Genomic DNA, 56,108 nt, shown 5'->3' with positions numbered 1-56,108 from the left:
ATCCGGTCCGGCTTCAGTTTCGACAGGGCAAACGCGCGCGAAGTGGCTACCGAGCGAGCTACCACACCCGTAGAAACCCTCGCCCGTTTCCGGGCAACAATCACCAGTACGAACACGCCTCCGGGTCCTTTCATCACCCGCCTCATCGAGATAGTCGTGCACGGAGAAGACATCCGGCAACCCTTGGGCATCACCAGACCGGGACTGCCAAAGCTGGAGGATGCCCTGCACTATGTCGCCGGAAATCGACTTGACGGAGGCAGGAAACGCTTGGCGGGGCTTGAAATCTCTGCAACGGATGAGGGATTCACAATCGGTTCGGGCGAGAGCGTGCGGGGGCCGGCCCTTTCACTTCTCCTGGCGGCCTCCGGACGGCCGGAGGGCCTGCGGGAGCTGCAGGGCGCGGGCGTCGTACTCCTGACCGAGCGGTTGAATGCGGTCTCTAGGACTAGACGCAGCCCTCACGGTCCAGCTCCACGATCAGCGGATGGGTGCCCGTGAATGTCTGTCCGCCGGTCGAGTAATCGACCGTTATGCCCTGTGCCGAGCCCGCATCAGCACCGTCAGCGATCGAGACGGCAACCACAAGGTTCACGTACTCATGCGTGGTGATGTTGTAACCCTCGGCCGGCACCGGTTCAACGGGACCGGTAGGTGCGGGCGCTACGCTGGCGGGCGCCGGCTCGGCGCTGTGTGTACCGTGACCTCCGCCGCCGTCGTCGTCGTGGGCTTTATGGTGACCGTCCCTGTTGGCCGTAGACACCTCTGCGCTGACAAGGGCGAGGTTCTCAGGGTCCTGCAGGGAGACGTCGTCGAGGGTGAAGGTTTGCAGCGCCTCGTTGTGCACAAGGACGGTGAACTCCTGAAAGCCGATGTCGGGCTGGGTGTAGCAGAGGGTCGCGCCGTTCTCCGCAAGGTTCAGTGGGTCATCGCCGACCTCCGCCGCGACAGGCTGCTGCACGGCGCTCACTGAGTCCTGCGAGCGCGGCGAGTTGACGTCAAGCGGGTTCTCCTCGACAGGCATGCAGCCGCTGGTCAGGAGCGCAGCGAGGAGTGCTCCTGCTGCGAGTGCTGCCGATCGAACCGCCATGTTCCAACCATTTCCTGTAGATGCGTTTACCTGTGTTCGGCGACACAGCCCGCCCGGATGGGTCCTAAACCTAAGCAGAACCAGTTTTACAACCCGCTTAAAACCGTTTTACCAGTGGAAGTGTGACCCGGATCATTGATGGAAAGACCCTCAAAGGAGTTACGCATCATGGCCCTTTCCCCTCACGAAGACCTGGCACCGCGGGTAGTCACCCTCGGAACGGCCGGCGGTCCACGCTGGTGGACAGGAGAAAACGCCGGCCAACGCGCGGGCATTGCGACCGCCGTGGTCGTCGGCGGTTCCACGTACCTGGTGGACGCCGGCCACGGTGTCGGCAGGCAGCTCATGCTGGCCGGGCTACCCATCAATTCTCTGCGCGGAGTCTTCGTCACGCACATGCACTCGGACCACACCATCGATCTCGGCTCGCTTGCCATCTTCGGCCTCTTCACCTTCCAGGACGGACAGCGTCCCGTGCGGATTGTCGGCCCAGGCGACCGGGGAGCCTTGCCCCCGGTGTCGCCGCGGGCAGCGGTGCCCCCTACCCCGGTCTTCCCTCTGAGCCCGACGCCGGGAATCACCGAGATGTTCACGAACCTGATGAGGGCCCACGCCACGGACCTCAATGACCGGATCCTCGACGCCCTGCGCCCGTCTCCGTTCGACTACTTCATCCCGGAGGACATCTCGATTCCGGACCCCGCGTACCACCCCAACTCGAATCCGACTCCCGCCGGCATGTTGCCGTTCACCGTGTATGAAGATGAGCTGGTCACTGTGACTGCCACTCTTGTGCAGCATCCCCCGGTGGCCCCAGCCTTTGCTTTTCGGTTCGACACCGCCGCCGGCTCCGTGACCATTTCCGGCGACACAGCTCCCTGTGAAAACCTCGTCCGGCTTGCCCGCGGCACCGACCTGCTTCTGCACGAGGCAATCGATTTCGACTGGGTTCACCGTACTTACGCGAGCAGCGGCAGCGAAGTGGGCCAGGCATCCATCGACCACCACCGCAAGTCGCACACGAGCCCGGAAGACGCCGTCGACCTCGCCAACCGGGCCGGCGCACGGACGCTCGCGCTGCATCACCTGGTGCCCGGCACAACACCCCGGTCCGTCTGGGAACGCGCCGGCGCACAGTTCAACGGAACCTTCCTCATCCCCGACGACCTTGACTCCATTCCCTTTGGCAACTCCCCAACAGCCCATACCCTCGAAGAAGCGGGAGCAGTACGATGACCAGCACCATGACACAAACGCAGGCTGTCAACGAAGACAGCCTCAATACGAAACACATGCGCCGGATCCTGGCGTCCAGCTTCATCGGCAGCGCTATAGAGTTCTACGACTTCATCCTGTACGCGATGGCGGCGTCGATTGTCTTCAACCAGGTGTTCTTCTCCAACCTTGACCCCGCCGTCGGCTTGTTCGCCTCCTTCGGCACCTTGGCTGTCGGGTATGTGGCACGGCCGCTGGGTGGGCTCATCTTCGGTCACTTCGGGGACCGGGTGGGCCGAAAGACCGTCCTCATCATCTCGATGACCCTGATGGGTGTCGGGACCACCATGATCGGACTGCTCCCCACGACGGCGCAGATCGGTATGGCCGCCCCCATCCTGCTGGTGGCCCTGCGAATCCTGCAGGGCATAGCTGTCGGCGGCGAATGGGGTGGCGCCATGCTGGTTGCACTGGAGCATTCGCCGGCGAAACGCCGTGGCTTTGCGGCGAGCTTCGCAAATATGGGTGGCCCGGCCGGCGCAGTGCTCGCCACGCTGACCATTTCCGCGTTCTCCCTGTTGCCCGAGGATGCGTTCATGTCCTGGGGCTGGCGGGTCCCGTTCCTGCTGAGCGTTGTCCTGATCGGGGTTGGCCTGACCATCCGCCTGAAGGTCGCAGAGACGCCGCTGTTCCTCGAACTGGAAAAGAAGGCGGAGAAGAAGAAACTTCCGTTCGTGGAGGTTTTCCGCACCTACCCCCGCAACCTGGTCCTGGGTACGTTCGCGGGAATGAGCTCCTACACTGTGCAGGGTCTCATGACCGTCTGGGCAGTCTCCTACATCATCGATGCCGGCGTAGACACCACCCATGTGCTGAACATCAAGGCGATCGGAGCAACACTCACCATCATTGCCATCTGGTTCGCGGCGAAGGCCAGCGACCGGTTCGGCAGGCGGCCGGTCATGCTCGTGGGAATGGTGGCGGGCGCCGTGCTGGCCTATCCCATCCTGTGGCTGCTGCAGACCGATACTCTGTGGGGGTTCGCGATCGGACTGTTCCTTGCCAACGGCATCATCCAGGGCACCATCTTCGGACCGTTCGGAGCCTTCGTCGCGGAGCTCTTCCCGACCCGCATGCGCTACACCGGAGCGTCCCTCACCTACCAGAGCGCTTCGACGCTGGGCGCAGGCTTCACCCCCATGATCGCCTCGGGACTGGTTCTCGTCGCCGGCGGTGAGCTGTGGCTGGTGGGCCTGGTCTGGGTTCTCTCCTTCGTTGTTGCAGCCGTGTGCATCCTCATGACGAAGGAAGGCAAGGACGCCGATCTCTCCGGCGAAATGAAGTAGTCCCCCTCGCGCGAAGTACGACGACGGCACTCCCTGAGCGCCGTCGTCGTACTTCGTGCGCCGGGTACTTCGCTAGGCGTTGTCCGCGCAGTAGTCCATCAGCGCATCCAGCCGTCTACTGACCTGCGGCGAGTCAGGGAAGGCGAAACAGATGTCGCTGTGGCGGATACTGCCGTCGATCGGCACGCAGACCAGTGGCAGCCCGTCGTAGCTCACGTCCTGGGCCGGTCGTTGGACAAGTACCGTGTATCCGAGACCGCGGGCCACCATGCCCCTAACCGCTTCGAAGCTCGTCGACCTCCAGGCAATCTTAGGTTCCAGCCCCGAATTGCGCAGGTTGGGCAGCTGGTTGTCACGGACCGACGGGATGTCCAGCAGCACCATGTCCTCGTCGGCCAGCTCCGGCAGTGAGATCGCCTGCCGGCCCGCGAGCGGGTGATCGGCAGCGAGCAGAATGTACGGCCTGCCTTCCTTGATCACGCGAGTGCGCAGCCCTGGGCGAACGTGCAGGGTATGGGTAAGCACTGCATCCAGACGGCCCTCCCCCAGTTGATCCTGCAGCTCGGCGGGGGATCCCTCGACGATGGTCAGCCTGAGCTTGGGATTGGGTGCAGCGAATCCTGCGGTGATCAGCGGCACCCAGAACGCAGAGAGGTTGGTGTAGCAGCCGACGGCGAGGGGTCCGGCCAGCGTGCCAGCCGATTCGGTGACGGAGGCTTCCAGTTCCTCGGCGTGACTCAGCAGGGCGCGCGCATCAATCAGAAACCGGCGGCCCGCGCTCGTGAGCGTGACTCCCTTGGCCTTGTGCCGCACGAGCAATCGCGTGCCCAGCGCTTTCTCCAGCTCGGTCACGGCCAGCGACATACCGGCCTGCGAGACGTGGTTCAGTTCGGCTGCCCTGCTGATCGAGCCGCTGTCGGCGACGGCGACGAAGTGTTGAAGCTGCCGCAACGTGTAGCGCAACATAACCCAAGCTTAGGAGATCGGGTTCTCTAAAGCGGTTTTACTCGTACAGGACGTACTCCGGCTGCGGCGTCAGCGCGAGTACCTCGGGCGGCGTCATGAGGGGCCCGAGCACTACGTCTTCCTCGAAAAAGAGCTTGAAGCCGGCGTGCACGGTGGGCGGCAGGTCCTCCATCAGGAGGTTGTAGGTTTCGATCTTCATGCTGGCCGAACCGATACCGTCAACACTCCGGATGACCTCGACGCCCTCGTATTCCTGGATGGCACCTACATTCGAGACGACGCCGGGAGCCACCTGATGGAACACCAGCGGCTTTTGCGGGAGGTTCTTCTCTTTCACCAGGGTGTCGACGTACGCTGCGATCTCGTTGATCTCCTCCCCCGAGGTGTGACCGTAGGCCTGGCCGGGAAGCTGCTCCGCGGTGATGTCCCACTCGGGATCGATGGCAACGCCGACGTCGGGTTCCGCCAACCACTTCTCGAGCGCACGGACCTCGTCGGCCATGCTTGCCCGCCCGGGCTGCACATTCAGCAGCAGCAGCCCGTCATGCCTGCGCGCGGCGTCAAGGTACTCGCCGATGATCTCGTCGGAAGTCCGCGTTCGGTAGGCACCGTCGGCGCCCGGGTCTGCCTGCACGACGACGGCAATCAGTTCCAGCACCGGCAAGACCTTCCTGCCGCCCGCCAGTTCCGTGCCGAGGGCCTCGATCTCGGCGGCCCGCTCGTCAATCGCGCCGATTCCCAGCCGGCCCAGACCCGGTGAGAAGGGATGGCCGCTGAATCCCACGAGCCGGTAGTCCGGGAACAGCTCGACACCGCCGCGGGGCAGCTCCTGCTGCTCGGGTGTGGGCTCAGCGGTGGGTGAAGGACTCGGCGAAGGGCTGGGTGAGGTTGACGGAGTCGTTGACGCGGTGGACGACGGAGCCGCAGCGGCGGACGATTCGGAAGGCTCAGCGGATACCGTCCCGCCGCCGGTTGGGGAGGAACTGCAGCCGGCCAGCATTCCGACCGAGATAGCCCAGACAGCGCCGGTACGCAGCGTGCGTGTGTGGATGGGAGGGCGTCGTCGTGCGCTCTGGTGCAGTGCCATACCTTCACGCTACCCCGACCCGGGGGGAGCATCGGGCAGCAGACTGTCAGCATATCGTCAGCCTGCTTCGTATTGTGTTCGCTTATCCGCTCACCTAACAATGAACTATGACAGTCCTCATAAGGTCCCTCGAAACCGCCGTACCGACTACCGTCATGGTGCAGTCCCAGGTGAGGGATGTTTTCGCCGCGCAGCCCGGACTCAACCGATTGGGCCAGCGACTGGTGACCGCCGCATTTGATTCCTCGGGCATCGACACGCGCTATACCGCTGTGGAGGAGCTCACGCTGGAGCGGCACAGCGAGTCTCCAGTGTTCTTCGATTCGGCGACCATGACGATCCTCAGTCCGGGGACCAAAGCCCGCAACGAGGTCTACGCCGAGGCGGGTACGAAGCTGTTCGTCGAAGCCGCACAAAAAGCCCTGGACGCTGCCGAAGGCGTCGAGCCGGGCGACATTACCCACGTCATCACCGTCTCCTGCACCGGGTTCTTCAACCCGGGACCTGACTACAAGATCGTCCGCGCACTGGGCCTCGACCCATCGGCACAGCGCTACCACCTCGGGTTCATGGGGTGTTACGCGGCATTCCCGGCGCTGCGTGCCGCCAAGTCCTTCTGCGAGGCGGACCCCAAGGCTTCGGTCCTCGTGGTCAGTGCCGAACTGTGCTCGCTGCACGTTCGTTCCTCCAACAACCCCGACACCATCGTGGGAACGTCCCTCTTCGCCGACGGCGCCGCAGCCGCCGTCATCAGCGCCCGCACTGACCTCCCCCGCCCCGCCGGGAGCATGCTCAGCCTGGACTTCTTCGAAACGACGCTCACCCCGGTCGGCGAGGAGTCGATGGCGTGGAACATTGGTGATGAAGGCTTCGAGATGGTCCTCGGTACCTACGTTCCCCACATCATCGACGAGCACATTGTCGGTGCCCTCACTCCCCTGATCGAACGGGATGAGTCCCTGATCGGCCTGGAGTACCGGGACATCGAGCACTGGGGGATCCACCCGGGAGGGCGCAGCATTTTGGACAAGGTGCAGGCCAAACTTAAGCTCAGCGATGAGCAGTTGGTTCCTGCCCGTGAAACCCTGCGAAACTACGGAAACATGAGCAGCGCCACCGTGATGTTCGTCCTCAAGCACATCCTGGACCAGCCCGCAGCCGAAAACGATGAACGCATCTGTTCCATGGCTTTCGGCCCCGGCCTTACGGTCGAGACGGCGCTCCTCACCAAGACAGCGGTCTGAATGGCCTTCCTCGCCCACCGCGACCTCACCGCAGTCGAAGAGATGGACAAGCCCGACTGCGACCCGGCTAAGCTCGACCGCACCTACGCCCAGTTCCCGCTCGTCAACCGCGCGGTCGCGGGCTGGCACCGGACCTGGGCTCGGTATATCCGTCCGGTGCTGTCGACGTCCCGGGTGAACACGCTCCTGGACATCGGCTCCGGCGGCGGTGACGTCCCGCGCGCGCTCGCCCGTTGGGCCGCCCGTGACGGTTTCGAACTGCGCATCACCGCGATCGACCCCGATGAACGCGCCTACGCCTTCGCCAGTAGCCAGCCGACGACGCCGGCACTCACCTTCCGCCGGGCCTTCAGTTCCGAGCTCGTTGCGGAGGGAGAACGGTTCGACGTCGTCACGTCCAACCATGTCCTCCACCACCTCTCGCCGCAGGAACTGGGAGGATTGCTGCGCGACTCGGAGCTACTCAGCAAGCGCCTCGCCCTGCACAGTGACATCGAGCGGACCCGGATCGGGTTTGCCCTGTTTTCCGTGGCCACCCTTCCCCTGCGCGGCTCGTTCATTCGTGAGGACGGGCTGACCTCGATCCGGCGGTGCTACCTCGCAAAGGAACTACGCGCCGTCGTACCCGAAGGCTGGCGGGTGGAGGGCCAGGTTCCGTTCCGGAACCTGCTGGTTTACCGTGCCTGATGTCCTGATTGTCGGCGGAGGACCGGTGGGGTTGTATACCGCGATCCTGCTGGCGCAGTCCGGCATAGAGGTGGAGGTACTCGAGCGCCGCAGCGTGCGCAGCTCGCACTCCCGCGCCATCGGCATTCATCCGCCGGCGCTAGCAGCCCTGGAACAAGCGGGGGTTGCGGAGGCCCTCATCGCGGCGGGCGTGCAGATTCCGGGCGGCATAGCACGCAGCCGCGGGCGCACGGTGGCCGAATTGTCCTTCGCCTGCCTGCCCGGACCGCACCGATATGTGCTGGCGATCCCCCAGGAGCAAACCGAGCGCATCCTGTCCGAACGGTTGACGGAAGTGGCCCCCAACGCGCTCCGGCGGGGAGAAACGGTCGAGGCCGTTCACGACGTCGGGACCGGGGTGGTGACGGTCACCGACCACCGCACCTACCGCTCGGCGCTGCTCATCGGCGCAGACGGAGCCCGGAGCACCGTGCGCAGCGCGGCGGGAATCCGGGCAAAGGTACGGCCCTACCCCGACGCATATGTCATGGGCGACTTCCCTGACACCACCGGCGACGGGAGCACAGCCGCCCTCTACCTGGAGTCCGACGGGATTGTGGAATCCTTTCCGCTCCCCGGCGGGGTGCGGCGCTGGGTGGTGCGCATGCCGTCGCTGGTGGAAAACCCGACCGCGGGGACCGTCGCGGGACTGGTGGCTGAGCGGACGGGCGTCGCCGTCGATACCCGGAACAACACCATGCTCAGTTCCTTCGCCGTACGCCGCAGGATCGCCGACCGTTTCGTGGAGGGACGCATCGCCCTGGTGGGCGACGCCGCACATGAGGTGTCCCCCATCGGCGGCCAGGGCATGAATCTGGGGTGGCTTGATGCCTCCCAACTGGTTCCACTGGTGGTCGACTCGCTGGCGGGGACCGACGTCGGGCTGGGCCTGCGCCGGTTCAACGAGGAACGGCGCCGCGCTGCGCTGGCCGCGTCACGGCAGGCGCACATCAACATGATGCTGGGACGTCCCCTGCCGTCAGCGCTGTTGACGGCGCGCAATCGCATCATGGGCAGGGTCGCCGGGCTACCGACCGTGCACGACGCCGTCGCCCGCACCTTCACGATGCACTGAGGTGACGGGACCCGCCCCGACGGGATATCCCACCGAACCGAACGTTGAGTGGGAATGTCCGGACTATCCCACTGAAACACTCGCCTCAGTGGGCAGATCCGAACGCTGGGTCCGCGTAGTGAAGCGTGACTACCGGGAAGGGCAGTGGACGCTTAGCGGCCCTGCACCTGCGCGAGGAGTTCCTCAAACGGGGCGGAAGGCTGGATGCCTTGGGGGCGGCGCGCCGTCGTCGTGCCTTCGACCATGCCCGCGAGTTCGCTGGCGGCGCGGCTGATGCGCTGGTCCAGGGCGGGTGCGCCGTTGGAACCGGCGCCCCAGTCCTCAGGCCCGGCATACACGCCGGTCGAGACCACGCGCGCCCGGAGGTAGGTGAACAGGGGCCGCATGGCGTGGTCGAGCATGAGGGAATGCCGCACGCTTCCGCCGGTGGCGGCGATGAGCACGGGCATTCCGTCCAGTGCAGTGTTGTCGAGGACGTCGAAGAAGGACTTCAGGAGCCCGCTGTAGGAGCCGGAGAAGACCGGGGTGACGACAATGAGCGCATCGGCATCCGAAACTGACTTGAGGGCGGCGGCGAGCGCTGGCGGAGCGAAGCCGGTAACCATGTTGTTGGCAATGTCGACGGCGAGCTCACGCAGTTCGATGGTGGTGATCTCGGTGAGGACGTCGGCGCGCTCGAACTCGCGCTGCGCTGCCCTGCCGAGCTGGTCTGCCAGCATACGGCTTGATGACGGCATTCCCATGCCGCCGGACACTACTACTACTCGGCGCGTTTCCATGGCCGGTCCTCCAGTTTCACTGCCTTCATGCTTTTGCATCTAGTTGAACCATGGTGGACCGGGAAACATTCCCGCTAATGCTTGTCGAGCGCGCTTTCCTTATGGGCGGCCTGCTTGCCCGACTTCTCGCTCTCGACGATGTAGCAGGGCTCGTCCTTCGATGCATTGAACTTCTGGCCGTCGAAGGTGAACTCCTTCTCCTTTTTCTCAACAACCTTGCCGGAGGTTTTACCCTGCGACGTATTCCAACTGACCTTGGTTCCCTTGCTGTATGCCATCAGTCCAGCCTGCCATCCCTGTGCAGCACGCACCACCCCTTACAAGGCCGCCGGGATCCACACCCGCATCCCTCCCGGCCCGCGGTTGCCCCACCGGAAGTACGGGACAAGATCAACGGAGATCCGCTGCGATGCACCGGATGCCTCCGCTCCTGCCACGGGATAGATCGCCGACGACGCCGGCGTCCGCACCACCGCTGCCACCCGTACCTTCGGCACGCTGATGTCGCCCGGCACCAGTGCCTTTCCAGGACCTGCTTCCGGCTCGCCCGAGGAATCCAGCAGCACGTCCTCCAGCACGACGCCGGCGGGCAGGTCGGCCTGCTCCAGCGCATACACCAGCGGCCCCCTCGTCACGGCCAGGCATCCGCGGACGGCGTCGATATGCGGGTGTGGAGCACGAAATTCGGCGGGCATATCGAGAATCAGTTCGACGATGCCCTGCCCGACGTCGGTGATACGGAGATAACCGTCAACCGGCTCCTCCGGCTGTTCCGCGCCGTCAACCAGCAGCCTGTAACTCCTCGCCCAACCGGGCAGCCGCAGGGACAGTACCGGGAGGTGACCGGTAACCTCCAGACAAATCCGGCCATCAAACGGATAGCCCGTGGTGACCACGACGGACGCGTCCGGAAGTCGGATGCCGGCGGGCTCGTAGAGGTGGAGGTGGAGGCCGCCGTCGTCGTCCGTGGTTGCTGCGTAGGCGTGCAGCGACGACAGGAGTCGGGCGAGATTCGGCGGGCAGCAGGCGCAGTCGTACCAGGGTGCGCGGCGGGCTGGTGCCTGCTCGTGCTCGCCGTCGCGCTCGGTCCGGACCTGCAGCGGATTGGAGTAGAAGTACTCGGTTCCGGCCGGCGACGTGGAACCGGCAACGGCGTTGTAGAGGGCGCGCTCCAGCTCGTCGGCGTACTTCACTTCACCGGTCACGAGGAGCATCCGCCAGTTGAACTGCACGCTTGAGATTGCGGCGCACGTTTCCGAGTACGCGCGGTCAGGCGGCAGCTCGAAGGGGTCTCCGAAGGCTTCGTCCCGGTGCCGGGAGCCGAGGCCGCCGGTGATGTACATCTTGCGGAAGTGCACGTCGGACCAGATACGCTCCAGGGCAGCGAGAAGGTCGTCGTCACCGCCCTCCGTGTACAGGTCGGCCACGCCGGCAGCCAGGTAGAGCTGGCGCACCACGTGTCCGGTGGCCCCCGGAACATCGCGCACCGGCAGATGATCCTGGAAGTACTGGTAGCCGAAGCGGTCCTCGCCGACGCTTCGGTGCCCGCGCGCGTCCACCATGCGGCGGGCCAGTTCCAGCCAGCGGGTGTCTCCGGTATGGCGATAGAGCTCGATGAGTGCTGTCTCGATTTCCGGGTGCCCACAGACAGGCGGACGCCCACTCGGTGGAAACGAATCCGCCACGAGCTCGGCGAACCGGACACCGATCTCCAGCAGGTCGGTGCGTCCGGACGTCCGCGCCCAGGCTATGCCCGCCTGCAGCAGGTGCCCGAGGCAGTACAGCTCATGCCCCCAGCGGAGGTCGCTGAACTGCCGGTCCGGTGTCTCAGCGTAGAAGGAGTTGAGGTAGCCGTTCTCCTGCTGCGCCCGGGCAAGCAGTGCTACGGTCTCGTCCACGAACGGGAGGAATTCCGAAATGTCGCTGCGGCCGGCTTCCCACCCGAGGGCCTCCAGCACCTTATAGATGTCTGAGTCGGCGAAGTGGAAACCCCTGAAGGTTCCGGCACGACCTTCCGCTGCCGCCCGCATGTTCGGCAGCGCGCCCGAGGCCTCCAACTGTTCGATGCAGTGCCGGAGGCTGCCGCTGCGGTTCGCCTGCTGCCATGCACCGAGCATGCCGTCCGGTGCGAAACGGACAGCGTCGAGTCCCAGCGGGTGGTACCTCAGCCGGTCGGCGGACCGCGGTGAGGCCGGTGTAACGGTAGCGGTTGTGGATCCCATGAACGGCTCCTAGTCCCAGCGCGCTGTCGGCCATCCGTCGTCCCAGGTGAGAGGGACCAGCCCGAGCCGGAACGCGCCGTCGAGTGCTTCATCGTAATAGTGGAAGGCCAGCACGTCTCCGGAGACGGACTGCCCGCCCGGCCCCACGCGAGGGCCCTTGCCCGCCAGCAAGGGAGTGCCGCCGTCGTCGAGCATGGATACGCCGTCGCGGTCCACGTAGGGCCCTTCGATGGTGGCGGACCTGCCCACAGCCATGTTGTAGGTACTCTCGAGGCCCTTGCAGCAGAAGTCCTTCGACACGAAGAGGTAGTAGTAGCCGTCGCGTGCGAGCAGGTAGGGCGCCTCGATGGCATTGGACGGCACTTGCCTGTCGGCAATGGTGACCGGGTTTGCGTCGGGATCAGCGCGGAGACCCGATGGCCATTCAAGTTGAACCAACTGTAGGCCTCCCCAGAAAGAGCCGAAGCTCATCCACGGCGTGCCGTGCTCGTCCTCGACGATCCCAGGATCAATGGCGTTGAAGTTCTTCCCCTCCGAGGACAGCACCTCCCCACGATCGACCCACTCGTAGTTCGGGTCCTCCGGGTCAAGGGTGGTGTTCGTCGCCAGCCCGATCACCGAGTCATTACTCCCGAACGTTGACGCCGAGTAGTACAGGTACCACGTGCCGTCATGCTCGTAGAGCTCCGGAGCCCACAGATTGACGACGCCGGGAACCACCTCGGCGAGCCATGCCGGCTTCTCCTGCCACACCTCGCCCGCGTAGTCCCACTGCTCGCCGTCCTCGGAGCGGCGAACCTGGATGTTGCCGTCCGCGACCTGTCCGTCCCCGGTGGAGTAGACGAACCAGTCGCCCTCCCGGCCATCTGCACCCGACCCCGCCACAAGCGCCGGATCATGGGTGAAGTAGTCGCCGCTGAGTTGCTTCTCCCCCGCGGGTTGAGCGCCGCAGCCCGCCGTCCCGAGCACCAGGGTGATCAGGACGGCGGACCACGCCGCTGCAGGGAGTTTCACTAGCCGAGCGCGATCGCGGACCAGGAAACGGGAGGCAGGGTGACGGTGAGGACACCGTCGTCGAGCACGGCGCCCTGCAGATCCTTCAGGCCCACGCGGGTCTGGTTCTCAAGGGTGTTCTTGGCGTAGACGTCCTCGTCATGCAGCGTGACCGCTTCCGTGATGACGTTCGCCCCAAGATCCTTCACGTCGATCGACACGTCGATCGAGTCGGTCTGGCTGCGGTTGACGAGGAAGAGGGCCGCGTTGCCGGCGTCAACCGTGGCCGCGGCGTCGACCAGGGGCGCGTCTCCGTAGACCTTCGTGGCGTAGGTGCCGGAGATGATCTGCGGGCGCAGGACCTCGCCCTTTGCAAGCCGTGAGGTCACGGAGAAGGGGAAGAACGTGGTCTGGCGCCAGGTGTCTCCGCCCGGCTCGGTCATGATCGGTGCGATGACGTTGACCAGCTGCGCGAGCGAGGCCGAGGCGACGCGGTCGTGGTTCTTGAGCAGCGTGATCAGCAGGTTACCGAAGACCACCGCGTCAGCGACTGAGTAGGTGTCCTCCAGCTGCCGGGGCGCAACGCGCCATTCGTCATTGACCTCGTCTGATGCCTGGTGCTCTTCGAGGTACCAGATGTTCCACTCGTCGAAGGAGAGCTTGATGGTCTTCTGCTTCTTCAACTTGTGCTTCACGTGGTCCGCGGTGGCCACCACGGTCTCGATGAAGTACTGCATGTCGAGCGAGGAGGCGAGGTAGGAGCCGAGGTCGCCGTTGCGCTCCTGGTAGTAGGCGTGGCACGAGATGTAGTCGACGTAGTCGTAGCTCTGCTCGAGGACGACGCGCTCCCACTCGCCGAAGGTCGGCATGGATGAGCCGGAGGAACCGCACACCACCAACTCCAGGTCCTTGTCCGCCGTCTTCATGGCGGAGGCGGTCCGGGCCGCGATCTTGCCGTAGTCTTCGGCCGACATGTGGCCGATCTGCCAGGGCCCGTCCATCTCGTTGCCGAGGCACCACATGCGAATGTTGTACGGATCCTTGGCGCCGTTGGCGATGCGCTGGTCACTCAGGGCCGTGCCGGAGGGGTGGTTGGCGTACTCGAGCAGGTCGAGTGCCGCTTCAATGCCGCGGGTGCCGAGGTTGACGGCCATCATCAGCTCGGAGTCGGTCAGCTTGCACCAGCGGGCAAACTCTTCAAGGCCCACCTGGTTGGTTTCGATCGAATGCCAGGCGAGGTCACGGCGCACGGGACGCTGGTCGCGGGGACCGACGCCGTCTTCCCAGCGGTAGCCGGAGACGAAGTTGCCGCCGGGGTACCGGATGGTGGTGGAGCCGAGTTCGCGGACAAGCTCGACGACGTCCATGCGGAAGCCGTCCTCGTTTGCGGTCGGGTGGCCGGGCTCGTAGATGCCGTCATAGACGCAGCGGCCCAGGTGCTCGACGAAGGAGCCGAAGATCCGGCGGCTGATCGGTGCAACGACGGCGGAACGGTCGATGCGGATGGTGGTCGGTGCTTCCACGGGGAGGTCGCTGCCTTCGGCGCGTGTCGTGGCCGCCGTCGAGTCGGGCGAGGTGGTGGTGGTCACGGTGATTCCTTATCTATGGGTGGTTCTGAACGTTCGAAGTTGTTAGGGGCGGTTTGGGTCGGTGTCACGCGGTGAGGTGCTGCGGCCTCCTGGAGGGCGTCCGGTCTCTTGCCTCGTCATCCGTCGCGCCGGCCTGCGTGAGGCGGTCGAGCCGGTGACCGACGAGGATTCCCGACACCAGCAGTGGAAGGGAGGCGCCCACCAGCGGAAGGAGCGCATTGATGCCGCCGAGGAGGATAGCGACGGCGGTCATCGATACCAGCCAGGCGATCGTCATGCCCGGTGAGGCCAGCGGAAGAACCAGCGCATAGCGCCAGGTCCGCAGCACCGTATCCCGGTGGCGGGAACAGATAACGACGGCGGCGCCCGCCGACACGGCCAGTGCCCCGGAGACGACGACGGCGAGCGCACTCAGCGCGAGCTGCGGGCCCGCTGCCGCCGTGGGAAGGGCTGCCACGTTGAGGATCGCGAGCAGGCCGGCCACGGCGAACAGGCTTCCGACCTTGTTCGCGTGCACGAAGGACCCGCGGTAGGCGGTGACGAAGTCGCTGATGAGCCGGTCCCCGGGGTCTCCGGCGCGAAGCCGGGCGAGCAGCACCGTGGTGGCGACGGCGCTGGGGAAGACTCCGAACACAACGAATCCGGTCAGCGTTCCGGCCAGGAACAGCAGGTTCAGGAGCACCAGCTGCATGACGAACCGGAGCCACTCCATCAGCCGGCCGGCCCAACCCGGCGTGTCACTTCCCGTTTCGGCGATTGCGTCCCTTTTCAGACTCGCGTCCATGCTCACGCTCCCTGGGTTCCTGAGTAGACAACCCCGTGCCGGTCAACACCGCTGAAGGACAGCGCCGGACGGTTGCGGGAGGCGTCCCAGGAACCGAATACCACGGCGTCCACCTCAGTGTCGGCTCCTTCGTTCGTGATGGTGAGGCGCACCTGCCGGGCCTCCCCACCGGAGCGGGCCCCGCCGTCGTCGTGCATTGTCATGGGATGCACTGTCATGGGCTGGGCTCTCACCAGGTCGGTGGAATCCGGAGTGAAACGAATTACCCGCCAGTCGCCGCTGATCGGTGCCTCCTCGGGCAGGGTTTCGCCGTCCTGCCCGGCATAGGGGTGAGGAGATACAACGGGCCAGCCGTTCGCTGTCGTGAAGATCCGCCGGAGCTGGACCCGGTGCTGCGTTGGGTCCTCCGCCAAGCGGACGTGGTGCACCATGAACTGGCCTTTGTGTTCCCCATCGGGGACCACGAGCACCGAGTTGTGGCCCGGCGCGAGCCAGGCGGTGTCACCGTCGAACTGGTAGCTGCCCAGGATTTTGGTGCCCACGGCGTGCGGAGCGGCCTCGACATCGGTCATGTCCGTACCGTTCGCATCACGGTACGGGCCGGTGATCTCGTCGGCCACCGCAACCCGCACGTTGTAGGTGTTGAACAGGGAGTCATAGGAGACGAAGAGGACATAGCGGTCATCCTCCTGCCGGTACTGGACGAAGGCTCCCTCGATGGCGCGGTCGACGTCGGTGTGCCGCCGGGCGATGCACGTGCCGAGGTCGCCCTCCACAAGCGCCGTCCCGGTTTCCGCATCCATGCGCAGGGTGTGGATACCGCCGAAGAAGGAGCCGTAGGTCAGCCAGGGATCGCCGTTGCGGTCGAACGTAACGGCGGCGTCGATGGCGTTTTGCGCATCGCGGCCGGTGAGCGTCCGGACCACGAGTCCGCGGTCCTGCCACGGCCCGGCTGGGCTCGCCGCGACCGCCAACCCGATGGCCGAGGTGCGGGATCCGAACGTGGACGCCGAGTAGTACATGTGCCAGACCGGCTCCCCTGCCGCGGCCGGCCAGCGGACGACGTCCGGAGCCCAGAGACCCTTCGCGCCGGTCCACTCGGCCGCAACCTCGGGCACACCGTTCAGGGCAGTGCCGCGGTAAGTCCATTCGACCAGGTCGGTTGAGGACCGCACATGAACTCCCGATGGGATCTCGGTTGAGTTGGCAACCGCGTCCGTCGAGAACATGTAGTAGGTGCCGTCGTCGTCCCTCACCACTGTTGGATCATGCGCATGGCGCGCACCCCAGCTCTCAGGCCGGTCGGTGGATGCAGGCTGCAGGTTTCCCAGAAGTGACATCGGTCAGCCCTTGGATCCGGTGAGTGCGATGGACTCGATGATTTGGCGCTGGAACACGATGAACACGATCAGCACGGGAAGCAGCGCCACGAAGGAGGCCGCCATGATGAGCGGGTAGTCAGTCTGGATGGCGTACTGCGCGTTGAAGTTCGCAATGACCAGCTGCAGGGTCTGCACCTGGGGCGAGTTCAGGTAGATGATCGGGGCCAGGTAGTCGTTCCAGACAGCCATGAACCAGAGAATGAACTGTGCAGCGATAGCCGGCTTGATGATCGGGAAGATCAGCTTGAAGAAGATCTGGAGGTAGGACGCGCCGTCGATCCTGGCGGCCTCGATGATCGAGTCCGGCACCGAGGAAAGGTACTGGCGCAGGAAGAAGATCATGATGATGTTGCCGAAGATGAAGGGCACAATCAGCGGCAGCAGTGTGTCCACCCAGCCGATCGAGGCGAACATGGTGAACTGCGGAATCATCAGGGTGGGGAACGGAACCATGAGCGCCGCGAGCAGGCTCAGGAAAAGGACGTTCTTGAAAGGCATCCGCATCTTCGCGAAGGCGAAAGCCGCCAGGGCGGAAAAGAGCGTTCCGACGATGGTGACGGTGCAGGCCACGATCAGGCTGTTCTGAATACCGCTGAGCAACGGTCCGGCGGACCAGATGCGCAGGTAGTTTTCCCAGACGAACGGGTCGGGGATCCACTGCGGTGGCAGGGCGAACACACCGTCGCGGGTTTTGAGCGACGTAGAGAACGTCCACAGCAGCGGAGCGACCATCACGACTGCGCCCAGGGAGAGAACGATCGTCACGATGATATTGCCGAGGCGACGCTTCCGCTCGGATTCGGTCAGCTTCGTGCGAACTGTAGGAGAGCCGCCGTTTACACGCCTGGACTTATGGTCCGGAATGCCCTGCTCGGGCTGCAGGGGCGGCGGGGATGGGAGGACGCGTTGGGAGGACATGGTGACCTGCCTCAGTCAATCGAGAACTGGTTGCGGCGGTTGAGCCGGAACTGGATGAAGGTAATGAGGAACACCATGAGACCGAGCACGATGGACATGGCAGACGCATAGCCCATCTGCAGGTTGTCGAAGGCCTTTTGCCAGATGTACCAGACGATGGTTGCGGAGGAGAACTCTGGGCCGCCTGTCGGTGTCATGATGTTGATTTCAACGAAGACCTGGGAACCGCCGATAACGCTCGTGACCACCAGGAAGAAGGTGACCGGGCGCACCATCGGGACAGTGATATTGCGGAACTGCTGCCAGGCACCGGCCCCGTCCAGGGCGGCCGCTTCGTAAAGGTGACGCGGTACCGACTGCAGCGCGGCCAAGTACAGCAGCATGGAGAACCCGAGGCCCTTCCAGATGGCCATGATGATCAGTGCAGGCTTCACCGTTGCTGTGTCCTGGAGCCAGTTGGGACCGTCGATTCCCACAACGGCGAGGACCTGATTGATCAGGCCGAAGTCACCGTTGAATGCCCATTGCCACAAAATAGCGACGGCGGCGATGGAAGAGATCACCGGCACGTAGTACACGGTCCGGAAGAAAGTAGAACCGCGCATCTTCCGGTTCATGGCCAGGGCCAGGGCCAGGGAAATCACGAGGCCGACCGGAATGCCCAGCATCAGGAAGAACGTGTTGTACATGGCCTTCAGGAAGTACGGGTCCTTGACCATGGTGAGATAGTTGTCCAGCCCGTTGAAGACGGGCGGAGTGAGCCCGTTCCAGCTGGTGAACGACGCGTAGACGGAGAAAATCATCGGATAGAGGGTGAACAGCAGGAATCCGATGACCGGCAGGGCAACGAACGCCAGCGCAGTCCTGTGTTCCTGCCGGTGGAGCCGGGATCGGCGCGTGGTGGTGGACATCTGAAATCCTCGTTGATTCAAAAACGGGTGGCTTTGCCCGGCAGGTGCCCGGCTGGAGCGGTGCCGTGGCCGGCCTTCGCACGGCCACGGCACCTGGTCTGTTCAGCGGTTCGTCCGGCCTGTCCGGAGACTAGCCACCGATTCCTGCCTGCTGGTTTGCCGCGTCGAGGAACTGCTGCATCTTCGGCTGGGCTTCCTTCGCATACTCGGCGGCAGTTTTCTTGCCGTCCAGCACGGGCTGGATGTTGGTGAAGAACTCGTCATACCACTCAGCGTTGTAGGTGAGCTCGGACGGCAGGGGCCGTCCGTACTCACGGACCACCTGAAGGAACTCGCCCTTGTTGGCCGGCTTGGTGGACTCGTCGCTGGCCCATTCCTCAGCCATGTCTTCCAGGTTTGGGATCTGCACCCCGGCGTCGGTGAGAGTCTGCTGGGCTTCCTCGTTGGCGGAGAGGTAGGTGGCTAGTTTCGCTGCTTCCTCCGGGTGCTTGGACGCGTTGGACACCGCGATGCCGAGGGTCCCGGTATAGGTGGCAGGCTCACCGGTCGCACCGACCGGGTAGGGGATCAGGTCGTACTCAAAGGGAAGCTTTTCGTAGGTGGAAAGGTCCCAAGGGCCTACGGGGAAGAAGCCGATCTCGCCCTTCATCCACCGCTGGTAGGTGTCGAGGGTCTGTGCCTCACCAGCGGACGGGGTGACCTTGTGCTCGTTCTGCAGGTCCGCGAACCACTGCAGAGCCTCCGTGAACTCAGGAGTGTCGATGGTGACCTTGGTTCGGTCCTCGTTCAGCCAGTCACCGCCGTTTGACCAGACGAATGCCGGAAGGTTCCATGTGGCATTGAGGCCGGTGCCCCACTGGTCCAGCTTGCCGTCGCCGTTGGTGTCCTTCGTTAGCTGCTTGGCTACCTCGACGAACTCGTCCATGGTGTAGGGCTTTTCAGGGTCGGGAAGCGGAATGCCGGCTTCCTCGAACATGGTCTTGTTGTAGCCGAAGGAGAACGGGCCGACGTCCTTGGGCAGCGCGTAAATCGCACCCTGGCCACTGAGCTCACCGTCGAAGCGGTAGCTGTCCACGCCGTAATCCCAGATGTTGTCCAGATCGATGTTCCCGGAGCCCTCGACGTGCTCTGTGATGTCCTTGATGATGCCGTTCTGCACGTAAGCCTGGACTTCGCCCGGGCTGATGTAGAAGACGTCCGGGATCTGGCGCCCGGAAATGGCTGCTTTGAGTTTGGTGGTGTACTGGTCAGCAGTTGTCTGGACCATTTTGACGTCGACGCCGTTGTCCTTCTCGAACTGCGCGACTGCCTGTTCGTACGCCTTCTTGTCATCGGGCCCACCGCGGTACATGAAGGTGAGGGTCTTTTCGCCATCATCGCCGCCGCCGCCGGCGGCCGCAGCGCACCCGCTGAGCAGGAAGCTTGCAGCTGCTGCTGCCGCGATGGTCTTGGTGATGGTACGTGACTTCATCATCACGTGGTCCTTCCGGTTAGAGGTTGATGTGGCACACCAGTTCGTTCTGGTTGCTGAGCCGGATTTACAACGTTGATTACAACGTTGAAAAAGAGAATGGCATAGATCACATTCGGGCGTCAACAGTGTTGCGGAAATTCCCGGCTGCACTCCTCGGACCCGACCGGCTCCACTCGCCAATCGTCAGGGAACAACTTACTAAACCTTGACGGCCCACTATTCGCATGCGATATTTTCAACGTTGCAAACACCAGCGCACTCCTGACCGAAAGGACCGTGATGATGACGTCACGATCACCGCAAAGCCAGCTCCGCAAGCGCATCACCACAGCAACAGCCGCCCTCGGCATGAGCGCAGGCCTCATCCTCACCGGCATCGCACCCGCACCGGCTGTGCAGACCGACACCACCCAAACGGGCAACGTACTGAAGGCGTCCGAAACCTGGACCGGCCAGGGAACCCCGTTCACCCAGGACCTTCCCGGCGGCAAGTCCGTCGTCGGCGAAACCTCCCCCATTCACGACCCTGCCCTGATCATCGACGATGACGGCACCTGGTACGTGTACTCGACCGGCCGGATCAATCGCGAGAACGGCGGAACCATCCAGATCTGGTCCTCGCACGACGAAGGCACCACGTGGGAGTACACGGGTGCAGTGTGGGACCAGATCCCGGGCTGGATCGACGATCACTTCGCCGGCGGCACCCTGCCGGACAACCTCTGGGCACCTGAGATCTACGAGAACGACGGTACGTACTACCTGTACTACTCGGCTTCCCAGTTCGGGACCAGCAACTCACTCACCGCTCTGGCCACCAACACCACGCTTGATCCCGAGGACCCTGACTACGAGTGGGTCGACCAGGGCCTCGTGGTCTCCTCACCGGCAGCCGGGCTCGACCCCAACAACCCCAACAAGACGTTCAACGCAATTGACGCCGGCATCGTGGAGGGTGAGGACGGCAAACCCTACATGGCCATCGGATCCTTCTGGTATGGGATCTTCCTGATTCCCATCGAGTGGCCCAGCGGAAAGCCGGTCGAGAACTGGCAGTCCCAGACAGTGAACATCGCCGACAGGTTCATGTGGGGCAACCCGATCGAGGCCCCGTACATCACCAAGAACGGTGACTACTACTACCTCTTCGTTTCCTTCGACTCCTGCTGCCGCGGCGGCGACTCCACCTACAAGATCGCGGTGGGACGGTCCACGTCCGTCACGGGACCGTACCTCGACAAGGACGGCCGGGACATGTTCGGTGGCGGCGGCACGGTAGTGCTGGACGCTCACGGTGCCGTGACCGGACCGGGCGGACAGTCGGTCTTCGGTGACTACCTTGCCTTCCACTACTACGACGGCGTCAACAAGGACATTCCCTACTTCCCCACCCTCGGACTTCAGAAGATCAACTGGGTGGACGGCTGGCCCGAGTTTGACCAGACCGTTGACCTGCCCGCGGTGACGCAGGCGCCCAAGCCGGCGTCCGGCGTCGTCGGAAGTAAGGCGACCTTCCGCGCGGAGGCATCCGGCACCCCGGCCCCGGTCGCGCAGTGGGAAACCTCGGCAGACAACGGTGCCACGTGGCAGCGCTTGACCGAGCAGCCCCGCACGATCAATGCGGGCGAGGGTCTTCGCCGCTCACAACTGACGCTGAAGCACCTGAGCGCCGATCAGGATGGGCTCCTGGTGCGGGCGGTCTTCTCGAACGCGCACGGTGTCACGCCCACCGAACCCGTCGCACTGGAGGTTCGGGCACCGGGCGCAGGCAAGCGATGACCTGATTCGCGGGTCAGAGACCCGAAACGCTACAACACGATATATTGCCGGTGGGGCACGCATGTGCGGACCCCACCGGCACCAACACTACAAAAGGACACTTCCCATGGCGGCAACCCTGCATGACGTGGCCCAGGTGGCCGGGGTGTCGTTCAAGACGGTGTCCAACGTCATCAACGACCACCCCAACGTCCGGCCGGCCACGCGGGAGCGCGTCAACAAGGCGATCGCGCAGCTGGGATACCGTCCGAACCTCACCGCCCGCAGCCTGCGCTCCGGCCATACCGGCGCGATCACCCTCGCCGTCCCCCAGCTGCGCCTCCCCTACTTCGCGGAACTGGCCGACGCCGTCATCGGTGCGGCTGAGGCCCGCGGCCTGGTGGTGCTCGTGGAACAAACCAGCGGCGAACGTGACCGCGAGCTCGAGGTGCTGAAGAGCCCCCGTCTGCGCATGTCGGATGGGCTGATTTTCAGCCCGCTCGGCCTCGGTGAAGAGGACGCGGCGCTCGTCACCGCCGAGGTGCCCATCGTGCTGCTCGGTGAGCGGATCTTCTCGGGGAACTGCGACCACGTGACCATGCAGAACGTCGAGGGCGCACGTGCCGCCACCGAACACCTGCTGGACACCGGGCGGCGGCGCATCGCCGTCGTCGGTGCCCATGAGGGTGAAGTCATCGGGTCCGCAGGTCTCCGCCTTAGGGGCTACCGCGAAGCGCTGGAAGCCCGCGGCATAGCGTACGACGACGACCTCGTCGCCTACGTCGGTACCTGGCACCGCGCCAACGGTGCCGAAGCCATGCACGATCTCCTCGACCGCGGGGTGGAGTTCGATGCCGTGTTCGGCTTCAACGACACCCTGGCGCAAGGCGCCATGCGTGTGCTTCAGGAGGCCGGGCGCCGCGTGCCGACTGATGTTGCCGTGATCGGCTTCGATGACCTGGACGAGACCCGCTACTCGATCCCCACGTTGAGCAGCGTCAATCCGGGGCGCCGGGAGATCGCAGAAACGGCCATTCGGGTGCTCCTGGAACGCATCAAGAACCCGGCCGGACCCGCGCCGCGGGAAATTCTCACGCAGTTCCAGGTGATGGCCCGGGAGTCCACCGCCGTCTGACTGCAGGCGGTTTACGCCGGCGCTTCCTGCGAGGGGCGCTCTAAGCCAGCGACCCGATGATGCTTGCCGCCGGTGCGGCCGCAGCCGAGGCGAACCCTGTTCCCGCCCACAGGTGCGCCACGTCAGGGTTGCCCTGAGCGACGGCAGCCTTCCGCAACGGAGCCGTCGCGTAGTGCAGGTGGGGGTAGCCCGCGGGAGCGTCTAGATGTTCACGGATGAATCGGTTCGTGAGTCCGCGCGCATAGCGTCCGGTGTAGGCCCGGGTGAGGGAGGTTCCCGTGAACTGTCCGTTACTGAGCGCTGCCCGGTGCACTGGATTCGTCCCCGCCTCGTCGGCGAGGAGGAGCGCCGTGCCCACCTGCACGGCGTCGGCCCCCTGTGCACGCAACCGTCCGACGTCGTCGGGACCGGCCACTCCCCCACCGGCCGCAAGCGGGAGCCCGGTTACCGACCGGATGCTGGCCAGCGTCTGCTCAAGGAGTTGATCGGTAGGCAGTTCCTGCTGGCTGAATGTTCCGCGGTGACCGCCGGCGTTCGGCCCCTGCACCGCGAGCGCCCGGGCCCCCGCTGCTACCGCACATTGCGCCTCGGCCGCCGTCGTCACCGTGACTATGGAGAGGATCCCGGCACCGGCCATCCGCGCGAGGACTGAGGCCTCCGGACATCCGAAAGTGAAGGACACCGCCGCCGGTCTGGCCTCCATAACGATTGCGAGTTTGGCGTCCCAGCCGTCGTCGTCGTTCCGGGGGTTGCCTACCTCGACGCCCAGCGCAGCAGCCTCCGGACGCAGCGACTCCACGTAGGCATCGAGCAGCCCCGGCTCGGGCTGAAACGAATCCGGCACGAAGAGGTTCACACCCACGGGCCCTCCGGTCAGGCCAGCGACGCTGCGCAGCTGCGCCTCGACGTCCTCCGGCGCGCGGTAGCCGGCGGCGAGGAACCCCAGGCCACCGGCGTTGGTCACCGCGGCGGCGAGCTCCGGCGTCGTCGGCCCGCCCGCCATGGGCGCTCCGACGATCGGCTTGTCAAGATCGCGCAGGTCGAACACGGCGGGTCCTTTGCATGTTGGAAGGGGTGTTTCCCAACCTACAGGTGAGTCGGGGCGAACAACCTCAGCAGCGTCTCCACCACGACGACGTTGGGCCCCTCCGCCGCGAAGCTCGCCTCCAACGCCTCCCGCACGTTCTCCGGTGCGACTCGGACCGCGGGAACGCCGAAGGACTCGGCCAGCTTCACAAAATCAGGTCGGGTGAGCTCGGTTGCGGTGGCCTTTCCGAAAGCGCCCTCCATGTACTCGCGGAGGATTCCGTACCCGCCGTCGTCGACAATCAGCCACGTGACCGGCAGGTCGTGCTGGCGGGCGGTGGCGAGCTCGGCAATCGAGTACATGGCCGACCCATCGCCGGAGACAGCGAGTACCCGCGCCGGCCGTCCTTTCGAGGCGAGCCCCACCGAACCGCCGATGGCACTGGGAAAACCGAATCCGAGGCCGCCGGCGCCCTGCGCGGAGTGGAACTCACCGTCACGGGAATCCCAGCAGCTCCAGGCCCAGTACGCAGAAATAGTCATGTCCCAGAAGGTCTGCATGTCATCCGGCGCAGCGGAGCGGATGTCGGCCATGAACGTACGCTCCTTGGCCAGGTCCTGTGAATCGAGGCGCGCCTGAACCTTGGCGAGCGTTTCGGCAACGAGCCGGCGGGGGTCGTAGTCGCCGGTCCGGCGTTCGACGGGTTCAAGAACGTCGTCCAGTGCGGCAAGCGCCTGGCCTGCATCGGCCCGGATGCCCAAAGCCGGCCTGTTCGACTCCAGGACCCGCGGCTCGGCGTCGATCTGGATGATGCGTCCGCGCGGCTCGAGCGTGAAGTAGTTGGACGTCACTTCACCGAGCGAGGATCCGATCACCAGCAGGACATCGGCGTCCTCGAGCACCTCCGTGATGTAGCGGTCCTCAGCCCAGGACTGCAGCGAAAGTTCATGGTTCCAGGGAAACGCGCCGTTACCGCCGGGCGAGCAGAGCACCGGGGCGTCGAGCTTTTCCGCCAGCGACAGCAGCCACTTTTCGGCCTTGCCTCGTCGCGTGCCACCGCCTGCCACGATCGCCGGGCGCTTTGCTTCCGACAACCATTTCACTGCCTCGCGGACAAGTTCCACGCGGGGCGGGTTGTCGAACGGCTCCGCCAGGGCGTCCTCCACCCTGGGCACGACGACGGGATCCAGCAGCACATTCTGCGGCACCTCAACCCACACTGGTCCCTGCGGGGAGGAGACGGCCTCGGTCCACGCGTCCTGGATGGCGGACGGTATGCCGGAAGCATGCTGGATCAGCCGCTGGCTCTTGGTGACGTTGGCGGCGGACGCCTTCTGGTCATCGAGCTGGTGCAGCATGCCTTTGCGGCGGGCGCCGAGACCCTCCAGCGGAATCTGGCTCGCAATTACGACCATCGGCACACCGGTGGCGTATGCCTCCTGCAGCCCTGCCAGCGACGTCAGCGCGCCGGGACCCGTGGAAAGGAACAGCACGCCCACTTCGCCGGTAGCGCGCGAAAACCCATCGGCCGCGAACGCTGAATTGTTTTCCACGCGTGATGAGACGAACTGGAGGTCAGAGCGTGACAGGGCATCGAACAGGCCGAGCGCATGCTGGCCCGGAATGCCGAAGACCGTGGTCGCGCCGAGCGCACTCAGCGTCTCGACAACAAGGTCACCGCCGTTGCGCTGGCCAGTCACGGGCTGCGGGGGAACTGTGGCGTCGCTTTCAACGGACTGCATTAGCCGTCCTTTCGGGTGGAGATGTCGTCGGCCATCAGACTCACCAGATCGTAGGCCACGTGCGACGCCGCCACGCCGGTGAGCTCCGCATGGTCGTAGGCGGGAGCAACCTCGACGACGTCGGCACCGACCAAATTCATCCCGCGCAGACCGCGCAGGATCTCGAGCAGTTCACGGCTGGTGATGCCGCCGGCTTCCGGCGTACCGGTCCCCGGCGCGTGGGCAGGGTCGAGCACATCGATATCGATGGAGACGTAGAGCGGGCGGTTGCCGATGCGGTCGCGGAGCTTGGCGACAATCTCATCGACTCCCTGCCGGAAGACGTCGGAGGAGGTGACGATGCCGAAGCCGAAGCGCCGGTCGTCCTCGAGGTCCTTCACGCCGTACAGCGGCCCGCGCGTTCCGACGTGTGAGATGGCTTCGGTGTCCAGGATCCCTTCCTCCACGGCACGGCGGAAGGGGGTGCCGTGCGTGTACTCGGCGCCGAAATAGGTGTCCCAGGTGTCAAGGTGGGCATCGAAGTGCAGCAGCGCAACCGGCTCTCCGGCGCGCTCGGACGCCGCGCGGAGCAGCGGGAGTGCGATGGTGTGATCACCGCCGAGTGTCACCAGCCGGGCGCCGTCGTGCGTGAGATCCAGCGCGTTCTGCTGAACCGTCTCAATGGCCTCATGGATGTTGAAGGGGTTGACCGCCATGTCGCCGGCGTCGGCGACCTGTACGCGCTCGAAGGGCGAGATGTCCATGGCCGGGTTGTAGGGCCGCAGCAGGCGGGACGCCTCGCGGACGTGGTTTGCACCGAACCGCGCGCCCGGCCGGTAGGAAACCCCGGAATCGAACGGCACGCCGACGACGGCGATGTCCGCCTTCTCCACCTGGTCGATCCGCGGAAGCCGCGCGAAGGTAGCCGCTCCGGCATAGCGGGGTATGCGGGCTGAATCGATCGGCCCGAGACGGCCACCGGCTGTAACGCGCAGCTCTTCCATGGATGTGACTCCTTCTGTTCTCCGCCGTGCGGCGCGGTGAGTTGCCTAATAGGCATCAACTGTTTCCAGCAAGGCTAATTGTGAAGCGGGTCTCAGTCAATGTCGCAGGTCCGCTGCGAAACGGATTGCCCACCTTCTTCGCGCGACCCTGTGCACTGCCCTCGACATGGCGGCCAACCCACACCACAATGATCGCTACGAAGCAGTCGAAAGTGGGCAAACCGGCGCGCACCGCAACCGAATCACAGCAGAAGAATCACAGCAGGAGAATCATGCACTACTCACCGGATCCGCGCGTCGATGCCTACATTGACGGACTCCCCACCTGGCAGCAGGAGATTTGCCGTGAGGTACGGGACCTCATCCACTCCGCCGATCCCGAAGTCGAGGAAACGATCAAGCGTACCGTTCAGCCCTACTTCGTACTGAAGGGCAATATCTGCGCCTTCCTCACCACGAAGGACCACCTGAACGTGTTCCTGTACGACGGCGCAATCGTCCCCGACCCGGAAGGCATCATCACGGCGGGACAGCAGAACAAAACCGCGCGAACTGTTGCGTTCTACGAAGGCGACACGGTCAATGCGCCGGCACTGCTGGCGATGTTCAGGCAGATCATCGCCAACAACCGGGCGGGCGGCTGGCGCAAGCTGAAGCAGGAAAGCTAGGCAGCGGCGCTAGGAAGGCGGAATCAACGGCTTATCGGCGCGGGCCTTGATTTGCTGCACAGCCCAGGAATTACCGTCGGGATCGTCGAAGCCGAAGAAGGTGCCGCCGTCGCGCTCGTCGAAGACGGTAATGTCACCGACGTCGACGCCGCGGCTCATCAGTTCCTCGCGCGCCGCGTTGATATCCGAGACAACGAGCTGCAAACCCTTCAGCGTGCCCGGCTCCATTGAGCGCATACCCGGGCCATTCCCGAAAACAATGGAACACCCTGAGCCCGGAGGTGTGAGCTGAGTGAAGTGCATGCCTCCGACGTCGGTCTCGTGATCCTGGTTGAAACCGAGTTTGTCCCGGTAGAACTCAATCGACCGGGCCATGTCTGAAACCGGCACAACGACAACTTCCAGCGTCCAGTCCATGCACTGCTCCTGACCTTGAAGGGGTGGCGTTTACGCTATCGCGACCGTCCTCACCGCGTATAGCAAATCGCTTCTCCGATGGGAAGATTTCTGCCCTAAACAAAGCAGGCTTATGGCTTACTCTTGTCAGAAGCGACCCTGCCGACAGCAAGGAGGTGCAGCATGGCCACAGCGATTGACTCCCAACGGAAGAGACGAATCAGGCGTCCCCGCTGGATCAAGGAACCGTTCAACAGCGAGGCGAGGGCGGGCTATCTGTTCATCCTTCCCTGGGTGATCGGGTTCCTGGTTTTCACTCTCGGCGCCATGATCTACAGCCTGGTCATCTCCTTCACCAACTACGACCTCTCCACGGACACCGCCTCACCGGTCGGGTTCAGCAACTACGAATTGCTGTTCAAGGACCCGAAGGTCATGACATCGCTGGGCAACACGTTGTACTACGCAATCTTGTCCGTGCCGCTCGAGATCTGCTTCGCACTGCTGTTGGCATACCTGCTGCACCGGATTCCCGATCGTGGAGCGGGAATCTTCCGCATCATCTACTACCTGCCGAAGATGACGCCGTCGGTTGCCGCCGCGTCCATCTTCCTTCTGCTCCTGAACGGCAACTCCGGCGCTATCAACGGCTTCCTCGGCATCTTCGGCATTGACGGGCCGCAATGGCTGATCGATCCCAACTGGATGAAACCCTCGATCATCATCATCGGTCTCTGGAGCGTCAGCGGCACCATGCTGATCCTCCTCGCCGCGCTGAAAAATGTTCCTCAGGATCTGTATGAAGCGGCCGCGCTGGACGGTGCGGGGGCGATCCGCCAGTTCTTCTCGGTGACGCTGCCGATGATTTCCAATGCGCTCTTCTTCTGCACCATCGTCCTGACGATCGCCGCGCTTCAGGTCTTCGACCAGGCGTTCCTGCTGTTCTATCGCGACACGCAGAGCGGGTCACCGGACGCCGCATTGTTTGTCGGCGTCTACCTTTTCCAGCAGGCGTTCCAGCAGTTCAACATGGGCTTCGCCGCTGCAATCGCCTGGCTGCTCTTCGTCATCATCCTCCTGATCACGATCTTCCAGGTGCGTTTCGGGAACAAGTTCGTCTACTACGAAGGGGGCAGGTAGGCCATGGCTTCAGTAATCAACTCACAGCCGCAGGCAGCCGTTGAATCGGATCCGCGGGCGAAGTCAGCCGCCGCACCCAACCAGCGTTTCCCCTGGTACAAGCCACGCAGCATCATTGGGCGCGCCATTCTGTGGTTCCTCCTGCTGGGATTTTCCGCGCTGTTCCTTTATCCGTTCGTGTGGCTGCTGGCGGCAACGTTCAAACCGCGCCAGGACGTCTTCGACAATCGCCTCATTCCCGAAACCTGGGTCTTTTCGAACTACGTCGAGGTGTGGGACCAGCTGCCGCTGCTCGCCTGGATCTCGAACAGCCTGATCATTGCGCTGCTGGCCGCTGGCCTGGTCACGTTCTCGAGTTCCCTGGTGGCGTTCGGCTTTGCCTACTTCCGCTTCCCTTTCCGCAACCTGCTCTTCGGGCTGGTGCTGGGAACCATGATGTTGCCGGGAGCTGTCACCATGATCCCGACGTACCTGATCTGGAAGGAACTCGGCTTCCTCGGGACAACCGTCCCACTCTGGGGAGCCAACCTCTTCGGGTCTGCGTTCTACATCTTCCTGCAGCGCCAGTTCTTCCTCGGACTGCCCCGCGACATCTTCGAAGCAGCGCGCATCGACGGTTGCAGCTACTTCGGACTGTTCTGGCGCATCGCGATGCCGCTGTCCATCCCGTCCTTCATCATCGTCTTTATCTTCGAGTTCCAGGCCAGCTGGAACAACCTGCAGGCTCCGTTGATCTACCTGAACTTCGGCGGCCCGGAGGAATTCACGGTACCGCTGGGCATCTCCTACGCGATGTCGCTGTTCAGCCCCACCTCCGGCGGCCAGGCAGATTACCAGTACGTGATGACGGCCGCGCTGCTGGTGACCTTACCCATGCTGATCCTGTTTGCCTTCGGCCAGCGCTACTTCATCGAGGGCCTGGCGGGCCAGGGCCGCAAGGGCTGACCCAAGCGTTGAGTTGGCATGCAAAGAGGGTGGGAGCCGGCTCCCACCCTCTTTGCGTGATGATCTACTGACGACGGCGCACGTTACTGGGCGCCGGCAGTCGCCTGCTCGTACACCAGCATCGCAGCGGCCTGGGCATCCCCGAGCGCTTCCTCGATGGTCTTGTCACCGGACATCGCGGGCGCCATGGCGTTCTGCAGTTCGGTCTGGATCTCCAGACCTGCCGGCGAAGAGCCGAGCGGGACGCCGTTTTCGAGAGCCTGGTAGTAGGACTCGATCAACTGGTCGAAGCCCTCGTTGCCCGTTGCCTCAAGGTATTCGTCGCGGATCTTCTGGTCGGCAGTAGGTGAACCGGTGAAGATGCCGGTGAACATGCCGCCTTCTTCCATACCGGAGACACGAGCCTCAGCCGCTGCCATCCAGGCATCATCCGAAGTGTTCTGGACAGCCCACTTGCAGGCGGCTGCCTTGTTCTTGGCTCCGGTCGGGATCACGTAGGACTGTCCGCCGGCCACGGCGATGGGATCGCCGTCCTGATTGCGGAGCGGCACGCCCGAAACCTCGAGCTGGTCAGCGAAGTCCGAGAGCACGTTGGGGTACCACTGCGCGTACAGCCCGGCACCTACCTGATCCGCCACGAACTGGTTGTTTTCGCCGAAGAAGTCCCACGTCTGGCTGAAGCTGTACGCCGTTTCGTAGCCGCCCTGAGCGTCATAGATTTCCTTCAGCCACGTCAGGGCCTCGACGTTCGCCGGATCATCCAGGGTCGGCTTGCCGGTCTCATCCATGATGCCCCCGCCGAAGGCCGCGAACCAGACCGGAGCCTGTGACGGCATCTGCGGGTCGAAGCCGAGGCGGGAAGGTGCGTCGCCCTCCGACTCGTACATTTCCTCGGCGGCGCTGAGGACGGCATCGGGGTTGGAGGTGTCGAGATCCTCGGGCGTCACGCCTGCCTCCCCCATGACCCGGGTGTTGGCGATGATTGCCCACGGCTGCCAGAACTGCGGGATGCCGTACACCTGATCGTTGTACGTCACGTCCTGCAGCACGGCCGGATAGTAGTGTTCCTCGGCGCTGACGTCGTGGGTGGTGAAGCACTCATCGACCGGTTCGATCAGGCCCTTCGCAGCATAGGTCGCCACATACTGGCGGTCCATGACCACGAGGTCGGGAAGGGTTCCACTCGCGGCCTGCGCCGCGAACCGCTGCGGGTCAAAGTTGCTCTCGTTGATCTCGACGGTCACGCCGTCCTCTTCAAGGGCTGCGGTGGCGAAGTCTGCACGCGAGGTCGCCACTTCGTCGCCGAGGGTAAATCCGCCCGTGGTCATGGTTCCCGAAAGCTCGGCCCCGTAGTCCGCAGCCTCGCCCGAGTCCGCTTCCCCGCCGCCACCGCCGCCACAGGCGGTGGCCGCTAACGCGATGGCCGAAACCACCGCGAATCCTGCTGCTGTCCTAGAAGTCTTCATTGCTCCAGTCCCTTCACAAGCTAGCGCGCCAGCACTGGCGCGGGCGGATCGTCGAGGCATCGAGGCAAACAACCGGCGCAAGCCGGCTGGCTGCAAATTTGACCACAACAGACACCGGTCAAGTCCGGACCGGCGTCGTTCGATCAGTATTCCATAAGCCGACTTGGTATCTCGGTAACGAGTGGCATAGCCGATCGGGGCGCCGTCGTCAGCTTCTTGAAGCCGCCGGAACCAGCGTCCATAGGACAACCGCTTCTTCATCGGAGGGATTGACCCAGGTGTGCGGCTCCCGGCCCGGGAAGGTGATGGTGTCACCGGCTTCAAGGTCATAGCGGGCGTTGGAGAAGATCAGCTCAAAGCGACCGGCGATGATGTGCAGGGTCTCCACTTCGCAGTCCACCGAATAGAGGTCCGACTCGCCCTTACCTAACGGTTCGATGACGGCCCTGATCATCTGCAGGCGCCGCTCGGAGCGCGCTGTCACGAGACGCTCATTGATCCCCTCGCCGCCCAGGCTGATCTTGGGCGCCTCCTGAAGTCGTGTGAGGTGCGTTTCCGGAACCGTAAAGAGGTCACCGATCGAGATGGACAGCACCTGGCACAGGGTGACCAGGGAGGCGACGGACGGCGAGGTCAGATCCCGTTCCACCCTGCTCAGGAAACCCTTGGTCAAACCCGTGGAGTCAGCGACCTGCTCGATCGTCATCCTCTGCGCCTGCCGCGCGGACCGGATCCGGGAACCGATCGCCACCGGCGCATTGCTGGGTTCTACTGGCAAAGCCTTCATATGGTTCCTTCCCACCGCTGATTCACGAGCATACAGATGCTTTATGCGGCGTCACACTTGACCTGTTAGATGGGTCACAACTAGCCTCCAGGGAAACATCTGTTGCCTATAGGTGAAATAGTTCACTGCAGGAGAACCATGGAATTCTTCAATGTTGCCATCGTGGTGCTGTATTTGATCTCGATGCTCGCGTTCGGCTGGTGGGGCAAGTCCCGCACCAAGAACACCAGCGACTACCTCGTCGCCGGGCGTCGCCTGGGACCAGTGCTCTACACCGGCACGATGGCGGCGGTGGTCCTTGGCGGAGCCTCCACCGTCGGCGGAGTGGGACTGGGCTACCAGTTCGGTATCTCCGGCATGTGGCTTGTCGTCGCCATCGGCACCGGCGTACTGGTGCTCAGCCTTCTCTTCGCTCCGACTATCCAGAAGCTGAAGATCTACACGGTCTCGCAGATGCTGACCTTGCGGTACGGCCACGAAGCCACGAAGATCGCCGGTTCGTCATGCTCGCTTACACGGTCGTGCTGTGCGCTACGTCCACCGGCGCGTACGCCACCATCTTCGTCGTACTGTTCGGCCTCGAGCGCTGGCTTGCCATCGCACTTGGCGGAATCATCGTTCTGATCTACGCGACCGTCGGCGGGATGTGGTCCATCACCCTGGCTGATATGGCCCAGTTCATCATCAAGACCATCGGCGTTTTCGCCCTCATGCTCCCCTTCTCGCTTTCCGCTGCCGGCGGCTTCGAGGGCATCCGCGAACGGGCGGGAGAAGAGTTCTTCAACATCACCGGCATCGGTGCGCAGTCCATCATCACCTACTTCGTGGTCTACACACTCGGGCTCCTCATTGGCCAGGACATCTGGCAGCGCGTCTTCACCTCCAGGACGCCGGGTGTCGCCCGGTGGGGCGGCACAACGGCAGGCATCTACTGCATCCTGTACGGCGTCGCGGGAGCGATGATCGGCATGGCCGCCAGTGTGCTGCTTCCGGTCCTCGAGAACACAGACGACGTTTATGCCCAGGTGGCCATTGACGTTCTTCCAATCGGGGTCGGCGGTCTTGTCCTGGCGGCCGCAGTCGCAGCCATGATGTCCACTGCGTCCGGCGCCCTCATTGCGGCGGCCACCGTGGCGAGTTCCGACGTCGTGCCTTTCGTCCGCAGCTGGCGGCGTCACGGCCTGCGCGGCGGAGCAGCGGTTGCGGCCGAGGGACGCAAGGAGTCCAACCCGGAGCACGACGTCGCCGGGAACCGCCTGTGGGTGCTCACGCTTGGAGTGCTGGCAGTGCTGACCGCAATCCTGCTCAACGACGTCGTCGTTGCGCTGACCATCGCCTACGACATCCTGGTCGGCGGTCTGCTGGTCGCCATCCTCGGCGGCCTGGTGTGGAAGCGCGGAACCGGTCCCGGCGCTGCGGTGTCGATGATCGCCGGGTCCGTTGTCACGCTCGGCACGCTCGCCGTCTACGCGGGCCTCGCCATCGGCGACGGACTGTACGCGAACGAACCGATCTACTTCGGCCTGCTCGCCTCCGCCGTGTGCTACGTGGCGGTGTCGCTCGCCACGAAGCCAACCGAACCCGCGGTCATGGCGGCATGGAACAAGCGCGTCTCAGGCGAGATCCAGGAGGAAGTCCCTCTCGAGGGACCCACAACCCCGGTGCGCTGAGACTACTCCGTAGGGGCGGCTGGCTCTTCGATGGAGGCTGCGGCTGCGGAGTCGGCAGGAGCCGGGAGCTCCTCCGGGTCCACATCCGGTTCGTCCTCTCCGGTCCACACCTTGATTGCGGCCCAGGCGACAGCGGCGACGGGCACGGAGAGGATTGCGCCCACGATGCCGGCAAGGATGGTGCCCGCCGTCAGTGCCAGCAGGATTACGAGTGGATGGATGCTCAGCGACCGACCCATGACCACCGGCTGCAGGAAGTTCCCCTCCAGCTGGTTCACCACGACGACGGCGAGGATCACCATCAGCGCCACGAACGGTCCGTTGGCCACCAGTGCCACGAGCGCGGCCAGAGCACCGGCCGCCGTGGCGCCCACCAGCGGCACGAAGGAACCGACGAACACGATGACGGCGAGCGGCAGCGCCAGCGGAACGCCCAGAATGAGCAGCGCAATACCGATGAAGACTGAATCGACCAGCGCGATGATCGCCGTTCCCCGGACGTACCCGCCCAGAACCTCAAGGCTTCGGAAGCCTACCCGCTGCGCTTTGTGAAGCCGCTCGCCGCGGAAAGGCCGCAGCAGGAACGCCCAGATCCTGTCCCCGTCCTTGAGGAAGAAGAAGAGGATAACCAACAGCAACACCGCGCCGGCGAGGAACTCGCCCGCCGCCGTGATTCCCGAAAGGGCGGTGGAACCGACCGTCGCGCTGGTGGCGAAATCGACCAACGCCTGGCGGGCATCCTCGATCTGGGATTCCTCGATGGGCAGCGGTCCTGTCCGGATGAAGTCATAGATTTGGTCAAAGCCTTCCGAGGCGCTTGCTACGAGCTCGTCGAGTTGGCTGCGCACCGCAAACACAATCGCGGTGACCACCCCGCCGAGGACCGCCAGCAAGAGGAAGAAGGAAAACGCGGTCGCCGCTGCACTCGGCCAGCCTTTGCGCCGGAGCATGTTGACCAGAGGACTGATTGCTGCCGCGAGGATCAGGGCCAGAAGCAGCGGAATGACCACCAGGCGGATCTGGATGAGCCCGTAGATGGACACCACCAGCACCGTGAGCAGCAGCAGGAACTGGGCACCGCGGATGCTCGTCCGACCGAGTCCGTCTTTCCAGGGGTTTGACCGGTTCGATGCTGCAGTGCTGTCGCGTCTGTATTCCACGGGCGCTTCTTCCTTGGGTGGGAGGGCATGCCGAAAGCAGGCAGGTTTGCTTCTACCCTACGTGCAGCGCTTTACAGCGGGATGAACAGAACGGTGTAGATTCCCAGGCCGCCCATCGCCAGCACCACAGCGGACGTGCATAGGACCGCGACCACGTCGGCATGCACCCGGCCCCGGCAGACTCCCGCGACGCTCCTGGCGTACCGGTGCCGTTGGCTCACGTAAATCCCGAGCGCGGCCATCAACGCCGAGAGCACGAGGGTCCCCGCATACCAGCCGTGAACGGGAACCCATCGCAGGAAGAGGAGGCTGGCGCCGACCAGCGCCATCATGGTTCTGCCCCACGCGAGGGAGGTCCGCTCCGGTTGCAGACCGGGATCCCGGTCCAGGACGGTCATCTCAGCTGCCCCGCATGAGGACAAACACGACGACGACGGCAGCCACTGCCGCGCCGCCAAGGGCCAGGAGCGGCGCCAGGAACGGAAGCGGCAAGGGTGTCCCGTGGCGCATTGCGCGCTCGACGTTGAGCCACCGGAAGCAGGCCACCGAGGAGATGATCATCGCCAACAGCAGGAGCAGGACCGCCAGGGTGGTCCGCAGTTTGGGGTTGAAGATGTCGGCGGTGAACGCCTCGACGGCGATGCCGCCGGCCATGAGGGCAAGCGAGGTGCGGATCCAGGCGAGGAACGTGCGCTCATTGGCCAGGGTGAACCTGGGGTCTGGTTCGCTGCCGCCGCGGAGGAGTCGGCCGGCGAGACCGCGCCGGCCGGCGTCGTCGTCGTTTTCGCGAGCTGTATGCACCGCTTCATCCTAGCCAGTGACCGCGCCCGCATCGGGAGCAGGTAGGATTGATGTTTGCGAAGGGGAGTAGTTCCGGGGCGTTCAGGCTCCGCGGCCTGTCGACATACTGGCACTCAGCGATGATGCCCGGCAGTCCACCGTAACAGCGGCGAACGAGACCTTCGGCCATGCATGAGTCAATGGCCGGAGCTCCCCATCAGCCCTGGCCGTGTGAGATCAGGAGCCGGTTTTGACCCCCCAGGCAACGCGAACACCCGCCGATGTGAAGCGATGGCGGCAGTATCTGGCCGACGAACGGGCAGAAGCCGCAACCTACCGCTACCTGGCGCGCAAGCGCGGTGGTGAGGAGAAGGAGATCCTTCTGGCCCTCGCCCAGGCGGAAGGCCGGCACGAGCAGCACTGGCTTACGCTTCTGGGGGACGACGTCGGCAAGCCCCTCCGCCCGTCGCTGCGGAACCGGATCCTCGGCTTCCTCGCCCGGCGTTTCGGGTCGGTCTTCGTCCTCGCCCTCGCCCAACGTGCGGAGGGCCGCTCCCCCTATGCGGAAGATCCCTCCGCAACGAGTGCGATGGCCGCCGACGAGCAGATCCATGAGGAGGTGGTCCGCGGCCTCGCGACGCGCGGGCGCAACCGGCTTTCCGGCAACTTCCGTGCGGCCGTCTTCGGGGCCAACGACGGTCTGGTGAGTAACCTCGCGCTCGTGATGGGTATCGGCGCCACGGGCGTTTCCAGTGCCTTCGTGCTGTTCAGCGGGCTCGCTGGTCTCCTCGCCGGTGCACTGTCGATGGGTGCCGGCGAGTACGTGTCGGTGCGTTCGCAGCGTGAACTGCTCTCGGCGTCGCGCCCCACGCAGGTCACCCTGACGGCGGCCAAGGAACTCGACATCGACGCGAACGAACTCGTGCTGGTCTACCGTGCCCGCGGGATGTCACCGGAGGCCGCGGAGCACCGTGCGGCAGAGCGGATGGGCCAGTTCAGCTGTGACTGCGATCCGAGCCTGTCCCTGCAGCCGGAGCGCCAGGAACCGCAGGATGATCATGAGAGCGTCGGGAGTGCCGTGGGGGCCTCAGCGTCCAGCTTCTGCTTCTTCGCCTCCGGCGCGATCATCCCCGTCCTGCCGTACATCTTCGGGCTGACCGGACTGGCCGCGGTGGTGACAGCGTGTGTCCTCGTGGGGCTGGCGCTGTTGGCGACGGGCGCCGTCGTTGGATTGCTGTCGGGGGCCTCGCCGCTCAAGCGGGCCCTGCGTCAGCTGGCCATCGGGCTGGGCGCCGCCGCGGCGACGTACGCGCTCGGGCTGGCGTTCGGCGTCTCGGTCGCCTAGCGCCGGTCCACACCGAGTACGACGGCGGCCGCGTCCGTTTCGCGGTTCGGTACCGTGGTCGGTGACTCGAGGTGCACCGCGCCCGACGGCAGGATCCCGGCGCCGCCGTACCGTTCCATGACCCGCCACTGGGCGGCGACGTCCTCGCCCGCGTGGTTGGGAGGCAGCTGATCCCAGAAGTCGAACCCGCCGCTGTCCACCAACGCGTGCCGGTTGAACAGGACGCAGCCGCCTACCCACGCAACCTTGTACAGGCGCCAGTCACCCGGGGGCAGGTTCAGCTCGGCTGCTGCGTGGGTGAGGTTCGCGGCGTTGTGCAGCGGCCACCGTTCGAAGGAGGGGTCCGCAGGACGGACTCGCTCCGGGTGGACCTCCCGCGTCCAGAGTTCCAGCGACGAACGTTCGTGTTTGCGGTGGTCGTCGAGGTAGGACAGGCCCTGCACGGCGGCTCCCACGAATCCGCAGCCCGCTTCCTGCAGTGCGGCGTGCATGCGCAGGAGCATTCCCGGCTCGAGCCAGACGTCGTTGTCGAGGAAGAGCACTTCCGGAGCGCTGGAACGCTCGAGCAGGAAATGGCGTTGCTGGGCTACCCCACGACGCGGCAGGTTCCTCTCCAGCGTCACGGAGCGCCCCTGCGCGCGGAGCACCCGGAGCATCGCGGCGACCGCGGGCTCGTACCAGACCGGCTCGCCGTCGCTTTGGTCGCTCAGGATGACGGCGAAATCCGGCTCGTCCTGGCCCGCGAGTCCCGACAGGGTGACGGCTAGTTCGGCCGCGCGTCCGTAGGAGGGGATCAGTACCTCCAGCACGGGCTTGTGCGTAGGAGCCTGCCGTCCCCACTCCCCTGACCAGCGCCCGCTCACGGCACAGTTGTGGAAGCGGCGGGAGGAGTCGACCGAGGCGTCCGGATCTTCTCGACCATCGCCGTCGTCGACTGCTCTGGAACGTAATCGAGGATGCGCACCACGCCGCCGCAACGCTCCACGACTGGCGCTTCCTCGAGCATCTGGGACGAGTAGTCTCCGCCCTTCGCGTAGATATCGGGCCGCAGCGCCTCGATCAGGGACACCGGGGTATCGGTGTCGAAGACGGTTACGTAATCGACGCAGCTCAGCGCCGCGATGACGCCCGCGCGATCCCCCACACCGTTGATGGGCCGGTCCGGGCCCTTCAACCGCCGCACCGAATCGTCTCCATTCAGCGCGACAATCAGCACGTCGCCCAGCTGCTTCGCCTGGGTCAGGTAGCGGGTGTGGCCGCGGTGCAACACGTCGAAGCATCCATTCGTCAACACGATCCTGCGACCCTGTTCGCGTTCACCGGACACGCGCTGGAGAAGTTCGTCGAGCGGCAGGACCGCCGAGGAGAGGCCGCCCAGGTACTGCGCGAGATCGGCCGTGGAGCAGACCGAGGTTCCGGGTCGGCTGACGACAACATCGGCCGCCGCCTGCGCCAGGTCCAGCGACGCTGTCACGGGCATACCCGCCGCCCGCGCTGCGGTCAGGCACGCAACGAACGTGTCTCCCGCCCCCGACGCCTGCTTCTCCGACGCCGGGCGGGCCCACGTGCGGTGACCCTGCCCTTCCGCGGTGAGAAGCACGGTGCCATCCCGGTCCAGGGTGACGACGACGGCGCTCGCCCCCGTCGCTGCGAACAGTTCGGCGCGGCGGTCGGTCACCAGCGCCGCGCGGTCCTCGGCGGGTTTGGGCGGGAAACCCGTATCAAGCAGGCGTGCCGCTTCCAGCGCATTCGGCGTCACGATGGCAGGGGCCAGCTCCGCCCAGGGACGCGGATCATGTGCGTCGACCACAGTCAGGGCCTCTCCGATGCTTCCCCGCAGCGCTGCCCGTACGGCCGAGCCGAGCGCTCCTGTGCCGTAGTCACAGACCACGACGGCGGCACTCCCGCTCACGGAGGCCGGAACCGCTTCGGCGAGGGCTGCTACGGCTTCCGCCGGTGGTTCCCCGTCCTGGTCGTCCAGGCGCAGCATTACCTGGTCACCGCCGATGATCCGGTTCTTCGTCGTGGTCCTGATGCCGGGAACGGCGACGAGGCCGGAAGTGTCCACGCCGGCGTCGTCAAGCAGGGCACTCAGGCGGATACCGGCGTCGTCTGTTCCCACGAGGCCGACCAGGCGCACCCGCGCACCGAGCGCGGCGAGGTTCATGGCGGTGTTCGCTGCCCCGCCCGGTGCGTACTCGCGGCGCTGCACGTCGACCACCGGCGCGGGGGCTTCCCTGCAGAACCGGTCGATGCTCCCGGTCCACCAGCCATCCAGAATCACATCTCCGACCACAGTGATCAGCGGGGCGACGCGGGCCAACTCCACGGGCACCCATTCGGCGAGCCCGCGCGTTTCAGACAGCGCGGTCATGATCCGGATGCCTTCCCTGGTGCCTCAATGTGCACCACCTTGACGGTGCAGAACTCGTCCAGCAGTTCGGGTCCGTAGCCGAAGCCCTCACCGCTTTCACCGCGGGGCTGTGCTGAACCGCCGGGAGCACCGCCGAAGACGGCGTTGACCTTGACCGTTCCTACCGTAAACGCCGCGACTGCTTTCTGCGCGTTGGTGATGCGGCCGGTCAGAACGTTGGCTGCCAGCCCATACCGCCCGGCTGCCGCGAGTTTGAGCCCCTCGTCGAAGGTGCCCACGCGTGTTACCGGGGCGACGGGGCCGAAGGTCTCCTCAGCCATGACGTCCATCTGCTCCGTGCAGTTGAGCAGGACGGTTGCCGGGTAGTGGGCTCCCGGTCCTTCCGGGAGTTTACCGCCTTCGAGCACTTCGGCGCCCATCTCACGAGCGGCCTGTACCTGGCGGTCCACCGCTTCCCGCATGCGGCGGTCGACGAGCGGCGCAAGGACGCCGGGCTCGTTCCGACGCCGTGCTTCGGCGGCGAGGGCGGCGCAGAACTCATCGGCGATGGCGTCGTGGACGTAGATGCGCTCGACGGCGGTGCAGATCTGTCCGCTGTTACTGAACGCCCCGATAGCGGCTTGTTCGGCTGCCCAGGCGGGGTCGACGTCGTCGTCAATCAGGAGCGGGTCGTTACCGCCGTTCTCACGGATCACGTGGGCCCCGGTGAGCACTGCAGCGCGGGCGATGCGCGCACCGGTGGCGCTCGATCCCACATGTGCGTAGACGTCGATGCCGTCCTCGGCGGTGAGCATAGCTCCGACGTCGGGTCCGCCGGAAAGAGTGGTCAGCACTCCTGCAGGAAAGCAGGGCGAAAGCAGTTCCCCCAGCCGCTGACCGACGTGGGGACAGCGCTCACTCGGCTTGTGCACAACCGTGTTGCCGGTCGCCAATGCGGCGCCGATCAAACCGGCGGCGACGGCTACCGGGTCATTCCACGGCGTCAGGAGCGCAGCCACTCCACGCGGCACGGTCACCGTGTAGTCGGAAGCCAGAGCTGAACCGCGGAGGCTGTGTCCGCGGTGCAGCGGGCCCAGCTCGGCATACTGCTCGAGCGTTGCGGCTCCGGCCTCAATCCCGGCGAGCGCCTCATCCCGGGGGCGGCCGGTCTCACGGCTGTTCAGGTCTGCGAGTTGATCGGCGCCGTCGCGCAGGGCACCGGCGGCCGACCTCAGCATCCCCGCCCGCTCGGCGGGCGCGACTGCAGCCCATTCGGGTTGAACCGCTCTGGCCAACTGGACGGCGAGCGCCACCTGTTCCCTGCCCGCGGACTCAACCGTTCCCACTTCACTGCCGTCCCGGGGGTCATGGATGGTCAGGGTTGCGCCCTGCTCGGCAGCGCTTCCGCGGGTCATCGTTTGGGGCTCGCTCGTCATTGCGCTCCTTCTGTCTCGCAGCTGTTGCTTCGTGCCAGAGGAGTACCCATTACGACGGCGTTTGACACAGTTGTCTGGTGTCGTTTTAGAAAGCTTCCCCACCGGCGGTAACCGGCTCGGTCCGGAGGGATCCGGGATCGGGGGCTGGGCGAACCTCCACCCTTCCATCGAGAATGCGCACCTCGAAGGCGCGCTGGGGCCGCGTGGCGGGACCGCGGGCGATTTGTCCGTCGGTCAGGCGGAAACGGCTGCCGTGCCAGGGGCACTCTACGCAGCCATCCTCAATGGTCCCTTCGTGCAGGGGCCCTCCGCGGTGGGTGCAGCGATCCGACATTGCACGCAATTCACCGGCATGGCGGACCAGTAGCACTGCCACTCCCCCGGCGTCGACGCGCATGGGCTTGTCAGCGACGTCGTCCACGGCCGCCACATCGGTCCAGTTCGATGGCGCCACCTCAAAGGCGGTGGTGTCGGTTCCCACGCCCCGGGCGTAGGCGAGGTGTCCGCCCAGCCAACCGGACACCGACACCAGTCCCATCCCAAGGGCTGTGGTGAGAACGCCCAACCCGCGGGCATGCGTTTGACGCGCAACAGCACTTGCGGTGAAGAGGCCGAGGGCCGTGACGTTGAGACCCGCATGAACGAGCCCGACCCGGCGTTCTGCGCCCTGTGTGTCAGCCCAGTCGCTGAGGCCGGTCAGTGCGGTCGGCAGCGCGGCGAGATTCCCGATGACGATCAGCCGGCGTGCAGCGACCGCGGTCCCCTCATCCTTCGAGCCAACGAGGTCGAGAAAGAACGCGGACGCCCACGAGCCCAGGGGAAGGAGGATGAGGATCGGGTGGGCCGGGTGTCCGGTTCCCGTCCCGCTCAGCACATCCTTGATAAGCCCGGGCTTCAAGTATTTGCCCACAATGTCGGCCACTGCATTGGCCGGTGCATCGAGCACCTCCGCCCGTTCTACACGGCCTATGACGTTCTCGAGCGCAGCATTGATGGTGGCCATGTCCATGACTACCACTCCTTCCGGACGGCGGGTCAGCAGATGACTTCGACGCTAGCCCAGGCGGCCCGGAAGGGGAAGGGAGCGATGTCTCCGGGGGCAGCAGCTTTACAGGCTAGCTACTTAGACAGACCATATAATCATGAACGTTCCGAGCGTTGATTCCCAAACTCAGGAAAGCGTGGACTGGCCAAGCGACTGGCTGCGGGCCACCCTGGGCCTCCTTGCCCTCCGGGCGCTCGCCGCCGGGCCCTCGTATGGCTACGCCATCATCAGCGATCTTGAGCGTAATGGGTTCGGCACCATCAAAGGCGGAACTTTGTATCCCCTTCTCACCCGGTACGAATCTGCCGGCTTACTTACCACGGAATGGCGTGCCGGCGACGCCGGCCCCGGCCGCAAATACTTCGCACTGACGGAGCGGGGGCGCGCAGAACTCGCTCGTCTGAGTGCCGACTGGCTCCGTTTCACCGAGACCAGTACCCGCTACCTCGACCACCAGCGCCTCACAAAGGAGACCCCCGCATGATGCAGCGCACCAGCGACAAGAAATGGTTCGACGAGCTCGTCATGGAGCTTCGTCTGCGCCAGGTGCATGGAAGTGCCATCGGTGACACCATTGCGAGCGCCCGCGAGCTCCTCAGTGACACTGGGCAACACGCCGAAGAAGCCTTCGGTTCAGCCCGGGATTACGCTGCCGCGCTCGACCTCCCGTCTGCGCCGAGGAATGACTGGATCAAGAAGGCACTCTGGCCATCGCTACTAGCGCTCCTGGCCTTTCTTGTCTTCAACCTGGCAGTGGTTTCCTGGACTCGATCCGAATCGCTGCTTGTCTCACCTGCACAGCTGGCACTACTCCTCGGCACGCCGGTCCTGCTCATAGCATTGCTGCCGCTCTACCTTGAAGCTGTTATCCGGCGCATCTGGGTCTGCGTGGGGATCAGCGCGATCTGCGCACTGGCCGGCCTGCTCTCTGCGTTTGCAGCTCCGACAGACCGGGTGGACGCATGGCTGGCGCTTCAACCGCTGCCCTGGCTTATCGGCAGCACCCTTGCCATGGTGGCACTTTCGATCCTGAACACCATCAGGTCATCCCGCTCGAAGGACGACGAGCGGATCACCGATCCACTCTCCACAGCGGGGGAAGGCAACGGACCAGGCGCCCAAGCGATGATTCACATCACGAACTGGTTGTTCCCTCTACTCGCAGCCGCCACGCTTGGCCTTGCGTTGGTCCTCCGCTGAGCTACGAATCGGTAGTACTGGGAATCGGTAGTACTTGCGGAACAGATCGGCCGTAATCGGCGGTACAGTGCCGGGTATGAGTGAGGTCGGATCGGATTGGCGTTTCCTCGACGGCATCCCAATGGCGTGGTTCGATGCACGTTCGCTGACCGCGGGCGCTGCGCTGGCAGGGCGGATTCTCGAGGTGTCGCCTGACATTTCGGTCGACTTACGCCCGACAGGTGTGCGCGTGCGGCTTTCATCCAGCGGGGACGCCGAGGCGGTATCGGCAGCCGCAGGAGAGCTCGGGCTTGCCGCGAACCCCGCCGCGCTGCAGCAAGTCAGTGTCGTATTCGCATCCGCGAACCCCTCTGCCCTGAGCCGGTTCTGGCAGGGCGTGCTCGACTATGCGCCTGCCGAGGACGGCGCATTGGCGGATCCTCTCTGGCGCGATCCCGGCCTACGGATCCGGCAGTCGACCGAGCTGCGGCCCCTGCGCAATCGCATCCATGTCGACGTGGTGCGTCCGGCCAGGGCAGTGCAGCAAGCGAATCTTGGTGAGGCGTCGGGACCGTTCGGAGTCCGCCACAGCGACCCCGACGGCAACGAGGTTGACCTTGTACCGGGCGCGGAGCTCGACGAGGAAACGGAGACAGCTGATTGGCAGGCGGTATTCAGCGCGATGGCGTGCTACCGCGTCACCTCGCCCGCACAGCAGCATGCCCTGGCCACCGCAGCCTCGGCGTTAGCCGACGGCACGGGCTTCCCACTGTTGGTCGACCTGCGGCCAGGGCTGGTCATCCTCGACAGCGGTAAGGATCAATGGGAAGACGACGCCCACGGGCTCGCCCTCAACTTCACCGATCTCGCCGCGGATCTTCAGACGGCTGCACGCGAACTCGGGGCCTCAGCGGATCCCGGGCTGCCGCGCTTCACTCAGCTCTTTCTGGACGCAGCCGATGTCGGGGCGGTCCGCGCGTTCTGGGCCGCTGCACTCGGATACACCCCCGATACACGGGTCGGGGTCAGCGACATCTACGATCCGCGTCGACTGAATCCGGTGATGGTCTTCCAGGAGCTGGACGCTTCTGAGACGGACCGGCGTCGGCAGCGCAACCGTATCCACTTCGAGCTCGCTGTGCCGGCGGATCTCGCGCAACAGCGCATCGCTGAGGCCGTTTCAGCCGGTGGCCGCGTCCTTGGCGAGTCGGAGGATCGATGGCGGGTCGCCGACCCTGAAGGCAACGAGATTGTGATCGTCAGTGGCGTGTGAGTTTGTGGCCTGCGTTCGGCGACTTGGTGGACCCAGGCCCCCTAGACTTTGCCCATGACAGCTGATGAAGAGAAGGACCCGCCCGTACCGTCTTACCTTGAGGGGGTCTCACTGAAAAGGATCCATGACGGCCAGATAGCCAACCAGCACGAAGACGACGACGACTCCTCACCGGAGGAATGAACTAGTCACCCTGGTGAGTCTCCCTTTGCTTACCTTCTGATCCGCCGTGGCATGGTTCTGGCGATGTAGGAGGCCGCGCCTCCGGCCACGATGATCGACACGGCTACCGCGCCCAGCATGCCGTAGAGGCCAAGAAGCGCAATCATCGGATCCGTCGAACGTTGAAAAAAGGCGAGTCCACCGGACAGCCCGATGACCCAGAACACAACGCAGGCCAGCAGGGCCGCCCCCGCTGCGATAACCGGCGGCTGGCGCCGGTACGATTTCCACGCGCTCATGTTCCTATAGTGCGACTGCGACACGGCTTGCTGCGCAATTTTCGACTCCGTGTCGGTCACATCAAGGGGGCCCCGCGGCGCTCCTCCCTGACCAGCAAAAGGGCGCCTGTGCCCTATATCGCCCGCATCTTCATAGGATGTGAGCATCCTTCCTTCTCTACGGGCTGTGACCGGTGTGCTTGATTGCGGATGGGAGACCCGGCGCCTTGTTGGAGGTGGCCATGATTGCGACGGAGGTAGCAGTGAACGAGCAGGCGACGAAGCAAGTAAACGCGACGGCGAATATGTGGCCCGAGCTAAGGGTTGACGACTGGCAGGACACGCAAGCCACCCTGCACATGTGGTTCCAGGTGGTGGGTAAGGTCCGGATGGCGCACGCGCCTCTGATCAATCACTGGTGGCAGATCCCCTTTTATGTAACACCACGCGGTCTGGGTACGTCCTCAATCCCATACGGTAACGGGGTCTTCGACATGGAGTTCGACGTCGTTAACCACCGCCTTCAGGTGCGCAGCAGTGCTGGTGGGGAACGGAGCGTCGCACTTGAGCCGCAGTCTGTGGCCCAATTTCACGCCCGGACGATGGAGGCGCTGGCCGAACTCGGGATCGAAGCACCAATCCGGCCGGTGCCAACCGAGGTGGACCCTGCTGTTCCCTTCGTGGAAGACCATCATCACGCGTCCTACGATGCGGCTTCGGTCACTGCCTTCTGGCGGCAGCTGCTCCAGGCCGATCGTGTCATCACCCGCTTCCGCTCAGAGTTCCTCGGCAAGGTGAGCCCTGTCCACTTCTTTTGGGGAGCCATGGATCTGGCTTGCACGCGCTTCTCGGGGCGCACCGCCCCGACTCATCCCGGAGGCGCACCAAACTGTGCCGACTGGGTCATGGAGGAGGGTTACTCCCATGAACTCTCCAGCTGTGGGTTTTGGCCCGGCGGCGGCGAGGAGGGCGCTTTCTACTCCTATGCCTATCCGGAACCCGAGGGTTACCGCGACGTACTGATCGACGTCGAGGGCGCGTACTACAGCGCAGAATTCCGGCAGTTCCTGTTGCCGTATGAGGCCGTTCGAACTGCTGAGGATCCGGACGTCGCACTGCTCCAGTTCCTACGGGCCACCTACCAGGCAGCGGCAGACCTTGGCGACTGGGACAGCGGCCTGTTGGTCGACCCGCAGAGGCTGGAAAAATATGCGCGCCCTAGCCGGTAGTGACGCATGCGCAACCTGACTTTCGCCATGAACGCGAGCCTGGACGGCTATATTGCCGCGCCTGGGAACGACCTCGGCTGGAGCGTAACGAGCGAGGAGCTGTTCCAATGGTGGTCAGACCGGGTGGCTGCAACGGGCCTTGCGTTGTACGGGCGCAAACTATGGGAAATGATGAGCTCCGATTGGCCAACCGCAGACCAGCAGCCCGACGCCACCCCTGCCCGGATCAAGTTCGCCCAGCGCTGGCGCGACATGCCGAAGGTGGTGTTCTCCTCCACAACCAGCACGGTCGACTGGAACGCCCGACTTGCCACCGGTGACGCGGTTGCCGAGATCACCCGGCTGAAAGCCGACGACGGCGGCCCTATGGACATCGGCGGTGCCACGCTCGCCGCGGCGGCGATGCGGGCGGGGCTGATCGACGAGTACGTGATTGTTTCCCATCCGGTCCTGGTGGGCGGTGGCACCCCGTTCTTCACAGCCCTCGACAACTGGGTGAACCTAAAGCTCGTGGAAACCCGGACGTTCCCCCACGGCGTGCTCCTGAGCAGGTATCTGACCAGGCGCTAGGCGGCCTACCAAGCATCAATTGATAGTCCACCCAGCGAACTCACGGTGTCTGGATCACCCCTGACATCGGGTGTTCCAAGAGCACCGGGTGTAGGTGCTCAGTCTCAATGGCGATACGGGCTTGCGCGGCCGCCGCCTCGAGAGCTTGAGCCACCGCTGCACCGCGGACGGTGGCAGCGAGGAAACCGGCCATGAAAGCGTCTCCTGCACCGTTCGTATCGACGACGGCGGCCGGAAGCGCGGATATCTCATGCCTGGCGCCATTCGCCTCCAAGGCGATCGCACCATCCGCTCCCCGTGTGCACACCGCCAAGCGAGGACCCCGTTCGATGCAGGAGCGCATCAGCTCCCATGGATTGTCGGTTCGATCATCGTTCATGAACAGCACATCGGAGGCACGCACGAATGGCTCATGGAAAGCAGACGAGCCGTCGTAATCATGCAGATCCACCCACAGCGGTGTTTGTCCGACAACCCCGCTTTCCAGCAGTAGAACGCCGAGTTCGCTCAGGTCAATCACAGCAACATCAGCTGCGGCGACCGTGGCTCCAGTGGATTGAAGCGTACTCGGAGATGGCGTGGACGGGAGCGAAACATAAAGCGAAACCCGCCCGCCGTGATCATCCATGAGGTTGACGTGGCGCTCAGTGCGATCGGACGCTATCGGCTGCACCGTGACGCCGGCCGCGGTGAGCAGATCACAGACAAGCTCGCCGTCGTCGTCCGCGGCAAGAGGTGAGCACAGACGTACGTCAATGCCGAGACCCGCCAGGTGCAGGGCTTTCCCCGCAGAGGTTCCGCCGACCGTGTGCCAGGAACGCCGTGCGAACTGCATGTGGGGAACAGGCTCCGGAAGGCGGTCGAGGAGTATCAGGTGGTTCCATGAAACAGGGCCACAGACGGCAACTACCGGATCACTACTCATGCCTCTATCCAAGCACGGCGGTTCCTTGAGCCCGCGCTGAGGCAGCAACCGCGGACCTCCGTCGACCACGTGAACCTAAAGTCTTGCCGAGTTTTCCCTCAAGTTGAGCTGAATGGCCGATTCCGGGTGCCAAGATCAGCTCAGCGCCCTACGGTGGGTGCTTCGATTTTGGGGGAACACCATGCGAATGAAATCTGCGCTCGTTGCTGCGCTCACGGCAGGGCTGCTGCTCACCGGCCTCTCCGCTCCGGCCCAGGCCGCGACGACCTATACAACCGATCTAAGGACCGCCGTCCGTGCCCTCCCCGTTGCCGTGGAGAATAACGTTGGGTACGACCGGAACCGCTACTTCGGGCAGTGGATTGACCAGAATAAGGATTGCCAGAACACCCGTCACGAGGTCCTTATATCGGAGAGCAAGGTTGCCCCGAAATACACAACCGTCAAGCCTTGCACTGTTGCAACCGGCAAATGGGTGACCACGTTCGATAACAAGACTCATACGTCGGCCGGCACCGTCCAGATCGACCACATGGTGCCCGTCCACGAGGCCTGGGGTTCGGGAGCCCGGAGCTGGACCCAGGCACGAAGGGTGGCGTTCTACAACGACCTTGGGTACGCCGGATCACTGAACGCCCAGACCAGTAGCCTGAACGCCTCCAAGCAGGCGTCCGGGCCTGAGCAGTGGATGCCGCCGGCGAACCAGTGCGCCTACATCGCTCAGTGGACAGTTGTGAAGGCTCGGTGGGGAATGACAGTCGATAAGGCCGAAAAGGCCGCCCTGATCAAGTGGGCCGATAAGTGCGCCAAGGTGACACTGAGCATCACCAAGGCGTGAACAATCGTCCTCGCCAGACACTCCGATTAGGGGAACACATGGCTGGTTGCCGTTCAGTTCAATGGCCATACCGGGCGTTTATTTCTACCCGGAGGACGCCGGCGCTCAATGGCAGCTTCACCTTCGGGTTCACAGGGCACCTCAGCAACATCATTAACGAGTATCGAAGACATGGTTTCTACACGGCCATCGATGACTTCGGTGCCGGCCATGCGGGACTGGGGCTTCTGGTTGAGTTCCAACCAGACCTCATCAATATTGATATGGAGCTCGTTCGAGGAATCGATAGCAGCCCTGCTCGCCAGGCGGTCGTAACCGGCGTCGTCGGTATCGCTGACAAGCTCGGCATCACGGTTCTCGCGGAGGGCATCGAAACCGAAGCCGAGTTCCTGTTCCTGCAGGCTGGCGGCATCCGCTTGTTCCAGGGTTATTTGTTTGCCAAGCCCGCTTTCGAGGAGCTTCCGCGCACGAACGGACAGCGCTACTCGATGGCACTCTCGCCGTCCCAAGCCTCCTCATAAAACCGTGGCGAAGCCGAGTTCAACAGCTCAGCATAGGAATCAGGGTTCATAGCCTGCGCGGAGTCAGTGGGAACAGTCGAGGCGAGACCGGACACACCCAGGCCTGCCTCCTGGTCCTGGAGGGCCAAGCCGGCCACCTCCAATATGGACGGATACATGTTCAGTTGATCCACGTCACCGAGCCATGTGGCGCTGCTGTCCGCGCCCGGAATCCAGATTCGGTTGAAGATGGTGCGGTTGTGGTTGCCGCTTAACTGTTCTTCGAAGGGGTCGCCGGTGCTCAACTGCTTGAGGTGGTCGCCCATGATCACGACCGCGGTGTCGTCAAGGTAGCCCTTTTCCTTCATGTGGTTCACAAAGCCAGCCACTTGGGTCATGGAGCAGGAGAACACCGAGGTGGTCGCGTCCTCCGTGTCCACGTCGCAGTAGTCGAAAATGTGCAGCGGCGCGTGTGTGTCCAGGGTCAACAATGTGAGGTTGAACGGCTCACCGGACTTCTCCGCCTCGGCGTGCAGCACGTCGACCTCTTCCTTGGCGTTCGCCATGAGGCGTTCATCGCTCAGGCCCCAGTCGCTGCGAAAGTTCTCCGCCGTTTCACCGGCTGCGCGCCAATCGGAGAGGTCCCTGATCTCGGAGTAGCCGTGACTGCTCAGGAAGACATCCTTCGCTGCGAAGGAGGCATTCGCACCGCCCAGAAAGACGTTGGTGTAGCCGTGCGCGTCCAGAACGTCACCCAGGCAAGTGACTCCACCCAGATAGGTATCGACTTCGCCGCCGAGACTGTTGAACGCGCCGGTTCCCATAGCGGAACTTGTGCCTTTCAAGGGGATGCCGCATTGGGTGGAAACGAGCCCGGCCATTGTCCAGCCACCACCTTTGTACTCGCGCAGGCTCTCGACGGATTGCCAACCATCTGAAGCCCGGGTGGCCTCCTTGAGTGAAGCAAAGGCGTCTTTTTCGAAGAGTTGATCATCCGCGATGGTTCCCTCACCTGACTCGAGATAGATCAACACCAGGTTCCGCTTGTGCACATCGCTGGTGATGGTCGGCTCGACGTAGTAGTTGCCGATGTCATACGAGGAGTTCGCCGCCTTGATGTAGTCCCACAGGCTGACTGTGCTGGCGAAGGAAGTGGTGCCGGCGATCACCAGCGCGGCCACCAGAGCAGTGAAGGCGGTGTGCGTGATCCATTGCAGTCGCCGCGGAAGGACGACGCCGTACTTTCGACGCTTGCGGCGTCGGAAGTATTGCCAGAAAGCGACCCCCGCGGTCATGAGCAGAGGCAGTACACCGATCCCGAGGATGCCGGTCCAGACGATGGCTCCGCCTCCGCCGTTCGTTTCTACGGAGACGAGGTTCAGGACCATCTGACCCACCGAGATCTTGCCCCAGTAGAAGCGGATGCCGACAGCGGCGATGAGCAGCGTGAGCCCCGCCCATATCAGGGCGTAGACACACACGCGCCCCAGGACAGCGAGAACCCGCCGGCTCACGTGAAGACTCCGGCCGGACATGGCATCACCTCGCGTTCCAGATGCCCGAACGTCAGTCGGAGAACCCTTTGGGTTCCAACTCGATCTCTTGCTGATATAAGGACAGTCCGGCCATGCTACTCGTTTAACGGCGGTTCACCCGTTTCTGAGGTCCCATACCGCAGGACGAACCGCGTCCGTCATTCGGACAGACTGGCTGAGAACCTTATATTGCTCATATTTTCCTCGGCACTTCAGGCTTGACCCATGCATGCTGTCAGTAATCGAAGTGTGTTGCGGGTTTCGAGTTCGCGTTGGCGCCGGCGACGATTTGCCCGGCAAGGTCTCGTAGTTTGATGTTGCGGTGTGAGGACGCTTTGACCAGGAAAGTGAACGCCTCGGTTTGGCTGCACTGGCTCTGACTCATGATGATCCCCACCGCAATATCGATCGCCGTCCGTGATTCCAGCGCCGCTTTCAAGTTTCCGGCATGCTCGCTGTGTTGGGCGATGCGTACGGCAAGACGTAGCGAGCGGGAGGCTTCATTCGCGTACGTCCTTGCGCGTTCTATTGCTTCGTCAGTGAACTTGCTCACCGCATCCGAGTACAGGTTCAGCGCGGCTCTCGCTTCCCCTGCCAGATCGAAAGGGACCGCGAGAATTGAGCGCAGGCCGTGCTCCGAGATGATCTCGGCATACTGCGGCCAGCGCTCTTCCCGGCGTACGTCCGGGACTTCGACAATGACTTGCTCACGGGCGGCCCTCAGGCACGGACCATCATTGAAGCTGTATTGAATCTCATCCATGTTCTGGGCGTATTCGCTGCTACTTCCAACGGTTGCGGCTTTACGATCGCGTAGCAATGTGATGCCGCAGAGCATTCGCTCTCCAAAGCTCAGCGAGCGCACCGCATGCTGACAGAGCTCGTCGAGGAACTGACGTACATCGGAAGAATCAAGGATGGCGTCGTGAAGGTGGTGGTTGTCGTTGGTATGCGGATCGGTGAGATCGCTGCTCATCGCAGTGGGCTCCGGGTCTGTCCATGCAGAACGGCATCAGAAAGTCGTTTCCGTGCCCGGAGCATCACCAGCTACGCGAGGGACAAAAACTAGCATCCATGATGGCGTAGCTAATTGTCGGCCGTCTGCTTAACCTTGCGCCCAGCTTATCGAATCAACCACCGCACTCGCACACTCGGCACGCCGCCGTAAACCCACCGCACTTAGCCAGCTGGCCGTTGGCGCCAGCCCGCGCTGAGGGATGGCTGGGGACGAGCCGTTTCGTCGGGTATTCGGGTCCTTACCCCAATGCCGGCTCACTTGTTAGGTGATTTTCTCCGTCGCTGTGAGTGAGCGGTCCTCGGACCGTTGGAACCGGGATGGGGAGTGCCGGACACTTATGGGTATGGGGGGACCACGAGGCGGTACCAACGGACGGTGAGCTTTGGTCGCGTGTCATGATGGTTCCGCTTGCGCTGCCCTCTTCGTACTCCACCGGGACGAGGGTGTTCGGGCACAGCAGGCTGATCCAGTAGTGGGCTCCCCTAGGGGCTGAAGCTCGCGTTGCCTGTACAGTGCGCCTGTTCGCCGGACACGCGGTGCCCGCCTATGCAGTGCCCACACCGCGCATAGCTGAGTATCGAAACGGCAGTCCTTCTACGCGGCTCGTGTGAGTTCCGCCTGGGCCATATCAGGTGCGGCGGCGCTGGCAGGTCCAGATTCGGTAAACGTGCTGTAGGAAGCGGCCTCTTGGAACGCGCCCCGAGGGGTGTCCAATCCGCGCAGGCCTGCGGTGTCGCGGCCGAGCCAGAGATTGTTCCACCACCCCCATATGTCTCGCCACTTCCGTTCCCAAGTGGGAATGGCTAGGACGTGGTACCCGCGGTGTATGAGCCAGGCGGGAAAGCCTTTGATGACGACCGGCCCGGACTGGAATACGCCGGACCCAAGACCTAGGGTGGCGACGGCTCCAAGGTTGCGGTGAGAATATTCGCGTGCCTCGCCGCCGCGTAAGGTGTCTCGGACGTTTTTGGCTAGAAGCTTGGCTTGCCGGATGGCGTGCTGGGCGTTAGGCACTGTGTACCCGCCGACGCCACCACCGGTGAGATCCGGAATTGCTGCGTTATCGCCAGCCGTCCATGCATCCGGAATGGGGGCGTCGGTCGTTCCGATGCGAAGGTCGGCACGGGCGATGAGTCGGCCGCGGTCATCGACGGGCAAGTCGGTGTTCCTGGTGATGAGGGGGTTCGCGATCACACCGGCGGTCCATATGAGCAGGCCTGCATTGAGCGTTTCACCCGTGGACAGGGTGATATGCCGGTCGGCCGCCGAGGTGACTTGTGTGGAGAGGTGCACGGTTGCGTGGCGCCGGGCGAGGTGCCGAAGGACCCACCGGCTGGTCTCCTCGGAGACCTCTGGCAGGATTCGGTTCGTTGCCTGGATGAGGTGGAAGTGGGTTTCGTTGAGTGTCAGCTCGGGGTACTGCTTCAGGGTTGCTGTAACCAGCGACCGGAGTTCCCCGAAAGCCTCGATGCCCGCGTAGCCGCCTCCGACGAACACGACAGTCAGGAGTTTCTCCCGTTCGGGACCTGGTGGCAGGGCCGCGGCGGCGTCGATGTTGTGCAGTATGGCATCGCGGATGAGGACGGCTTCTTCAACGTTCTTCACCCCGATTGCACGATCGGCGATGCCGGGGATGGGGATCACACGGGTGACAGCGCCCCCTGTGACGATGACGATGTCGTAAGTCTCTCGAGCAGTGCGACCGTCGGCGAAGACCAAGCTAGCGGTGCGACTTCCATGGTGAAGGTAAGTGACCTTAGCGGTGATCATCCGTGTCTTTTTCAGGTGCCGCCGATGCACGATCACACTGTGTCGAGGTTCGATCGATCCTGCCAGCACCTCGGGAAGGAACGGCTGATAGGTCATGTACGGCAGCGGGTCCACAAGGGTCACCTCGGCTTCGCCTTGCCGCATATACTTTTCAAGCCGCCATGCAGTGTAGAAACCCGCGTAGCCGCCCCCAATGATGAGGATTTTGCGCATGAGAATGCGCCTCCAATTTCTATTCTTCGTGAACCGGCGTCACGGACGCCGTTCGGATCGTAGTGGTGTGAGTGCTTTTAGAGGTGTGGATCGGCCCTAGCCGATCAGCGGAGACGCTGCGCTGGCCGTATTCAGGGAATGACGCGGTAGCCGCTGCTGATGGCGATCCGGTTGTACATGTTGATGACCATGACGACCCAAGTCACCGCGGATAGTTGTCCGGCAGTGAGGTGCGCGGCGGCCGACTCATAAAGGCCGGTATTCTGGTGCGCGTCCTGGATCAGGGTGAGGTATTCGGTCAGGGCCAGAGCGGAACGTTCTTGTTCGGTGAAGTAATGACTTTCACGCCACGCCGACAGGACGCTCAGACGAATCGGGGTCTCGCCCTTGTTGAGGGCGTCGTTGGCATGAATGCGCAGGCAGAACGCGCACCCGTTGATCTGAGAGCCCCGCAGCTTCACCAGTTCGATGAGCAGCGGCGACAGGCCCTCTTCGAGCGCTGTCTTGTCCGCTAGTTTCGCAACCGGCATGAGCGCCCTGTACAGCTCCGGGTGCTGCGCTCCGATGTCGGTCCGGGAGCTGTTGTCCGTCGTCCTCATGACATTCATTCCTTCAGTTGTGGTGTCAGCACCGAATGTGGTGCCGAAACCACCATCCCGCCGACCGCTCCCGTCAGGCGAAGGAATGAGACGAAATGCCATTGATCGTTCCACCGAATGGCCTGACGCGACAATCGGGCAGGTGCTCCGAACGTTGAAAGGCTCAGGCTTACGAGCGGGACACGGCCGCGTACGCCGCCGTAGCTGTGCCGTCAATTGCAAAGCGAGTCAAACTCCGGAGGAAGGGTCCGTCGATGTCCTGGCCCGTAGCGAGGAGTCGGTGGTGAATCGATCCGTACACCGCATCCACCACGGTTCCGACATCAACATCATCGCGGATCTGACCCCGGCGTTGGCCGCGCCACAGGATCACCAGGAAGCCGTGCCTGCGTTCCCGGACCAGGGTTTGCCGGAACTGTACCGCGAACTCCTCACTGCGAATGGCTTCAGCGAACAGGTTCGCGACGGTGGACGCTGCACCGCCGACTTTCAAGCAATAAGTGAGCGCCACCAGGTAGGAATGAAGGTCGCGTTCAACGTCCCCCGTATCTTCGACGTTGGTCAGGAGATTCGTCTTGTAGGTGAACGCCTCCAACACCAACAGCTGACGGCTCGGCCAGTACCGGTACAGCGTCGACTTGCTGACACCGGAAGCCCGCGCAACAGCATCAATGGTCACTGCGTCGTAGGTGAGACGGTCGACCAAAGCACTCGCAGCCTTCAGCACCCGCAACCGAATTTCCGCCTCATGAGACGCGACCAAGGGGTGCGCAGGATCCGCACCGCTCCGCGATGCTACACGTCGGAAAAGCTGTCTCTCGGTCGATGGGCGGCTTACATCGGAGGCGTTCCTACCCGCGCTCATCACACCCCTCCGGACTCCTAAAGCGAGGCTGTATGCAAGGAGAGTACACCCCGATGGCATTCCGTGACGCGCACCCTTCACTGGCCCAAGAAGCGAGGAGTTAACTAGTAAGAGGGCTTACTGCATCGGATTAAGTCAAGCAGTCGGCCTGACCCGATCACGACGGGCCTAGAGCTGGTTGCAGGTTTTTTCCTGTGGCCAGGTCTGTGTATGAGGCGAAATGTCCTATCTATGGCGCCTTCCGTCCTCACGCTCAGGTCCTCGAAGTTGCCGGCTGCCTGGGCGTACATGCGCTGGCTGTACGCCAGAGCCATTCATCCAAGCTGACTAGTTTGTGGCAGGCTTCTATGTCCTTGAAGCCGCTGAACTCGACGCCGCAATAGCTCTCGCCCGGTTCAACCCGGCCGTCCGCCGGAGTACTGGTGGCGTCGAAATCCGTCCCGTTCATAGTGGAGGCATCGCAACTTCGGCCAGTTAGACGGTGCACGGTGCGGGATCCCGTCCACTCGTGGGATCTAGTTGAGCAACAATACGGCGACAGATATGTGACTGAGGCAAGAAGGGTGCGAGGAATCCTCATAATGAGGAAATGAAGCCGCAGTTCCGGATTCTACGCCGAGGGCCCAGCTGGCTAACGGTAGCACCTCTTACAGCATGTGCGCTCGGAGGAATTGTTGTACTTGCTGGCTGCAGTACGTCCATCTTTAGAGCGCCACCGTGCATGCCGCCGCCCTATTCCGTCAGTCCTTCGAGTGCTGCAGTCGGGGAGACCGTAATCATCGAAGCGCAGGACTCCGATTGCGATCCCCGTTATGGCGAGAACGCTGAAGTCAATGTGACGGTCACAGATGCGGGCGGTAAGAAGATCATCAGTACAACCGCGCCGATGACCGATGCCGGCGGTTTCAAGTACTCATTCCAACTACCAACCAACACCGCTCACGGGGAGGCGGCCGTGGAAGCGTATCCACACGACGTCGATTGGTGCGATGACACAGGAAAGAACAACCGCGTCTCTGAGGCGGAGAAGCCCTTCATTCGAGCATCATGCGCCGCTCGGATAGAGCCGTTGCTAGTCACCGAGCCGGAATAGCCAAGCCCGGGTGTTCGGCCACAACCGGGTCGCCTCGCCATCGCCGTCTACTGTTCCGTCGCTGCGCGCAGAATAGTAGCGATCTCTTGGAAGCCGAGGGACGTGGCTTGCTGCAAGGGGGTCAGACCATCGCTCTGGGAGGGGAGTCTCACGTCGGCGCCGCCTTCGACGAGCAACTGTACCGTCTCAACGTACCGTGGCGAGCCATCGCCAAAGATGATCGCCTCGTGCAGTGCGGTCCACCCCGGGTTGTTGACGTGGTTAACGTCCACGTCCGTCTCCAGCAGCCTTCGCACCGCTTCCGCATGGCCACGCTCCGCAGCGCGGATCAGGGCGGTGCCGTTGTAACTGTCGCGCGCGTGAACATCCGCGCCGTTGCGCAGGGTCAGATTCAGCAGCTCGATATAGCCCTCGCTCGCTGCAA

At 63.9% G+C, this 56,108-nt stretch carries 56 protein-coding genes and 1 pseudogene (2 of these 57 only partly in view); 23 read left to right on the top strand and 34 right to left on the bottom strand.

Annotated features, from left to right (window positions below; translation table 11 throughout):
* On the top strand, nt 1-501 hold the 3' portion of the coding sequence (locus M1D74_RS03290) for a maleylpyruvate isomerase family mycothiol-dependent enzyme (RefSeq protein ID WP_458116467.1). Its footprint begins 3 nt before the window's first position; the window shows 501 of its 504 coding nt (coding positions 4-504); its start codon lies beyond the left edge, outside the window; the stop codon is at nt 499-501.
* Here the strand turns inward: M1D74_RS03290 and M1D74_RS03285 are convergent.
* Complete coding sequence (locus tag M1D74_RS03285; protein ID WP_458116466.1) at nt 449-1,090, bottom strand: hypothetical protein; 642 nt, start codon at nt 1,088-1,090, stop codon at nt 449-451. The genes M1D74_RS03290 and M1D74_RS03285 overlap by 53 nt on opposite strands.
* A gap of 168 nt (nt 1,091-1,258) precedes the next feature.
* Between M1D74_RS03285 and M1D74_RS03280 the strand changes: the two genes are divergently transcribed.
* Nucleotides 1,259-2,326 (top strand): MBL fold metallo-hydrolase, encoded by a 1,068-nt coding sequence (locus M1D74_RS03280; protein ID WP_309070996.1) that lies wholly within the window; start codon nt 1,259-1,261, stop codon nt 2,324-2,326.
* A gap of 8 nt (nt 2,327-2,334) precedes the next feature.
* Nucleotides 2,335-3,651, top strand: a complete 1,317-nt coding sequence (locus M1D74_RS03275) for an MFS transporter (protein WP_458116465.1) — start codon at nt 2,335-2,337, stop codon at nt 3,649-3,651.
* Between the two features lie 72 nt (nt 3,652-3,723).
* On the opposite strand, the gene M1D74_RS03270 is transcribed toward M1D74_RS03275, so the two are convergent.
* Nucleotides 3,724-4,617 carry a LysR family transcriptional regulator gene (locus M1D74_RS03270; RefSeq protein ID WP_309070998.1) on the bottom strand — a complete coding sequence of 298 codons (894 nt, stop codon included), beginning with the start codon at nt 4,615-4,617 and terminating at the stop codon, nt 3,724-3,726.
* Between the two features lie 37 nt (nt 4,618-4,654).
* Nucleotides 4,655-5,704 carry a hypothetical protein gene (locus M1D74_RS03265; protein ID WP_458116464.1) on the bottom strand — a complete coding sequence of 350 codons (1,050 nt, stop codon included), beginning with the start codon at nt 5,702-5,704 and terminating at the stop codon, nt 4,655-4,657.
* A gap of 107 nt (nt 5,705-5,811) precedes the next feature.
* Here M1D74_RS03265 and M1D74_RS03260 point away from each other — a divergent pair, with 107 nt between their 5' ends.
* From M1D74_RS03260 to M1D74_RS03250, 3 genes are read left to right on the top strand one after another with little or no spacing between them, the layout of a single operon-like run.
* The gene (locus tag M1D74_RS03260; RefSeq protein WP_458116463.1) at nt 5,812-6,948 is read left to right on the top strand and encodes a type III polyketide synthase; all 1,137 of its coding nucleotides are present in this window, start codon (nt 5,812-5,814) and stop codon (nt 6,946-6,948) included.
* A complete protein-coding gene (locus M1D74_RS03255; RefSeq protein WP_458116462.1) occupies nt 6,949-7,635 on the top strand; it encodes a class I SAM-dependent methyltransferase in 687 nt (228 codons plus the stop codon).
* The gene (locus M1D74_RS03250; RefSeq protein WP_458116461.1) at nt 7,628-8,749 is read left to right on the top strand and encodes an FAD-dependent oxidoreductase; all 1,122 of its coding nucleotides are present in this window, start codon (nt 7,628-7,630) and stop codon (nt 8,747-8,749) included. The genes M1D74_RS03255 and M1D74_RS03250 overlap by 8 nt, the downstream gene beginning before the upstream one ends.
* 152 nt (nt 8,750-8,901) lie before the next feature.
* Here the strand turns inward: M1D74_RS03250 and M1D74_RS03245 are convergent, their stop codons facing one another.
* From M1D74_RS03245 to M1D74_RS03200, 10 genes are all read right to left on the bottom strand, one after another.
* The gene (locus M1D74_RS03245) at nt 8,902-9,528 is read right to left on the bottom strand and encodes an FMN reductase (RefSeq protein WP_309071003.1); all 627 of its coding nucleotides are present in this window, start codon (nt 9,526-9,528) and stop codon (nt 8,902-8,904) included.
* Between the two features lie 74 nt (nt 9,529-9,602).
* Nucleotides 9,603-9,806 (bottom strand): DUF2945 domain-containing protein, encoded by a 204-nt coding sequence (locus M1D74_RS03240; RefSeq protein WP_458116460.1) that lies wholly within the window; start codon nt 9,804-9,806, stop codon nt 9,603-9,605.
* Nucleotides 9,807-9,845: 39 nt separating this feature from the next.
* Nucleotides 9,846-11,750 carry a glycoside hydrolase family 127 protein gene (locus tag M1D74_RS03235; protein ID WP_458116459.1) on the bottom strand — a complete coding sequence of 635 codons (1,905 nt, stop codon included), beginning with the start codon at nt 11,748-11,750 and terminating at the stop codon, nt 9,846-9,848.
* 9 nt (nt 11,751-11,759) lie between these two features.
* Entirely contained in the window at nt 11,760-12,764 is a 1,005-nt protein-coding gene (locus M1D74_RS03230; RefSeq protein ID WP_458116458.1) for an arabinan endo-1,5-alpha-L-arabinosidase, read from the bottom strand.
* Nucleotides 12,764-14,266: an arabinosylfuranosidase ArfA gene (arfA, locus tag M1D74_RS03225; protein ID WP_458117122.1), complete on the bottom strand. Its 1,503-nt coding sequence runs from the start codon at nt 14,264-14,266 to the stop codon at nt 12,764-12,766. Before arfA ends, M1D74_RS03230 begins: the two co-directional genes overlap by 1 nt.
* 130 nt (nt 14,267-14,396) lie before the next feature.
* On the bottom strand, nt 14,397-15,116 hold the full coding sequence (locus tag M1D74_RS03220; protein WP_458116457.1) for a YesL family protein: 720 nt from the start codon (nt 15,114-15,116) through the stop codon (nt 14,397-14,399).
* 2 nt (nt 15,117-15,118) lie between these two features.
* Entirely contained in the window at nt 15,119-16,456 is a 1,338-nt protein-coding gene (locus tag M1D74_RS03215; RefSeq protein ID WP_458116456.1) for a family 43 glycosylhydrolase, read from the bottom strand.
* A gap of 3 nt (nt 16,457-16,459) precedes the next feature.
* The gene (locus M1D74_RS03210; RefSeq protein ID WP_458116455.1) at nt 16,460-17,416 is read right to left on the bottom strand and encodes a carbohydrate ABC transporter permease; all 957 of its coding nucleotides are present in this window, start codon (nt 17,414-17,416) and stop codon (nt 16,460-16,462) included.
* An 11-nt stretch (nt 17,417-17,427) separates the two neighbouring features.
* The gene (locus M1D74_RS03205; protein WP_309072629.1) at nt 17,428-18,327 is read right to left on the bottom strand and encodes a carbohydrate ABC transporter permease; all 900 of its coding nucleotides are present in this window, start codon (nt 18,325-18,327) and stop codon (nt 17,428-17,430) included.
* A 130-nt stretch (nt 18,328-18,457) separates the two neighbouring features.
* Nucleotides 18,458-19,801 (bottom strand): ABC transporter substrate-binding protein, encoded by a 1,344-nt coding sequence (locus M1D74_RS03200; protein ID WP_309072630.1) that lies wholly within the window; start codon nt 19,799-19,801, stop codon nt 18,458-18,460.
* A gap of 279 nt (nt 19,802-20,080) precedes the next feature.
* Between M1D74_RS03200 and M1D74_RS03195 the strand changes: the two genes are divergently transcribed.
* Nucleotides 20,081-21,580 (top strand): glycoside hydrolase family 43 protein, encoded by a 1,500-nt coding sequence (locus M1D74_RS03195; RefSeq protein ID WP_458116454.1) that lies wholly within the window; start codon nt 20,081-20,083, stop codon nt 21,578-21,580.
* A 106-nt stretch (nt 21,581-21,686) separates the two neighbouring features.
* On the top strand, nt 21,687-22,694 hold the full coding sequence (locus M1D74_RS03190) for a LacI family DNA-binding transcriptional regulator (protein ID WP_458116453.1): 1,008 nt from the start codon (nt 21,687-21,689) through the stop codon (nt 22,692-22,694).
* A 40-nt stretch (nt 22,695-22,734) separates the two neighbouring features.
* Here the strand turns inward: M1D74_RS03190 and M1D74_RS03185 are convergent, their stop codons facing one another.
* The 3 genes from M1D74_RS03185 to speB are packed head-to-tail and all read right to left on the bottom strand — an operon-like array spanning nt 22,735 to nt 26,446.
* Entirely contained in the window at nt 22,735-23,742 is a 1,008-nt protein-coding gene (locus M1D74_RS03185; RefSeq protein WP_458116452.1) for a nitronate monooxygenase, read from the bottom strand.
* A 38-nt stretch (nt 23,743-23,780) separates the two neighbouring features.
* Nucleotides 23,781-25,463, bottom strand: coding sequence for a thiamine pyrophosphate-binding protein (locus M1D74_RS03180; RefSeq protein WP_458116451.1), 1,683 nt, complete (start codon nt 25,461-25,463; stop codon nt 23,781-23,783).
* Nucleotides 25,463-26,446, bottom strand: coding sequence for an agmatinase (gene speB, locus M1D74_RS03175; protein WP_458116450.1), 984 nt, complete (start codon nt 26,444-26,446; stop codon nt 25,463-25,465). Before speB ends, M1D74_RS03180 begins: the two co-directional genes overlap by 1 nt.
* A gap of 272 nt (nt 26,447-26,718) precedes the next feature.
* Between speB and M1D74_RS03170 the strand changes: the two genes are divergently transcribed.
* Nucleotides 26,719-27,114, top strand: coding sequence for a DUF1801 domain-containing protein (locus M1D74_RS03170; protein WP_458116449.1), 396 nt, complete (start codon nt 26,719-26,721; stop codon nt 27,112-27,114).
* A gap of 9 nt (nt 27,115-27,123) precedes the next feature.
* Here the strand turns inward: M1D74_RS03170 and M1D74_RS03165 are convergent, their stop codons facing one another.
* Nucleotides 27,124-27,531, bottom strand: coding sequence for a VOC family protein (locus M1D74_RS03165; RefSeq protein ID WP_458116448.1), 408 nt, complete (start codon nt 27,529-27,531; stop codon nt 27,124-27,126).
* 162 nt (nt 27,532-27,693) lie between these two features.
* Between M1D74_RS03165 and M1D74_RS03160 the strand changes: the two genes are divergently transcribed.
* Nucleotides 27,694-28,650 carry a carbohydrate ABC transporter permease gene (locus M1D74_RS03160; RefSeq protein ID WP_458116447.1) on the top strand — a complete coding sequence of 319 codons (957 nt, stop codon included), beginning with the start codon at nt 27,694-27,696 and terminating at the stop codon, nt 28,648-28,650.
* A gap of 3 nt (nt 28,651-28,653) precedes the next feature.
* Nucleotides 28,654-29,595, top strand: coding sequence for a carbohydrate ABC transporter permease (locus tag M1D74_RS03155; RefSeq protein WP_309071965.1), 942 nt, complete (start codon nt 28,654-28,656; stop codon nt 29,593-29,595).
* 83 nt (nt 29,596-29,678) lie between these two features.
* Here M1D74_RS03155 and M1D74_RS03150 read toward each other — a convergent pair whose 3' ends face one another.
* Nucleotides 29,679-31,061 carry an extracellular solute-binding protein gene (locus M1D74_RS03150; protein WP_458116446.1) on the bottom strand — a complete coding sequence of 461 codons (1,383 nt, stop codon included), beginning with the start codon at nt 31,059-31,061 and terminating at the stop codon, nt 29,679-29,681.
* 208 nt (nt 31,062-31,269) lie between these two features.
* A complete protein-coding gene (locus M1D74_RS03145) occupies nt 31,270-31,848 on the bottom strand; it encodes a cupin domain-containing protein (RefSeq protein ID WP_309071967.1) in 579 nt (192 codons plus the stop codon).
* Between the two features lie 138 nt (nt 31,849-31,986).
* Between M1D74_RS03145 and M1D74_RS03140 the strand changes: the two are divergent.
* A pseudogene (locus M1D74_RS03140) lies at nt 31,987-33,518 on the top strand (sodium:solute symporter).
* A gap of 2 nt (nt 33,519-33,520) precedes the next feature.
* Here the strand turns inward: M1D74_RS03140 and M1D74_RS03135 are convergent.
* The 3 genes from M1D74_RS03135 to M1D74_RS03125 all read right to left on the bottom strand — a co-directional run bounded on the left by M1D74_RS03135 (nt 33,521) and on the right by M1D74_RS03125 (nt 35,479).
* Nucleotides 33,521-34,678 carry an AI-2E family transporter gene (locus M1D74_RS03135; protein ID WP_458116445.1) on the bottom strand — a complete coding sequence of 386 codons (1,158 nt, stop codon included), beginning with the start codon at nt 34,676-34,678 and terminating at the stop codon, nt 33,521-33,523.
* A gap of 71 nt (nt 34,679-34,749) precedes the next feature.
* Nucleotides 34,750-35,076: a DUF202 domain-containing protein gene (locus tag M1D74_RS03130; RefSeq protein ID WP_458116444.1), complete on the bottom strand. Its 327-nt coding sequence runs from the start codon at nt 35,074-35,076 to the stop codon at nt 34,750-34,752.
* A gap of 1 nt (nt 35,077) precedes the next feature.
* Complete coding sequence (locus M1D74_RS03125) at nt 35,078-35,479, bottom strand: YidH family protein (RefSeq protein ID WP_458116443.1); 402 nt, start codon at nt 35,477-35,479, stop codon at nt 35,078-35,080.
* Nucleotides 35,480-35,708: 229 nt separating this feature from the next.
* Between M1D74_RS03125 and M1D74_RS03120 the strand changes: the two genes are divergently transcribed.
* Nucleotides 35,709-36,803: a VIT1/CCC1 transporter family protein gene (locus M1D74_RS03120; protein ID WP_458116442.1), complete on the top strand. Its 1,095-nt coding sequence runs from the start codon at nt 35,709-35,711 to the stop codon at nt 36,801-36,803.
* Here the strand turns inward: M1D74_RS03120 and M1D74_RS03115 are convergent.
* From M1D74_RS03115 to M1D74_RS03100, 4 genes are all read right to left on the bottom strand, one after another.
* On the bottom strand, nt 36,800-37,666 hold the full coding sequence (locus M1D74_RS03115) for a glycosyltransferase (protein ID WP_458116441.1): 867 nt from the start codon (nt 37,664-37,666) through the stop codon (nt 36,800-36,802). The genes M1D74_RS03120 and M1D74_RS03115 overlap by 4 nt on opposite strands.
* Nucleotides 37,663-39,177: a D-glycero-beta-D-manno-heptose 1-phosphate adenylyltransferase gene (gene rfaE2, locus M1D74_RS03110; RefSeq protein WP_458116440.1), complete on the bottom strand. Its 1,515-nt coding sequence runs from the start codon at nt 39,175-39,177 to the stop codon at nt 37,663-37,665. The genes M1D74_RS03115 and rfaE2 overlap by 4 nt, the downstream gene beginning before the upstream one ends.
* Nucleotides 39,174-40,592 carry an aldehyde dehydrogenase family protein gene (locus M1D74_RS03105; protein ID WP_458116439.1) on the bottom strand — a complete coding sequence of 473 codons (1,419 nt, stop codon included), beginning with the start codon at nt 40,590-40,592 and terminating at the stop codon, nt 39,174-39,176. The genes rfaE2 and M1D74_RS03105 overlap by 4 nt, the downstream gene beginning before the upstream one ends.
* An 85-nt stretch (nt 40,593-40,677) precedes the next feature.
* The gene (locus M1D74_RS03100; protein ID WP_458116438.1) at nt 40,678-41,601 is read right to left on the bottom strand and encodes a Rieske 2Fe-2S domain-containing protein; all 924 of its coding nucleotides are present in this window, start codon (nt 41,599-41,601) and stop codon (nt 40,678-40,680) included.
* Nucleotides 41,602-41,734: 133 nt separating this feature from the next.
* Between M1D74_RS03100 and M1D74_RS03095 the strand changes: the two genes are divergently transcribed.
* The 4 genes from M1D74_RS03095 (at nt 41,735) to M1D74_RS03080 (ending at nt 44,272) form a co-directional block, all read left to right on the top strand.
* A complete protein-coding gene (locus M1D74_RS03095; protein WP_309072241.1) occupies nt 41,735-42,121 on the top strand; it encodes a PadR family transcriptional regulator in 387 nt (128 codons plus the stop codon).
* A complete protein-coding gene (locus M1D74_RS03090; RefSeq protein WP_458116437.1) occupies nt 42,118-42,837 on the top strand; it encodes a hypothetical protein in 720 nt (239 codons plus the stop codon). Before M1D74_RS03095 ends, M1D74_RS03090 begins: the two co-directional genes overlap by 4 nt.
* 76 nt (nt 42,838-42,913) lie before the next feature.
* Nucleotides 42,914-44,089 carry a VOC family protein gene (locus tag M1D74_RS03085; protein WP_458116436.1) on the top strand — a complete coding sequence of 392 codons (1,176 nt, stop codon included), beginning with the start codon at nt 42,914-42,916 and terminating at the stop codon, nt 44,087-44,089.
* 54 nt (nt 44,090-44,143) lie between these two features.
* Nucleotides 44,144-44,272 (top strand): hypothetical protein, encoded by a 129-nt coding sequence (locus M1D74_RS03080; protein ID WP_458116435.1) that lies wholly within the window; start codon nt 44,144-44,146, stop codon nt 44,270-44,272.
* Between the two features lie 29 nt (nt 44,273-44,301).
* Here the strand turns inward: M1D74_RS03080 and M1D74_RS03075 are convergent, their stop codons facing one another.
* Complete coding sequence (locus M1D74_RS03075; RefSeq protein WP_458116434.1) at nt 44,302-44,550, bottom strand: hypothetical protein; 249 nt, start codon at nt 44,548-44,550, stop codon at nt 44,302-44,304.
* 221 nt (nt 44,551-44,771) lie between these two features.
* Between M1D74_RS03075 and M1D74_RS03070 the strand changes: the two genes are divergently transcribed.
* Complete coding sequence (locus M1D74_RS03070; RefSeq protein WP_458116433.1) at nt 44,772-45,758, top strand: DUF5996 family protein; 987 nt, start codon at nt 44,772-44,774, stop codon at nt 45,756-45,758.
* A gap of 6 nt (nt 45,759-45,764) precedes the next feature.
* Nucleotides 45,765-46,328, top strand: coding sequence for a dihydrofolate reductase family protein (locus M1D74_RS03065; RefSeq protein ID WP_309072247.1), 564 nt, complete (start codon nt 45,765-45,767; stop codon nt 46,326-46,328).
* A gap of 40 nt (nt 46,329-46,368) precedes the next feature.
* On the opposite strand, the gene M1D74_RS03060 is transcribed toward M1D74_RS03065, so the two are convergent.
* Nucleotides 46,369-47,253, bottom strand: coding sequence for a carbohydrate kinase family protein (locus tag M1D74_RS03060; RefSeq protein ID WP_458116432.1), 885 nt, complete (start codon nt 47,251-47,253; stop codon nt 46,369-46,371).
* A gap of 187 nt (nt 47,254-47,440) precedes the next feature.
* Between M1D74_RS03060 and M1D74_RS03055 the strand changes: the two genes are divergently transcribed.
* Complete coding sequence (locus M1D74_RS03055) at nt 47,441-48,091, top strand: HNH endonuclease family protein (RefSeq protein WP_458116431.1); 651 nt, start codon at nt 47,441-47,443, stop codon at nt 48,089-48,091.
* Nucleotides 48,092-48,129: 38 nt separating this feature from the next.
* Nucleotides 48,130-48,612 carry an EAL domain-containing protein gene (locus M1D74_RS03050; RefSeq protein WP_458116430.1) on the top strand — a complete coding sequence of 161 codons (483 nt, stop codon included), beginning with the start codon at nt 48,130-48,132 and terminating at the stop codon, nt 48,610-48,612.
* On the opposite strand, the gene M1D74_RS03045 is transcribed toward M1D74_RS03050, so the two are convergent.
* The 5 genes from M1D74_RS03045 to M1D74_RS03025 all read right to left on the bottom strand — a co-directional run bounded on the left by M1D74_RS03045 (nt 48,573) and on the right by M1D74_RS03025 (nt 54,489).
* Nucleotides 48,573-50,105, bottom strand: a complete 1,533-nt coding sequence (locus M1D74_RS03045) for an LTA synthase family protein (protein ID WP_458116429.1) — start codon at nt 50,103-50,105, stop codon at nt 48,573-48,575. The two genes, M1D74_RS03050 and M1D74_RS03045, sit on opposite strands and share 40 nt — an antisense overlap.
* A 256-nt stretch (nt 50,106-50,361) precedes the next feature.
* Nucleotides 50,362-51,102, bottom strand: a complete 741-nt coding sequence (locus tag M1D74_RS03040; RefSeq protein WP_458116428.1) for an ANTAR domain-containing protein — start codon at nt 51,100-51,102, stop codon at nt 50,362-50,364.
* Between the two features lie 636 nt (nt 51,103-51,738).
* Nucleotides 51,739-53,127 (bottom strand): NAD(P)/FAD-dependent oxidoreductase, encoded by a 1,389-nt coding sequence (locus tag M1D74_RS03035; protein WP_458116427.1) that lies wholly within the window; start codon nt 53,125-53,127, stop codon nt 51,739-51,741.
* Between the two features lie 131 nt (nt 53,128-53,258).
* Nucleotides 53,259-53,726, bottom strand: coding sequence for a carboxymuconolactone decarboxylase family protein (locus M1D74_RS03030; protein WP_458116426.1), 468 nt, complete (start codon nt 53,724-53,726; stop codon nt 53,259-53,261).
* 169 nt (nt 53,727-53,895) lie between these two features.
* Nucleotides 53,896-54,489 (bottom strand): TetR/AcrR family transcriptional regulator, encoded by a 594-nt coding sequence (locus M1D74_RS03025; protein ID WP_458116425.1) that lies wholly within the window; start codon nt 54,487-54,489, stop codon nt 53,896-53,898.
* 436 nt (nt 54,490-54,925) lie between these two features.
* Between M1D74_RS03025 and M1D74_RS03020 the strand changes: the two genes are divergently transcribed.
* Together M1D74_RS03020 and M1D74_RS03015 are read left to right on the top strand one after the other, a co-directional pair.
* Nucleotides 54,926-55,069, top strand: coding sequence for a hypothetical protein (locus M1D74_RS03020; RefSeq protein ID WP_458116424.1), 144 nt, complete (start codon nt 54,926-54,928; stop codon nt 55,067-55,069).
* A gap of 243 nt (nt 55,070-55,312) precedes the next feature.
* On the top strand, nt 55,313-55,684 hold the full coding sequence (locus M1D74_RS03015) for a hypothetical protein (RefSeq protein ID WP_458116423.1): 372 nt from the start codon (nt 55,313-55,315) through the stop codon (nt 55,682-55,684).
* Nucleotides 55,685-55,731: 47 nt separating this feature from the next.
* Here M1D74_RS03015 and M1D74_RS03010 read toward each other — a convergent pair whose 3' ends face one another.
* Nucleotides 55,732-56,108, bottom strand: the 3' portion of a protein-coding gene (locus tag M1D74_RS03010; protein WP_458116422.1) for an ankyrin repeat domain-containing protein. 361 nt of this gene lie beyond the right edge of the window; 377 of the gene's 738 nt are visible here — the last part of the coding sequence; the start codon falls outside the window, past its right edge; the stop codon is at nt 55,732-55,734.

The sequence above is a fragment of the Arthrobacter sp. D2-10 genome (genome assembly GCF_054161285.1).
The sequence above is the reverse complement of the archived record's forward strand: the minus strand, read 5'-3'. Positions and strand labels throughout refer to the sequence as shown.

Coding starts and splice junctions, on each gene's coding strand:
- M1D74_RS03105 (WP_458116439.1), bottom strand. CDS start 40,592: ATGACGAGCGAGCCCCAAACGATGACCCGCGGAAGCGCTGCCGAGCAG.
- M1D74_RS03195 (WP_458116454.1), top strand. CDS start 20,081: ATGATGACGTCACGATCACCGCAAAGCCAGCTCCGCAAGCGCATCACC.
- M1D74_RS03160 (WP_458116447.1), top strand. CDS start 27,694: ATGGCCACAGCGATTGACTCCCAACGGAAGAGACGAATCAGGCGTCCC.
- M1D74_RS03155 (WP_309071965.1), top strand. CDS start 28,654: ATGGCTTCAGTAATCAACTCACAGCCGCAGGCAGCCGTTGAATCGGAT.
- M1D74_RS03095 (WP_309072241.1), top strand. CDS start 41,735: ATGAACGTTCCGAGCGTTGATTCCCAAACTCAGGAAAGCGTGGACTGG.
- M1D74_RS03265 (WP_458116464.1), bottom strand. CDS start 5,704: ATGGCACTGCACCAGAGCGCACGACGACGCCCTCCCATCCACACACGC.
- M1D74_RS03090 (WP_458116437.1), top strand. CDS start 42,118: ATGATGCAGCGCACCAGCGACAAGAAATGGTTCGACGAGCTCGTCATG.
- M1D74_RS03100 (WP_458116438.1), bottom strand. CDS start 41,601: ATGGACATGGCCACCATCAATGCTGCGCTCGAGAACGTCATAGGCCGT.
- M1D74_RS03180 (WP_458116451.1), bottom strand. CDS start 25,463: ATGCAGTCCGTTGAAAGCGACGCCACAGTTCCCCCGCAGCCCGTGACT.
- M1D74_RS03170 (WP_458116449.1), top strand. CDS start 26,719: ATGCACTACTCACCGGATCCGCGCGTCGATGCCTACATTGACGGACTC.
- M1D74_RS03245 (WP_309071003.1), bottom strand. CDS start 9,528: ATGGAAACGCGCCGAGTAGTAGTAGTGTCCGGCGGCATGGGAATGCCG.
- M1D74_RS03220 (WP_458116457.1), bottom strand. CDS start 15,116: ATGGACGCGAGTCTGAAAAGGGACGCAATCGCCGAAACGGGAAGTGAC.
- M1D74_RS03235 (WP_458116459.1), bottom strand. CDS start 11,750: ATGGGATCCACAACCGCTACCGTTACACCGGCCTCACCGCGGTCCGCC.
- M1D74_RS03050 (WP_458116430.1), top strand. CDS start 48,130: ATGGCTGGTTGCCGTTCAGTTCAATGGCCATACCGGGCGTTTATTTCT.
- M1D74_RS03215 (WP_458116456.1), bottom strand. CDS start 16,456: ATGTCACTTCTGGGAAACCTGCAGCCTGCATCCACCGACCGGCCTGAG.
- M1D74_RS03085 (WP_458116436.1), top strand. CDS start 42,914: ATGAGTGAGGTCGGATCGGATTGGCGTTTCCTCGACGGCATCCCAATG.
- M1D74_RS03285 (WP_458116466.1), bottom strand. CDS start 1,090: ATGGCGGTTCGATCGGCAGCACTCGCAGCAGGAGCACTCCTCGCTGCG.
- M1D74_RS03145 (WP_309071967.1), bottom strand. CDS start 31,848: ATGAAGGCTTTGCCAGTAGAACCCAGCAATGCGCCGGTGGCGATCGGT.
- M1D74_RS03060 (WP_458116432.1), bottom strand. CDS start 47,253: ATGAGTAGTGATCCGGTAGTTGCCGTCTGTGGCCCTGTTTCATGGAAC.
- M1D74_RS03190 (WP_458116453.1), top strand. CDS start 21,687: ATGGCGGCAACCCTGCATGACGTGGCCCAGGTGGCCGGGGTGTCGTTC.
- speB (WP_458116450.1), bottom strand. CDS start 26,446: ATGGAAGAGCTGCGCGTTACAGCCGGTGGCCGTCTCGGGCCGATCGAT.
- M1D74_RS03275 (WP_458116465.1), top strand. CDS start 2,335: ATGACACAAACGCAGGCTGTCAACGAAGACAGCCTCAATACGAAACAC.
- M1D74_RS03165 (WP_458116448.1), bottom strand. CDS start 27,531: ATGGACTGGACGCTGGAAGTTGTCGTTGTGCCGGTTTCAGACATGGCC.
- M1D74_RS03055 (WP_458116431.1), top strand. CDS start 47,441: ATGAAATCTGCGCTCGTTGCTGCGCTCACGGCAGGGCTGCTGCTCACC.
- rfaE2 (WP_458116440.1), bottom strand. CDS start 39,177: ATGACCGCGCTGTCTGAAACGCGCGGGCTCGCCGAATGGGTGCCCGTG.
- M1D74_RS03150 (WP_458116446.1), bottom strand. CDS start 31,061: ATGAAGACTTCTAGGACAGCAGCAGGATTCGCGGTGGTTTCGGCCATC.
- M1D74_RS03210 (WP_458116455.1), bottom strand. CDS start 17,416: ATGTCCTCCCAACGCGTCCTCCCATCCCCGCCGCCCCTGCAGCCCGAG.
- M1D74_RS03130 (WP_458116444.1), bottom strand. CDS start 35,076: ATGACCGTCCTGGACCGGGATCCCGGTCTGCAACCGGAGCGGACCTCC.
- M1D74_RS03280 (WP_309070996.1), top strand. CDS start 1,259: ATGGCCCTTTCCCCTCACGAAGACCTGGCACCGCGGGTAGTCACCCTC.
- M1D74_RS03075 (WP_458116434.1), bottom strand. CDS start 44,550: ATGAGCGCGTGGAAATCGTACCGGCGCCAGCCGCCGGTTATCGCAGCG.
- M1D74_RS03040 (WP_458116428.1), bottom strand. CDS start 51,102: ATGAGCAGCGATCTCACCGATCCGCATACCAACGACAACCACCACCTT.
- M1D74_RS03015 (WP_458116423.1), top strand. CDS start 55,313: ATGCCGCCGCCCTATTCCGTCAGTCCTTCGAGTGCTGCAGTCGGGGAG.
- M1D74_RS03030 (WP_458116426.1), bottom strand. CDS start 53,726: ATGAGGACGACGGACAACAGCTCCCGGACCGACATCGGAGCGCAGCAC.
- M1D74_RS03035 (WP_458116427.1), bottom strand. CDS start 53,127: ATGCGCAAAATCCTCATCATTGGGGGCGGCTACGCGGGTTTCTACACT.
- M1D74_RS03260 (WP_458116463.1), top strand. CDS start 5,812: ATGACAGTCCTCATAAGGTCCCTCGAAACCGCCGTACCGACTACCGTC.
- M1D74_RS03200 (WP_309072630.1), bottom strand. CDS start 19,801: ATGATGAAGTCACGTACCATCACCAAGACCATCGCGGCAGCAGCAGCT.
- M1D74_RS03070 (WP_458116433.1), top strand. CDS start 44,772: ATGATTGCGACGGAGGTAGCAGTGAACGAGCAGGCGACGAAGCAAGTA.
- M1D74_RS03270 (WP_309070998.1), bottom strand. CDS start 4,617: ATGTTGCGCTACACGTTGCGGCAGCTTCAACACTTCGTCGCCGTCGCC.
- M1D74_RS03255 (WP_458116462.1), top strand. CDS start 6,949: ATGGCCTTCCTCGCCCACCGCGACCTCACCGCAGTCGAAGAGATGGAC.
- M1D74_RS03065 (WP_309072247.1), top strand. CDS start 45,765: ATGCGCAACCTGACTTTCGCCATGAACGCGAGCCTGGACGGCTATATT.
- M1D74_RS03240 (WP_458116460.1), bottom strand. CDS start 9,806: ATGGCATACAGCAAGGGAACCAAGGTCAGTTGGAATACGTCGCAGGGT.
- M1D74_RS03205 (WP_309072629.1), bottom strand. CDS start 18,327: ATGTCCACCACCACGCGCCGATCCCGGCTCCACCGGCAGGAACACAGG.
- M1D74_RS03080 (WP_458116435.1), top strand. CDS start 44,144: ATGACAGCTGATGAAGAGAAGGACCCGCCCGTACCGTCTTACCTTGAG.